Source organism: Phycisphaeraceae bacterium (genome assembly GCA_019454185.1).
GTDB lineage: Bacteria > Planctomycetota > Phycisphaerae > Phycisphaerales > UBA1924 > JAHBWV01.
Genome location: CP075368.1, coordinates 1957343 through 2015013, shown reverse-complemented (window position 1 = coordinate 2015013; position 57671 = coordinate 1957343). Strand labels below are relative to the sequence as shown.

50 protein-coding genes, 1 tRNA gene and 1 pseudogene (1 of these 52 cut by a window edge) are annotated in these 57671 nt (G+C 62.9%); 25 read left to right on the top strand and 27 right to left on the bottom strand.

From position 1 onward, the window contains the following. Window positions 1-805: the 5' portion of a KpsF/GutQ family sugar-phosphate isomerase gene (locus KF838_08530; protein QYK46831.1), read on the bottom strand. It extends 248 nt beyond the left edge of the window; only the first 805 of its 1053 coding nucleotides appear in the window; its start codon is at window positions 803-805; its stop codon lies off the left edge, out of view. 82 nt (window positions 806-887) lie between these two features. Here KF838_08530 and KF838_08525 point away from each other — a divergent pair, with 82 nt between their 5' ends. Further along, on the top strand, window positions 888-1760 hold the full coding sequence (locus KF838_08525) for a segregation/condensation protein A (protein QYK46830.1): 873 nt from the start codon (window positions 888-890) through the stop codon (window positions 1758-1760). Between the two features lie 44 nt (window positions 1761-1804). On the opposite strand, the gene KF838_08520 is transcribed toward KF838_08525, so the two are convergent. Next, window positions 1805-3070 (bottom strand): pyridoxal phosphate-dependent aminotransferase, encoded by a 1266-nt coding sequence (locus KF838_08520; protein QYK46829.1) that lies wholly within the window; start codon window positions 3068-3070, stop codon window positions 1805-1807. A gap of 227 nt (window positions 3071-3297) precedes the next feature. Between KF838_08520 and rpsO the strand changes: the two genes are divergently transcribed. The 4 genes from rpsO (at window position 3298) to KF838_08500 (ending at window position 7464) form a co-directional block, all read left to right on the top strand. Continuing rightward, window positions 3298-3567: a 30S ribosomal protein S15 gene (gene rpsO, locus KF838_08515; GenBank protein ID QYK46828.1), complete on the top strand. Its 270-nt coding sequence runs from the start codon at window positions 3298-3300 to the stop codon at window positions 3565-3567. 225 nt (window positions 3568-3792) lie between these two features. Beyond that, window positions 3793-5946 (top strand): polyribonucleotide nucleotidyltransferase, encoded by a 2154-nt coding sequence (pnp, locus tag KF838_08510; protein ID QYK46827.1) that lies wholly within the window; start codon window positions 3793-3795, stop codon window positions 5944-5946. Between the two features lie 256 nt (window positions 5947-6202). Next, window positions 6203-6493, top strand: coding sequence for a cold shock domain-containing protein (locus tag KF838_08505; GenBank protein QYK46826.1), 291 nt, complete (start codon window positions 6203-6205; stop codon window positions 6491-6493). Between the two features lie 80 nt (window positions 6494-6573). Beyond that, the gene (locus tag KF838_08500; protein ID QYK46825.1) at window positions 6574-7464 is read left to right on the top strand and encodes a hypothetical protein; all 891 of its coding nucleotides are present in this window, start codon (window positions 6574-6576) and stop codon (window positions 7462-7464) included. On the opposite strand, the gene KF838_08495 is transcribed toward KF838_08500, so the two are convergent. Together KF838_08495 and KF838_08490 are read right to left on the bottom strand one after the other, a co-directional pair. Beyond that, window positions 7459-8715, bottom strand: a complete 1257-nt coding sequence (locus tag KF838_08495) for an aminotransferase class V-fold PLP-dependent enzyme (GenBank protein QYK46824.1) — start codon at window positions 8713-8715, stop codon at window positions 7459-7461. The two genes, KF838_08500 and KF838_08495, sit on opposite strands and share 6 nt — an antisense overlap. 12 nt (window positions 8716-8727) lie before the next feature. Then, window positions 8728-9612 carry a tryptophan 2,3-dioxygenase gene (locus KF838_08490; GenBank protein ID QYK46823.1) on the bottom strand — a complete coding sequence of 295 codons (885 nt, stop codon included), beginning with the start codon at window positions 9610-9612 and terminating at the stop codon, window positions 8728-8730. 628 nt (window positions 9613-10240) lie between these two features. Between KF838_08490 and KF838_08485 the strand changes: the two genes are divergently transcribed. Together KF838_08485 and queG are read left to right on the top strand one after the other, a co-directional pair. Further along, window positions 10241-11101 carry a sugar phosphate isomerase/epimerase gene (locus KF838_08485; protein ID QYK46822.1) on the top strand — a complete coding sequence of 287 codons (861 nt, stop codon included), beginning with the start codon at window positions 10241-10243 and terminating at the stop codon, window positions 11099-11101. Between the two features lie 15 nt (window positions 11102-11116). Then, a complete protein-coding gene (gene queG / locus KF838_08480; protein QYK46821.1) occupies window positions 11117-12244 on the top strand; it encodes a tRNA epoxyqueuosine(34) reductase QueG in 1128 nt (375 codons plus the stop codon). On the opposite strand, the gene KF838_08475 is transcribed toward queG, so the two are convergent. Further along, complete coding sequence (locus KF838_08475) at window positions 12213-13445, bottom strand: hypothetical protein (GenBank protein ID QYK46820.1); 1233 nt, start codon at window positions 13443-13445, stop codon at window positions 12213-12215. The genes queG and KF838_08475 overlap by 32 nt on opposite strands. 133 nt (window positions 13446-13578) lie before the next feature. Here KF838_08475 and KF838_08470 point away from each other — a divergent pair, with 133 nt between their 5' ends. Further along, window positions 13579-14415, top strand: a complete 837-nt coding sequence (locus tag KF838_08470) for a PEP-CTERM sorting domain-containing protein (GenBank protein ID QYK46819.1) — start codon at window positions 13579-13581, stop codon at window positions 14413-14415. A gap of 3 nt (window positions 14416-14418) precedes the next feature. Here the strand turns inward: KF838_08470 and speB are convergent, their stop codons facing one another. Further along, complete coding sequence (speB, locus tag KF838_08465; protein ID QYK46818.1) at window positions 14419-15390, bottom strand: agmatinase; 972 nt, start codon at window positions 15388-15390, stop codon at window positions 14419-14421. A 90-nt stretch (window positions 15391-15480) separates the two neighbouring features. Between speB and KF838_08460 the strand changes: the two genes are divergently transcribed. The 4 genes from KF838_08460 (at window position 15481) to KF838_08445 (ending at window position 18681) form a co-directional block, all read left to right on the top strand. Further along, window positions 15481-16467 carry an MBL fold metallo-hydrolase gene (locus KF838_08460; GenBank protein ID QYK46817.1) on the top strand — a complete coding sequence of 329 codons (987 nt, stop codon included), beginning with the start codon at window positions 15481-15483 and terminating at the stop codon, window positions 16465-16467. A gap of 66 nt (window positions 16468-16533) precedes the next feature. Continuing rightward, on the top strand, window positions 16534-17223 hold the full coding sequence (locus KF838_08455) for a hypothetical protein (protein QYK46816.1): 690 nt from the start codon (window positions 16534-16536) through the stop codon (window positions 17221-17223). Continuing rightward, on the top strand, window positions 17223-18347 hold the full coding sequence (gene tilS / locus KF838_08450; protein QYK46815.1) for a tRNA lysidine(34) synthetase TilS: 1125 nt from the start codon (window positions 17223-17225) through the stop codon (window positions 18345-18347). Before KF838_08455 ends, tilS begins: the two co-directional genes overlap by 1 nt. A gap of 22 nt (window positions 18348-18369) precedes the next feature. Beyond that, on the top strand, window positions 18370-18681 hold the full coding sequence (locus tag KF838_08445; GenBank protein ID QYK46814.1) for a hypothetical protein: 312 nt from the start codon (window positions 18370-18372) through the stop codon (window positions 18679-18681). Window positions 18682-18706: 25 nt separating this feature from the next. Here KF838_08445 and KF838_08440 read toward each other — a convergent pair whose 3' ends face one another. The 5 genes from KF838_08440 to KF838_08420 form a co-directional block, all read right to left on the bottom strand. After that, window positions 18707-19285, bottom strand: a complete 579-nt coding sequence (locus tag KF838_08440) for an SCO family protein (protein QYK46813.1) — start codon at window positions 19283-19285, stop codon at window positions 18707-18709. A 149-nt stretch (window positions 19286-19434) separates the two neighbouring features. After that, window positions 19435-20187: an ABC transporter permease gene (locus tag KF838_08435; protein QYK46812.1), complete on the bottom strand. Its 753-nt coding sequence runs from the start codon at window positions 20185-20187 to the stop codon at window positions 19435-19437. After that, entirely contained in the window at window positions 20184-21260 is a 1077-nt protein-coding gene (locus KF838_08430; GenBank protein ID QYK46811.1) for an ABC transporter ATP-binding protein, read from the bottom strand. The genes KF838_08435 and KF838_08430 overlap by 4 nt, the downstream gene beginning before the upstream one ends. 30 nt (window positions 21261-21290) lie before the next feature. Then, a complete protein-coding gene (gene cyoE, locus KF838_08425) occupies window positions 21291-22259 on the bottom strand; it encodes a heme o synthase (GenBank protein QYK46810.1) in 969 nt (322 codons plus the stop codon). Window positions 22260-22401: 142 nt separating this feature from the next. Next, a complete protein-coding gene (locus KF838_08420) occupies window positions 22402-23694 on the bottom strand; it encodes an endonuclease/exonuclease/phosphatase family protein (protein ID QYK46809.1) in 1293 nt (430 codons plus the stop codon). 72 nt (window positions 23695-23766) lie between these two features. Here KF838_08420 and KF838_08415 point away from each other — a divergent pair. Further along, window positions 23767-23840 (top strand) — tRNA-Arg (locus KF838_08415). 365 nt (window positions 23841-24205) lie between these two features. Beyond that, the gene (locus tag KF838_08410; protein QYK46808.1) at window positions 24206-27001 is read left to right on the top strand and encodes a hypothetical protein; all 2796 of its coding nucleotides are present in this window, start codon (window positions 24206-24208) and stop codon (window positions 26999-27001) included. A 118-nt stretch (window positions 27002-27119) separates the two neighbouring features. Here KF838_08410 and KF838_08405 read toward each other — a convergent pair whose 3' ends face one another. The 3 genes from KF838_08405 to KF838_08395 form a co-directional block, all read right to left on the bottom strand. Continuing rightward, the gene (locus KF838_08405; protein ID QYK46807.1) at window positions 27120-27995 is read right to left on the bottom strand and encodes an NAD(+)/NADH kinase; all 876 of its coding nucleotides are present in this window, start codon (window positions 27993-27995) and stop codon (window positions 27120-27122) included. A 26-nt stretch (window positions 27996-28021) separates the two neighbouring features. Then, window positions 28022-30046: a 1-deoxy-D-xylulose-5-phosphate synthase gene (gene dxs, locus KF838_08400; protein QYK46806.1), complete on the bottom strand. Its 2025-nt coding sequence runs from the start codon at window positions 30044-30046 to the stop codon at window positions 28022-28024. A gap of 79 nt (window positions 30047-30125) precedes the next feature. Further along, complete coding sequence (locus KF838_08395; GenBank protein QYK46805.1) at window positions 30126-30995, bottom strand: polyprenyl synthetase family protein; 870 nt, start codon at window positions 30993-30995, stop codon at window positions 30126-30128. A gap of 77 nt (window positions 30996-31072) precedes the next feature. On the opposite strand from KF838_08395, the gene KF838_08390 reads away from it, so the two are divergent. Beyond that, the gene (locus KF838_08390) at window positions 31073-31741 is read left to right on the top strand and encodes a MotA/TolQ/ExbB proton channel family protein (GenBank protein QYK46804.1); all 669 of its coding nucleotides are present in this window, start codon (window positions 31073-31075) and stop codon (window positions 31739-31741) included. A gap of 117 nt (window positions 31742-31858) precedes the next feature. Here the strand turns inward: KF838_08390 and KF838_08385 are convergent, their stop codons facing one another. The 3 genes from KF838_08385 to KF838_08375 all read right to left on the bottom strand — a co-directional run bounded on the left by KF838_08385 (window position 31859) and on the right by KF838_08375 (window position 35492). After that, window positions 31859-33286 (bottom strand): PQQ-dependent sugar dehydrogenase, encoded by a 1428-nt coding sequence (locus KF838_08385; protein QYK46803.1) that lies wholly within the window; start codon window positions 33284-33286, stop codon window positions 31859-31861. 150 nt (window positions 33287-33436) lie between these two features. After that, window positions 33437-33892 carry a PTS sugar transporter subunit IIA gene (locus KF838_08380; GenBank protein ID QYK46802.1) on the bottom strand — a complete coding sequence of 152 codons (456 nt, stop codon included), beginning with the start codon at window positions 33890-33892 and terminating at the stop codon, window positions 33437-33439. Between the two features lie 130 nt (window positions 33893-34022). Next, window positions 34023-35492 carry a hypothetical protein gene (locus KF838_08375; protein ID QYK46801.1) on the bottom strand — a complete coding sequence of 490 codons (1470 nt, stop codon included), beginning with the start codon at window positions 35490-35492 and terminating at the stop codon, window positions 34023-34025. A gap of 63 nt (window positions 35493-35555) precedes the next feature. Between KF838_08375 and KF838_08370 the strand changes: the two genes are divergently transcribed. The 3 genes from KF838_08370 to KF838_08360 are packed head-to-tail and all read left to right on the top strand — an operon-like array spanning window position 35556 to window position 39021. Further along, window positions 35556-37106, top strand: a complete 1551-nt coding sequence (locus KF838_08370; protein QYK46800.1) for a hypothetical protein — start codon at window positions 35556-35558, stop codon at window positions 37104-37106. Between the two features lie 10 nt (window positions 37107-37116). Continuing rightward, a complete protein-coding gene (locus KF838_08365) occupies window positions 37117-37749 on the top strand; it encodes a response regulator (GenBank protein QYK46799.1) in 633 nt (210 codons plus the stop codon). Window positions 37750-37806: 57 nt separating this feature from the next. Continuing rightward, the gene (locus KF838_08360) at window positions 37807-39021 is read left to right on the top strand and encodes a hypothetical protein (GenBank protein QYK46798.1); all 1215 of its coding nucleotides are present in this window, start codon (window positions 37807-37809) and stop codon (window positions 39019-39021) included. On the opposite strand, the gene KF838_08355 is transcribed toward KF838_08360, so the two are convergent. After that, complete coding sequence (locus KF838_08355) at window positions 39011-39727, bottom strand: hypothetical protein (GenBank protein ID QYK46797.1); 717 nt, start codon at window positions 39725-39727, stop codon at window positions 39011-39013. The genes KF838_08360 and KF838_08355 overlap by 11 nt on opposite strands. Further along, window positions 39724-40257, bottom strand: a complete 534-nt coding sequence (locus KF838_08350; GenBank protein QYK46796.1) for a hypothetical protein — start codon at window positions 40255-40257, stop codon at window positions 39724-39726. The genes KF838_08355 and KF838_08350 overlap by 4 nt, the downstream gene beginning before the upstream one ends. Before the next feature lie 106 nt (window positions 40258-40363). Here KF838_08350 and KF838_08345 point away from each other — a divergent pair, with 106 nt between their 5' ends. Further along, window positions 40364-40948: a hypothetical protein gene (locus KF838_08345; protein ID QYK46795.1), complete on the top strand. Its 585-nt coding sequence runs from the start codon at window positions 40364-40366 to the stop codon at window positions 40946-40948. A gap of 10 nt (window positions 40949-40958) precedes the next feature. Here KF838_08345 and KF838_08340 read toward each other — a convergent pair whose 3' ends face one another. Next, entirely contained in the window at window positions 40959-42992 is a 2034-nt protein-coding gene (locus tag KF838_08340) for an ABC-F family ATP-binding cassette domain-containing protein (protein ID QYK46794.1), read from the bottom strand. A 97-nt stretch (window positions 42993-43089) separates the two neighbouring features. Here KF838_08340 and panB point away from each other — a divergent pair, with 97 nt between their 5' ends. Both panB and KF838_08330 read left to right on the top strand, forming a co-directional pair. Next, complete coding sequence (gene panB, locus KF838_08335) at window positions 43090-44088, top strand: 3-methyl-2-oxobutanoate hydroxymethyltransferase (protein QYK46793.1); 999 nt, start codon at window positions 43090-43092, stop codon at window positions 44086-44088. Between the two features lie 25 nt (window positions 44089-44113). Further along, window positions 44114-45517, top strand: coding sequence for a trypsin-like peptidase domain-containing protein (locus tag KF838_08330; GenBank protein ID QYK46792.1), 1404 nt, complete (start codon window positions 44114-44116; stop codon window positions 45515-45517). 9 nt (window positions 45518-45526) lie between these two features. Here KF838_08330 and KF838_08325 read toward each other — a convergent pair whose 3' ends face one another. Genes KF838_08325 through priA form a run of 4 tightly spaced genes read right to left on the bottom strand, consistent with a single transcriptional unit; the run spans window position 45527 to window position 50999 of the window. Continuing rightward, a complete protein-coding gene (locus KF838_08325; protein QYK46791.1) occupies window positions 45527-46303 on the bottom strand; it encodes a hypothetical protein in 777 nt (258 codons plus the stop codon). Next, window positions 46300-47685, bottom strand: a complete 1386-nt coding sequence (locus KF838_08320) for a UDP-N-acetylmuramoyl-L-alanine--D-glutamate ligase (protein QYK46790.1) — start codon at window positions 47683-47685, stop codon at window positions 46300-46302. The genes KF838_08325 and KF838_08320 overlap by 4 nt, the downstream gene beginning before the upstream one ends. Before the next feature lie 17 nt (window positions 47686-47702). Continuing rightward, window positions 47703-48608 (bottom strand): aminotransferase class IV, encoded by a 906-nt coding sequence (locus KF838_08315; GenBank protein QYK46789.1) that lies wholly within the window; start codon window positions 48606-48608, stop codon window positions 47703-47705. A gap of 24 nt (window positions 48609-48632) precedes the next feature. Continuing rightward, window positions 48633-50999, bottom strand: coding sequence for a primosomal protein N' (gene priA / locus KF838_08310; protein QYK46788.1), 2367 nt, complete (start codon window positions 50997-50999; stop codon window positions 48633-48635). A 17-nt stretch (window positions 51000-51016) separates the two neighbouring features. Between priA and carA the strand changes: the two genes are divergently transcribed. Continuing rightward, window positions 51017-52300 carry a glutamine-hydrolyzing carbamoyl-phosphate synthase small subunit gene (carA, locus tag KF838_08305; GenBank protein QYK46787.1) on the top strand — a complete coding sequence of 428 codons (1284 nt, stop codon included), beginning with the start codon at window positions 51017-51019 and terminating at the stop codon, window positions 52298-52300. 500 nt (window positions 52301-52800) lie between these two features. Then, window positions 52801-53973: a hypothetical protein gene (locus KF838_08300; protein QYK46786.1), complete on the top strand. Its 1173-nt coding sequence runs from the start codon at window positions 52801-52803 to the stop codon at window positions 53971-53973. Window positions 53974-54222: 249 nt separating this feature from the next. On the opposite strand, the gene KF838_08295 is transcribed toward KF838_08300, so the two are convergent. From KF838_08295 to KF838_08285, 3 genes are all read right to left on the bottom strand, one after another. Continuing rightward, on the bottom strand, window positions 54223-54630 hold the full coding sequence (locus KF838_08295; protein QYK46785.1) for a hypothetical protein: 408 nt from the start codon (window positions 54628-54630) through the stop codon (window positions 54223-54225). After that, window positions 54627-55196 carry a hypothetical protein gene (locus KF838_08290; protein ID QYK46784.1) on the bottom strand — a complete coding sequence of 190 codons (570 nt, stop codon included), beginning with the start codon at window positions 55194-55196 and terminating at the stop codon, window positions 54627-54629. Before KF838_08290 ends, KF838_08295 begins: the two co-directional genes overlap by 4 nt. A gap of 78 nt (window positions 55197-55274) precedes the next feature. Further along, the gene (locus KF838_08285) at window positions 55275-56315 is read right to left on the bottom strand and encodes a peptidyl-prolyl cis-trans isomerase (GenBank protein ID QYK46783.1); all 1041 of its coding nucleotides are present in this window, start codon (window positions 56313-56315) and stop codon (window positions 55275-55277) included. Window positions 56316-56437: 122 nt separating this feature from the next. Here KF838_08285 and KF838_08280 point away from each other — a divergent pair, with 122 nt between their 5' ends. Together KF838_08280 and KF838_08275 are read left to right on the top strand one after the other, a co-directional pair. After that, a complete protein-coding gene (locus KF838_08280) occupies window positions 56438-56944 on the top strand; it encodes a hypothetical protein (protein QYK46782.1) in 507 nt (168 codons plus the stop codon). A gap of 196 nt (window positions 56945-57140) precedes the next feature. Next, a pseudogene (locus KF838_08275) lies at window positions 57141-57266 on the top strand (prepilin-type N-terminal cleavage/methylation domain-containing protein). The last annotated feature ends 405 nt before the right edge of the window (window positions 57267-57671 follow it).

Sequence of the window (57671 nt, the reverse complement as noted above, 5' to 3'; positions counted from 1 at the left end):
AGAGCCGACCGGTATCAGAGTCAACCAGAAGCAGCGCGCCCGGGCGCCTCCCCCCGTTGATCGCGCTTCGCAACGCATCGCCCACAGGAAGGTCATCCGGCACCACGGGAAGATTGCGGCCCGCGCTGAATCGCAGCACATCCGTCACAGGACGCAGCAGACCGCCGAGACTCCCTCCTGGGTGCCGCTTCGCGAAATCGGCCTCAGTAAACTGCCTGCGGCGTGCGGCACACAGTGCGAGTGCATCGCCGAGGGCCATTGTTGCGGTCGTTGAGGAGGTCGGTGCGACAAGTGTCGGCGAGCCGGCCTCCTCTTCAACGCCCAGTCGCAACGAAACCGTAGCGAGGCGTTCGAGACTCGATGGCGACTCCTGCCCTCCGCCGGTGATCGCGATGATCGGGAGCCCATCCTGCCTGAGAATCGCGGCCAGATCTACCACCTCGTCGGTCTCCCCCGAATGAGAGATACAGAGCGCGGTGTCGTTCGCGCGGAAGCGTCCGAGGTCGCCATGGGCCGCCTCGGCGGGATGGACGCTGTGCGAGGGAATCCCAAGACTCGACAGGGTTGCTGAGATCTTGGCTCCAACCAGTCCGGACTTTCCAAGCCCAGAGACGAGCACGGTGCCGCCCGCGCTCGCACACCCCACGATCAGACCGACGGCCTTGATGAAACCGTCTCCGTCCTCGATCGCGGCGTGGACAAGCCCCGAGATCGCCGCGGCCTCGGCCTTCAGGACCGAACGGGCGTAGTCCAGTTCTTCACGGGGGGCTGGTGGTTCAAACTGAGGAGTGGATCCGCTCGACATTCGTATGAGAGGGTACACTGGAGACGCGGGGCACGCATGCTCGGTTTCTTTGCGGTTGTCGCCGTGGTACGGAGGCCCGGAGATGGTGATCGACCACGACTATCGAGTGAGACTCGACGCCTTCGAGGGGCCGCTGGACCTGCTGCTCTTCCTCATCCGTCGGGCCGAGGTGGATGTTCACGACATCCCTGTCGCTGCCATCGCGGATCAGTACCTTGAGTACCTCGGCGAGCTGGACCGAGGCCATGCCAGGATCGACATCGAGCTCGCGGGCGAGTTCCTCGTCATGGCCGCGACACTGATGGAGATCAAGAGCCAGTTGCTCATGCCTCGTCCGGCAGAGGATTCTGAGCAGGTCCGCACGGGCGGACCATCTGACGAAGCAGTCGATCCCCGCGCTGACCTCGTGAAGCAGCTCCTGGCGTACAAGCGGTTCCGGGATCTTGCTGATGGGCTTGAACGGAGGCGTGAGGACTGGTCGCGTCGATCGCCCGTCAGTGCGATCGGCATCGACACGGACGCGCTTCAGGCAGCGATCGATGCCGCGTCGGGCGAGATGCATCTGGAAGACGTGAACCTGAGCGATCTGGCGGAGGCGTATCGGCGTGTGTCGTCGATGCTGATCTTCGAGCGGCTCGGTGATCATCAGGTCACGTATGACGACACGCCCATTGAGTTGCATGCCGCAGATATCGTCGATCGCCTGAAGAGAGAAGCGGGTCCGAGTGGTGCGGTTCTGTTCGCCGACTTGTTTGCCGGCCGACAGCACGGCGAGATGATCGGCCTGTTTCTCGCGATGCTCGAGCTTGTCCGCAAGCAGGAAGTCAGACTTGGAATCCGCCACCAGCAGACTGGGGAAGCAGAGATCGAGGTCTCGCTTACCGGCGGCTCGCTGGCTTCCGCCGAGCAAGCCGCCCAGCCGGAACCTCAGGCGGAAGAACACCCTGCCGACTGAGCGTGCTGCGGGGTCGGACATTTGCGGGCTATGGGTCGAACGCTTCAGGCGGGCCTGAGCGATGCGAGGAACTGACCGAAGCGATCCATCCCCCGTTCGATCTGTGTCTCGCTGCACGCGAAGCTGATTCTGACGTGGTTTCCGCCGCAGCCGCCGAAGTCCTCACCCGGCACGAGCGCTACATGGGCCTCTGCAAGGAGCGACTCGCAAAGATCCAGTGCCGAGGCGATTCGCTTGCCTGCCGGCGAGACTCGCCCGAAGTACGAAGATACATCGGGGAAGGCGTAGAAAGCCCCCGTCGGCGTGGGTGTCCTGAGCCCGGGAATCGCGTTCAGACGCCGGGTGACGACCTCGGCGCGGGAGGCGAACGCATCGCACATGCGCTTCGCGTCCGCGTGGCATTCTTTGAGAGCGGTTCTGATTGCGGGGTAGACGAACGATGTGATGTTGGTCGACATCTGCCCCTGGAGTGTTGCCATGGCATTCGTGAACTGCTTGCCCCATTCCCCGGGACAACCGGTGTAGCCGATGCGCCATCCGGTCATGGCATATGCCTTCGACAGGCCGTTCAGCGTGATCGTGCGCTCGGCAACCTCGGGGACAGATCCGATCGAGAAGTGGGGGATCGGCCCGAACACGATTTTCTCGTAGATCTCATCCGAGATGATGACGAGATTCGGCGCGATCGACCTCGCGGCGTTTGCGACCACTGCAGCAATCTCGCGCAACTCCGACTCGGAGTACATCGTCCCGCAAGGGTTGCTCGGGCTGTTCAGAATGAGCATCCTGCTGCGCGGCGTGATTGCCGCACGTATCTGCTCCGCGCTCGCCTTGAAGCCGCTCTCGCATGTTGTCGGCACCTCAACGATGCGTCCGCCCGCAAGCTCAGCGATCGGCGCGTAGCTCACCCAGGCGGGCACCGGAAGCACGACCTCCCACGGTTGTTCGTTCGGCCGGGGCTCATCGAGCAGGCAGTGGCAGAGAACAAAGAGCGAGTGCTTTCCTCCTGAGGAGATCGCGATGTTCTCCGCAGCGATTCCTGGGATGCCGTTCTCTCGACCAAGTTTGTCAGCAATGACCTGGCGGGTTGCCATGTCGCCGAGTGTCGGCATGTACTTGGTCTGGCCGGCACGCAACGCGTCGATCGCGGCCTGCTTGATGGCGTCCGGGGTGTCAAAGTCGGGTTCACCCGCAGCAAACGAGAGCACGTCGATGCCCGAGGCCTGCATCTGCTTGGCCCGGTTCATCATGGAGACGGTCACGGATGGCTTGAGAACGCTGACGCGACGAGATATTCCGATGCTTGTCATGGCCGGAAGGGTATCTGTCGGTCGGCGATTCGCGATACCGTATTGTTCTGAATGCATTGAATAGGGTTGTGTATGGCATGCGAACAAACTGCAACCATCGATCAGTGTCTGCGTTGATCCAACGGCGTGAGGTGTCTAAAGTCCTCCCCCGAGTCTGATAGTCCAGCGCGATCGTCGCGCCGGCCATGTTCGGGTCTTCGCGTTCACGCCCTCAGGATATCTCTTTCATGGCCATTTCCGCCGAGACCAAAGCCGCGACCATCAAGAGCTTCCGTCGTCACGAGACCGACAGCGGCTCTCCCGAGACGCAGATCGCCATTCTGACCGATCGCATCAAGTCTCTCTCCGGCCATCTGCAGCAGCACCGCAAGGACGTTCACAGCCGCCGCGGGCTTCTGATGATGGTGAGCCGGCGTAACCGACTGCTTCGCTACCTCGCTCGGACGAACCACGAGAAGTACAGCGAGACGATTCAGCGCCTCGGTCTTCGTAAGTAACACCGATTCCAAAGCCCTTGTGCGGAGACGCGCAAGGGCTTCTTTCGTACGTTCAAGCGAACTTTCCGCCGGACCCGAGTGGCAGTGGGCACGGCGCAGCCGTCCCGATACACACGAGCGTCTGCGTCATGCCTTCTGCCCTGAGGGATCCGGTGGGACATCAGAACCCAGGCGTCGTCGCGCGATTCTCGCGCGTGAGCCGCAGCGCAGAAGGACCATGACAACATGGCAGATCTGATCCGTGTCGAGCGTGAGATCGGTGGCCGGAAACTCGTACTTGAGACCGGGAAGATTGCGAAGCTCTGTTCCGCGGCCGTCATGGCGACGTATGGCGAGTCGGTGGTTCTTGCCACTGTCGTCCGTGCCGCTCCGCGTGAGGGCATCGATTTCTTCCCCCTAACAGTCGATTATCGCGAGAAGACCGCAGCGGCAGGCAAGTTCCCGGGGGGCTTCCGCAAGCGTGAGGGTGCGCCCAACGAGAAGGAAGTTCTGACCATGCGGATGATCGATCGCCCGATCCGTCCGCTCTTCCCGGATGGGTTCCTCGACGAGGTTCAGATCCAGGTCTGGGTCATGAGCCACGATGGCGAGAACGATACCGACGTGCTCGCCGGCACCGCGGCATCCGCCGCGCTCGCGCTCTCCGATGTTCCCTTCGAGGGGCCGACGGCGACCGTGCGTGTCGGCAGAGTCCACACCGAGAGCGGGCCGACCTTTGTTCTCAACCCGACCGTGTCTCAGCTCGATTACAGCGACATGGACCTTGTTCTCGCCGGCCACAAGGATGGCGTGAACATGATTGAGGTCGGTGCTGCCGAGGTCCCTGAGAAGCCGGTGCTCGACGCCATTGCATTCGGTCACAAGGCCATTCTTGACATCCTCGGCCTGATCGATGACCTGGCCAAGAAATGCGGCAAGGCCAAGGTCGCTGGCGAGCTATTGCTCCCCACTCCCGAGATCACTGAGCAGGTCAGGTCGCTCTGCGAGAACGATCTGCTCGCCGCTCGACAGATCAATGGCAAGGCGGACCGTGGCAATCGCGTTGACGCACTGCGTAAGGCCCTTCTCGATACTCACTTCGCCCTGAAGCCCGACGGCAATGTCGCCCAGTATCAGGAGAGCGTGAAGCGTCGCGGAATGGCCAAGGAGGCCTTCAAGCGTCTCGAAGAGAAGCTCACTCGGCGCCTCATCGTCGAGAAGCAGACCCGCGCCGACGGCCGCAAGCCCGCCGAAATCCGCAAGATCGAGGGTGCGGTCGGCGTCTTCCCCCGTACGCACGGCTCATCACTCTTCCAGCGCGGCGAAACCCAGTCGCTTGTCTCCTGCACACTCGGTACCGCCAAGGACGAGCAGATCATCGACGGGCTCATCCCCGAGTACTCCAAGAAGTTCACGTTGCACTACAACTTCCCCCCCTTCTCGACTGGTGAGGCCAAGCGCATCACAGGTCCCGGCCGGCGTGAGATCGGTCACGGCGCGCTCGCCGAGCGTTCCCTCATGGGCATCCTCCCCTCTCCTGAAGAGTTCCCCTACACGATCCGCATCGTGAGCGATATCACCGAGTCCAACGGCTCGTCATCGATGGCCTCCGTCTGCGGCGGCTGTCTTGCGCTCATGGATGCGGGCGTTCCGATCAAGGCGACGTGCGCCGGTATCTCTGTCGGCCGCTTCGCGGATGACAACGACAAGAATGAGCTCTTCGTCACCGACATCATCGGCGAAGAGGATTTCTTCGGCGACATGGACTTCAAGGTCGCCGGAACGCGTGAGGGCATCACGGGCATCCAGCTCGACCTCAAGACCCGTGGCCTCACGATCTCGCAGATCGAGCGCATCCTTGAGCAGGCCCGTGTCGGTCGCGTCCAGATCATCGACACGATGGAGTCCATCATCGCGGCTCCCCGCCCGACGATCTCCGTCTACGCGCCACGCCTCGTGACGATCCAGATCGATCCAGACAAGATCGGCAAGCTCATCGGACCGGGCGGCAAGATGATCAGGGCTCTGCAGGATCGCTACGGTGTGACGATCGACGTCGAGGATGACGGCACGGTCATGGTTTCCGCCCCGAACGGCGAGTCGATCGAGCAGGCGCGCGGCGAGATCGAGGCGCTCTGCGCAGAGATCAAGGTCGGTGCCATCTACACCGGCAAGGTCGTCAGCGTGAAGGACTTTGGCGCCTTCGTTGAACTTGCGCCCGGCACAGACGGTATGTGCCACATCTCCGAGCTGGCCGACGGTTTCGTCAAGAGCGTCAGCGACGTGGTCAAGATTGGCGATGTCGTGAAGGTGAAGGTTCTGCTCGTGGACGACCAGGGCAGAATCAAGCTGAGCCGCAAAGCGGCCATGGCGACTGAGCCCGTTGCCCCGAAGGCATAACGGCCTAAGTGCCTTATCTGCAAGCATCTACGCGGGCCCGATGTTATCGGGCTCGCGGTTTTTTTCGGACTATCAACTGATTTTCTCGGTAATCTGGGTAACGGCGTTTGACAAGCATGGCCAGTTTTGGCCACAATGCGTATTGAGGAGTTCATATGACTGTGTAGGTGCTTGCTGGGAGGCACCCTGTGGCTTGTGTCGGTGCGGCATACAGGGTACATCTACACAGTTGCTGCGACAGTCTGGGAGCGTTCCCATGACGGATCAGTCAGCCCAGAGGCTCGAAGGTGCCGAGGGAGTAGTGAAGTGGTTTGATCCTCGCAAGGGATTCGGCTTCATTGTCGGACCCCTGGGGCAGGATATCTTCGCCCACTTCTCTGTCATCGTTGGTGAGGGGTTCCGAGCGTTGAAGGACGGGTCGGTTGTCACCTATGACGCGGTCCAGACCGACAAGGGTTGGAAAGCGACCCGCATCGAGCGCGGAGCGGATGCCGTCGAGGTGAATGTTGTGCCGCGCAGGAACTACTCCAGAACGCCCCGTCGCTGATCGTGCCGCGCCGATTCAACGCGATTCGGCACATACGATGCTGCTTCTCTCTTCGACTCGCGGCATCAACGGGGATCTGCGTGCCCTCATCGGTCACAATCGCCTTTCTGTCGTTTGGCGCGGGCGTGCTTCTGGCGTCGGGCGCGGCGCGCTGGATGATCATACGCCATCTGCGAAAGGTGCGAGCTGCGGAGCGCAGGGCCCGTGCCGCCGAGCGCATGGCCGAGATCGGCGCGATGACCGGGGGGCTCGCACACGAGATCAAGAATCCGCTTTCGACGATCGGCCTGAACGCCCAGCTTCTCGGCGAGGCGATAGCGGAACTACCGGTCGCCGACGATGAAAAGGGGCGGCTCACGCGGAGGATCTCGTCGTTAAGGCGCGAGGTCGAGCGGTTGCGAGGCATCCTGACGGACTTTCTCAGGTACGCGGGGGATCTGAAGCTCGAGCGGGTTCCCACCGATCTGAACGACATCGTCAGAGAACTCATCGATTTCTTTCTCCCGCAGGCGGAGAGCCAGGGCGTGCGCCTACGCGAGAGCATCGATTCGAATCGGCTGATGAGCGAGGTCGATGCGCCGCACCTGAAGCAGGCGCTGCTGAACCTCATGCTGAACGCGGTGCAGGCGATGTCCGGCGAGCAGACGAGCGGCACCAAGGAGCTGATCCTTCGGACCGAGGCGACGCTCGACGCCGAGCGCAAGCCGGAAACCAGAATCCACGTCATCGACACGGGCCCCGGCATCGCGCCCGATAGGATCGATCGCATCTTTCAGCCGTACTTCACGACAAAGGCGGGCGGCAGCGGGCTTGGTCTGCCGACCGCGCGCCGCCTTGTCGAAGCGCACGGTGGCCGGCTTGAGGTCCACACCGAGCAGGGCAAAGGGACCGACTTCACGATCGTGTTGCCGGGGATTGCCGCTCCTGCCGGCACCGATGCGAACCCGACTCGCCGGAACGAGATCTCATAATCCGGTCGTGGACCGCACTCTTGCGATCGTGTGTGCCGCCTGACGGAAGTCCGCTCGGGTGTTCAGGATGTCCGGACAAAGCCGCACATGCGCACCGCGTGCGTCGGTGTTCAGGCCGGCTGACTTGAGTGCGGCTGACATTCCCGCGGCATCGCTGCTCGGCACGAGGAGAAACGCGCCTCGCGGCTCGATGAGCCGCACTGGCACGCCGAGTTCGGTTAAATCGCTTGCCAGGCCCGACTGCTGCTCGATGCTGTATGCCCGCAACCGATCGACTCCCAGTGCAAGCACGAGCGCGATCCCCGCATTCGCCTGATACGCAGAAATCGGCGAGGGCGTGCACTCCATCCAGGCATCGCCGCCGGACGCGAGAAGCGGCGTCTCGGTCCGCGCGAACCCGAAAGTGTTCTTCTTGGCGAACCAGCCGGTGTCGAGAGTTCGCAAGGTGGGCTGTTCCGTTGCCAGATGTCGCGGATGGATCGCAAGCCACCCAGCCCCCGGCCCGCCCCGGAAGTACTTGTACGAGCCGCCGATCGCAAAGTCCGCGCCCATCGACTGCATGTCCAGAGGCACAACGCCTGCTGAGTGGTACATGTCAACGAGGCACAGCGCGCCCGCGGCGTGCGCTGCCGACACGATGTCGCCAACGCGAACGAGTAGCTGGCCGGTTGAGAACACGACATGGCTGACGACTACAAGATCGGTCTGTCTGTCGATGGCTCGAATCACATCGTCCTCATGCACCAACCCATCTCGAGTCTCGACCCAGCGAATCTCGACACGTCCCTTTGTCTGATACGTCTTGAGGATGAAGTCAATCGAGTCGAACTCCGCCCGCGTCGCAACGATCTGGTGCGGTCCGCCGCTTCTCGAGGGTGGCAGCGCGTTCAGCACGGCCCGCAACCCTTGACCCGCGCTCGTCTTGGGCACGACAGCGTCAGGGCGAGGGACCCCGATCACGCGAGCCAGCATCTCTCTGAACGCGTGGATCTCGGCGAGCCATGCTCCCCACGCGCTGTCCATGTCACGCTGCCAGAGCGAGGCGAAGCGTGCGACATCTTCCGATATGCGATCGAGCGGTCGCCCCAGCGAGTGGTTCGCGAGATAGATCTCCTGCCGTTCCAACACCCGCGAGAACAGCGGGTGGATGTGCGAGCGCAGTCCTGCCTCAGTCAGAGGTCCGTTGCCGAGCGCGGAGACCGCCTGCGTGATGTCATGGAAATGAAGGGATATGGCATCGGCTGTCTGCATGGTCGATGCTCCTCACGTCTGGCGTCGCACAGGGAGCCCGTAGGTTGGCGGGCCGATCTCTGTCCGTACTTCCCACAACTCGGGGAAGAACCTGATCCCAACGGTCTTCTGGAGGAAGTTGACGCCGGATGTGCCGCCCGTGCCCGGTTTCATGCCGATCACGCGCCACACGACGTTCATGTGGCGGAATCGCCACAGGGCGTACTGCTCGTCCACATCGACGAGTTTCTCGCACATCTCGTACGCGTCCCAGTTCGAGCCGGTGTTCTCGTAGATGCCACGGAACAGCTCGATCACGCCCGCGTGGCTCGTGTGGGGCTGGCTGAAATCTCGCTTCAGAACAGATTCGGGAACCGGCATTCCTCTCCTCGCGAGATGTGCGAGAAACTCGTCATACAGACTCGGTGCGTTCAAATCGGCTTCGAGCTGTGCGTACGCCGCGGGATCATGCCGATGGACGTCGAGCATTGATCGGTTCTTGTTACCGAGGAGAAACTCGACCGTGCGGAATTGGGCGGATTGGAAGCCGCTCGAAGGCCCCAGCACATGCCTGAATTGGACATACTCACTGGGTGTGAGCGTCGCGAGGACCGACCACTGATCGAGGAGCTGTGCCTGGATGTGCTTGACCCGGGCGAGGATCTTGAAGGACGGTTCGAGTCGATCATGCCGGATGTGTGAGATCGCCGCACGCAGCTCGTGGATCACCAGTTTGAACCAGAGTTCGGTGGTCTGGTGGATGATGATGAAGAGCATCTCATCATGATGGGGAGGGTCGGAGAGCGGGTGCTGCGCGTTGAGAACCCTGTCGAGGTCCAGGTACTGCGAGTACGTCATTCGGTCCTTGAAGTTGGTGACAACTCCGGACTCAAGCCCTTCGGCTCCGTGCTGGCTCATGGCGAGTCTCCTGACTCGCCAAGGTTAGCCCGCAGAACGCTTCACGGATCCAAGAGCATATCTGACGCGCTCGTGAGCGTGAGGTCCTTTGCAGAGAATCCGGCGAGCGTCGGGAAACCCGCTCTCGGAGCGAACGCGGATCGGTCACCCGGCATCGCGATCAATTGTGCGGAACGAATCTGGAAAAAATCGTCGCGTGCCGAGAACCCGCAACCGCCGATAGCAAACCCGATCGCGAAGCACGGCGGAGAAAGGGCATAGAGCATCAATCGTCGGGCGATCGAGAATCCGGCTCGCCTGCGCACATTCAACTCCGAGAGCCGCCCGGATTGTCATCCCATGCTGGCCCCGCGAACCCCCGGGGCGAGCACCCGCTTCGCTGGTTGAACTATGCAGTTCAAGCGGGCGGAATGCCGCGGCCCGGGAAATCTTGCGGCATATGCCGTGCCGATCGTGACATTCGATCGGATAGCGAGGTCCGAGCGGTCTCGGCCGGTTGGTCCGAATCGGGAGTGGGGAGTTGAGGTCGCACCCATGTTGGTGCTTGCCAACCCCGCGGTTTGACAGTGGGGGCGGGGGTGCTGACGATTGCAGTATGTTCGGGCCCCTAGGGCCAGAGGGATCGCGCATGAAACTGGCCTTCAGCACTCTTGCTTGCCCGGATTGGACTCTCGAACAAGTCGTGGCCTTTGCATCGAGCGGTGAGTTCGATGGCGTTGAGCTCCGCACCTTCGGGCATGGCTCCACGATGATCGCCTGTGATCCGGCACACACGGCCCCGGCCAAGGTCCTTTCGCAGTTCGAATCTGCCGGTGTGGTAGCGTGCTGTCTCGCGACAGGTTGCCGATTCGATGAGCCGATCTTCCCGCCGGTTGTTGGCCGGGTTGTCGCGGACATCGATCGGAGCGTCCGCGAAGCGAAGTCGATGATTCATCTCGCGGCGGCGTCCGGCATGCCGTATGTCCGCGTCTTCGGCTTTGAGTTCCGTAAAGGGGACAACCCGAAGTTCGCTGAGCGGCGTGTAGTCGAACGCCTCGCCATGGTCGTCGATGCGGCTCGCAACACCGGCGTCAAAGTTGTCATCGAGAACGGCGGCTCTTTCGCGACCGGGGCGGATCTCCGCCGCCTGCTGGATGAGATCGATCATCCGTTGCTCGGAGCATCATACAACCCGGTGGTCGCAAGGAACGCGGGTGAATCACCGATCGAGGGTGTCAACACCCTCGCGGATCGACTTTGGCTCACCAGACTGAAAGACACTCGGAACGGAACGCCATCCCAGATCGGCGAGGGAGATCTTGGATGCGAAGCTCTCGTGTGCCACTTGGCTGAGAGGCGATTCAGCGGCTGGATCGTTGTGGACTGGGACAAGCTCTGGATGCCCGAGTTGGCAGACTCGGGCAGTGTGCTGGCCTCGGCAGCGGCGTCAGTGCGACGCTGGACGGCTTCGTCGGCGTGGCGGCATCGCGGGGTCGGGGCTGCTCACTGAGCGGGAAGGCGAGCGATGGCCGCCGTTCCTGAGGAAGTATCACGCAAGGTCTTGGCCCGGTGCCGCGAGATGGGATTCGCCCTCGCCGGCATCTGCGCCGCGGACCCGAGCGCACGTGCCTCAGAATTGATTTCGTGGCTGGAAGCGTGCCAGCACGGCGACATGGACTTCATGACGGAGGCCGTCGACGTCCGGCTCTCCCCAGGCCGCCTGCTCGAAGGGGCTCGATCGTTCGTCATGGTGGCCGACTTGTACGCGGCGCGGGGCGAACCTGGCGATGCTGCAGTTGATGCGAGCGCGGGCAGGATCGCGCGATATGTCCGGGGGGACGATTACCACCGGATCATGAAGCGACGACTCCATGCGTTGTGCGATTCACTACGACCCGAGCACCCGGGCCACAAGTTCCGCTCGTTCGTGGACACTGCTCCAGTGATGGAACGAGAACTTGCCGAACGCTGCGGCATGGGCTGGACCGGCAAGAACACCATGCTCATCCACCCAACTCTCGGCAGTTACATGGTGCTTGCGGGCTTCGCGACAACGCTTGAACTTGTCGTGCCGCCCCGCCAAGAAAGAATGCATGACCACTGCGGCACATGCACCCGCTGCATCGACGCGTGTCCGACGGATGCCTTGACGCCATATCGCCTTGACGCGCGGCGGTGCATCTCGTACCTGACGATCGAGCATCGGGAGCGTGTCTCGGCGGAGTTCCACGCCGCGATCGGAGAGTGGTTGTATGGATGCGACATCTGTCAGGAGGTCTGCCCGCACAATGCGCCCACGCCGCACGGCGTCCGAAGCAGTGTCGGGTTGGTTCTCGATGCGTACACACCGAAGCGAAATTCCTTCGATCTGCTCGATGTGCTCGGTTGGGACGAGAACGAACGTCGTGGTGCGTTCAACTCCTCGGCGATGAAGCGAGTGACTCTCACGATGATGAAACGCAACGCGATCATCGTGCTCGGCAACCGGGCACGCACCGAGAGCGACCCGAAGAGGCACCATCGGCTTCGTGAGGCGATCGTCGGCCTTATGTGGAGCGCGAAGGAACCCGAGTTGGTCAGAGCCACCGCCAAGGCAGTGTTGAGAGAGATCGATGCTGCGATCAGAGACCCCGCCGGTGAGGCCTCGGAGTAATCAAGAGACGCGAGCCCAGCATCACCGCCATGCCGGGAAGCAGCCACCACGTCTCCCGCTCGACGAAGCCAAGCCAGAAGCAGGGAGCGGCCAGTGCCACAACGAGGACGAGGACACGGAGCTTCTTCCGTCCACGAGACCCTCGCGGACCAGCATGGCCATCTCGGGTTGGTATCGAGACGAGCCAGACGTACCCGGGAAAGACGAGTCCATAGAAGGACATGAAGATCCTGTACCACACCAGTTTCTGGTGCTCGTCTGAGAGAGCGGGGGGGCCAGCGATGTCCGGTCTCCACGCTGCGAGCCAGCCAAGCGCGATCACCGCTACGGATGCCAGGAACATGGCCAGGAAACGACCCCATGGCCCGGATGATGGCCGGTGCAGCTCTCGGAGATGGAAGGCGATGGTTGCCGTGGATTGAGCGGTCAGATGCAGCAGCAGAGCAAGGAGCAGTGTCTGGTTCGGGAGGGTGGTGCTCTTATCAAGACGAGGGGTGAACACGGGCGCGTAAGCGATCGTGAAGAGAATCATGGCGAGGAAGAAGATCGCGAATCCGATCCCGAACGCCAGGGGTGATTCTGTCCCTGTCAGGTTCTGGCGTGCGCGATGGAACGTCAGATCGAGGTACGGGCACAGCAAGAAGCCGAAGACGCACGCCGGGGCGAGCATCAGCGCAGCCGCGGCTGGCTGGCGGAACGACCTGAGCAACTCGGCTGCGAGCGGGTCAGCATCAGGAGCCGGGATCCAGCCGCGTGCGATGAACGTTGAGATGACTCCGACACTGATCGCGTAGGTGATCAGCGCGGTCGCTCGTGGTCGGTCGAGCCAGGAGAGAACCAGTGGCGCGAGAAGCACAACGCTCGTCGCGAGCATCCCCCGGTTGAGCAATTCGAGCGGGTAGATCACTGCGAGAACAAACGCGAGATGGAATAAGGCGGTGACGAGACTGAAGGTGACACACGCCGCCCGATGGCGCTGGACAAATCGCCGGCTGGCTTCCGGGCTCATGATGAGCCACCCCATGGCCGCGGCACCCAGAACGTTCGGAACCGCGAATGCGATGTAGCCAAGCGGACCAAAGTCACGCAGGAGCAGAATCGGCAGGAACATGCCGATGCACCATGTCCATGACACGGCGAGGTAGATCGCCCATCCGAGGACCGCTCCCACACGCACACCTTGACCATGAACCCGGATCATGCCGCGGAGTGTAGGGAATCGTGACTGGTTCGCTTTTTTGGACCAAACCGGTTGACGAATGCCGAACGTCAGTCACACTGGAAGAGCCACGATGGCTCGGAGTGCGTCTGTTTATCTGAAAGGGGTCACAGAGATGTGGAATCGATGCCTCGCTGCCGCAGTCGGAGTGTCCGCCGCGACCCTTGTTGCCGACGCCGGCCATACCCGCAACATCATGATCACGGGCTATTGGCCTCAGACCAACAACATGGTGCGCCAGTTCAGCGCGAATCCTGAGCAGAACCCGCTCGGCTGGGTGGGGGAAAACTGGGAGGGACGCGGGTACAACATCTACTCCTACTTCCCCGAGTTCCCCGGCCAGACCGGCCCGAACTGGGGGAGGGGTGTCGGCGACTTTGAGGTTGACTACCAGGACACCGTAGCCGATTGGCATCGCATTACAGACGAGCTCAAGCCGGCGGCGATCATCACCTTCAGCAGGGGCAATCCCGGCAGCTCATGGGAGATCGAGACTCGTCATCGCAGACGTGCACAACACCTCTGGGCTCCGGACTACAGCGCGCCCTCATTGCCTGATCTGGACTCGCCGATTTTCCAAGCCCTTCCCGTCGGCACGGATCTGTATTCCTCTCTCCCGAAAGAGCAGATACGCGACGCGGTCGCGGCGGCCGGAATCATCAACGATGTCTACCTCGACACCACCGGCACGGGCGGCAACTTTCTCTCCGAGTTCATCGGTCTTCATGGGGTGTGGTACCACTCGATGAATAACAGCGAAGACGCCGCGTACAGAAACTTTGCCGCGGGACACATCCACGTCGGGATCGACACCCCGTTTGATGCAGCAGTGCTCGCCACCGAGATCACCCTCCGCACGCTCACAGACTATCTCGACAGCGTAATACCCGCCCCGACGACGCTCGTCGCGATGGGGATGGGTCTTGCGTTCGTCGGACGTCGGCGCAGGTGATCGTCAGGCGTTTATCTTGCGGCGTGCGGCGTCGAGCGCGATCAACTCGAAGATGACGTGTGATGCAAGCAGGGATGTGATTCCAGCTACATCTCGGTCGGGGAGCACCTCGACCACATCCGCTCCCACGATGTTCACCCCTCGGAGTGAACGAATCGTCGCGAGGGCCTCCGCGCTTGTGAAGCCGCCGATGGAGGGCGTGCCCGTGCCGGGTGCGTAGGCCGGGTCAACACAGTCGATATCGAATGTGATGTATGTCTCGCGTCCCTGCACGCGCTGGAGGAACTCACCGATCACTGATTGACCTTCGCTCCGCCATCGGTCGTAGGTGAGGAGTGTGATGCCCATCGACCTGGCGTAATCGAGATCATCGCGTCGATTCAGCGGCCCCTTGATGCCGATGCTCAGCATGGCGCCTGGGTCAACGAGGCCGTCCTCGATCGCACGACGGAAGGGGGAGGCGTGCCCCCAGCGCTCGCCCCACACCGTGTCCACGGTATCAAGGTGGCTATCGAAGTGAATGACGGCAAAGCCAGATCGCGGGGAGCCCCGTCGCTGCCATGTCGCACGAATGTTGGCGTAGGCGATCGAATGATCACCCCCGACCGCCATGAGTCGCGTGTGGGAGGGATCCCCGAGCGACGTCGCGAAAGCGGCTACAGCGTCGAGCGTCTGTTTGATGGCGTACGGATGCACCGGGGCGTCTCCGCCATCGGTCAGCGACAGCACCTCGCAGATGTCCACATCGTGTTCGATGGAGTAGGGCTTGACGTACTGGGATGCCTCTCGGATGGAGCGAGGGCCGAATCTCGTGCCCGGCCTGTAACTCACACCCCCATCGAATGGCACACCGTAGATCGCCCAATCGACTGGCAGACTCGACTGCTCGACGGTCTGGATGAGTGGGTAGCGGCAGAACGTACACGGGCCCGCGAAACGCGGCGTCGTCCGGGCGTCGGGGAGTCGGGTTCGCATGGGTTCAGTCTATCGGCAGTCGGCTCGATCAGCGTCAAGCAGAAGCCCGCTCAGCCCCGCGGGGCACGCGTCCGACCGTAGGATGAGACCATGGCCAACACCCCCCCGAGCGCCCACGCAGACGTCAGCGAGGACATCCGTTACCGTTGGACCCTCCTGCGAGCTGGCGGCTTCAAACTGGATGCTGGCAGTATGTTCGGGCTGATTCCACGCGTTGTATGGTCGAAATCGGTGCCGACCGACGCCCAGGGACGCATGGACGTTCACCACAACTGCATCCTTCTCGAGCGAGCGACGGACGTCCCAGGGGGACAGGTTGCGCCCCGGCGCATCCTTCTTGAATGTGGCACCGGCAACAAACTCGACGAGAAGATGTCGGCTGTCTTCGCGCTCGAGCCAAGGTGGGTCTGCGACGCGCTCCACGAAGTGGGGTGCGATGCGAAAGACATCGATCGCGTGATCGTGACCCACCTTCACTTCGATCATGCGGGCGGACTCACAAGGCGACCGATTGCGGGGGAATCTGGCGGCACACTGCACGCGGTTCCGACCTTTTCGAATGCAACGGTTCACGTGCAGGCAAGGGAATGGTCTGACGCCCTAGCGAACCGCAGTGTGATGACAAGGACCTATTACCGCGACCATCTCGAACCCATCGCTGATCGGGTCGTTCTGACCGATTCGCCTCGCCCCTTCCTGCCGGGTGCTGTCGTCGACCGGGAGGCCGATCCGTCGGTGCCTTTGGAGGCCAGGATGTCGGAAGTCGCTCCTGGCGTTCAGGTCTTCCAGGTGCCGGGCCACACATGGGGGCAACAGGCGATGACCTTCAAGGACACCTCGGGACGGACAGTCGTCTTCGTTCCTGATGTGATGCCCACCGCCGCTCATGTGGGGGCTGCGTATTCGCTTGCCTATGACGTCGAGCCCTACACCTCGATGGTCTCAAAGCGGTGGTTCTTGCGCGAGGCCTCTGACAGAAAGTGGACGATCGTGCTCGATCATGAGCCGGGAAACCCAGTCCGAACGGTGGAACCCGACGGCAAGGGGTGGTTTCGGTTACCGGAATCCTCTGCCTAGGTACACGCCTCCGCGTCGAACCCTACACTTGGCTTCTGGCAATTGGCTTCTGGAGCCGCCCCCCGCGTGTCGCAGACTACACCATCCAATCCGACCCTTCCTCCCCCGATCGACGATCAGACCGCTCGTCCAGACGCTGCCCATCGCGGAGATGTGCAGATTGCTCCTGTTGCGACCGAGTCTTGCGCCGTCCCTGCCGAAACGCTGGCGGTCCGCCGGAAGAAGCGAACCCTCGCCGAGAGGGTCGAGGCGTATGTCAGCCGTCTTTCGGCCAAGAACAACTTCTGGCACCGCGTTACTTCCTTGATCTGGCTGCCCTATGCGTTCCGGTCCGGCATCAAGATGAAGCGGATCGACGGGAAGACATTCGAGGCGGTGCTCCCATTCCGCCGCTTCAACCGGAACTGGTACAACGCGATGGCGGGTGCCGCGCTCCTCGGGAACGCCGAGATCGCTGGGGGCATGTACGTCTTCGGCATCTGCGGCGGCGACTACACCGTCGTCTGCAAGCACCTTGAGTACAAGTTCCTCCGCCCGTGCTTCGGCCCCGCACGTTACCTGATCACTCCCCACGAAGTGGTCGAGGATCTTGTCCGTCGCGGCGGGGAGTTCAACATCACCATCACGATGGATGTTCATCAGCAGCTGAACAAGCCGGGTGAGAAGCCCAAGCGCGTCGGGCGAGCAATCGCGACGTTCCACGTCACGCCGAAATTGCACCACAAGCAGAAGAAAGCCGCGCGAGCGAGCAAGTGATGAGCGATGCCGCTCCCAGGGGTGCGATCTCACGGGATCCTGCGGTTCGGCGGATCATCGCGACCCACCGAGAGCTCACGCACCGGTGTTCAGGGATCGACCGCGACGCTGAGAGGGGCACACTTGTCGCATGTTCAGGCGGCGCTGACTCTGTCGCGCTCGCCGTGGCTCTTTCGTGCGTGTCGATCCCGATCACCATCGGGCATGTTCGCCACGACATCAGGCCCGATCATGAGACCGCTGCCGACCGGGATCATGCCCTCAAGGTCGCTGAAACACTCGGAGTTCGCTTTGTTGAGGCGGCAATCTCCGTGCGAGGTCTCCCGGGTAATGCCGAGTCGAACGCGCGGCATGCGAGATACGCCGCGCTCGCGGACATGGCGGCGGCGGGCGGCCTTGCGTTTGTTGCGGCAGCACATCACGCGGATGACGTGCTCGAGACCATCCTTATGCGATTGATGCGAGGTGCCGGGCCCAGCGGACTCGCAGGACCCGCGCCCGCACGCAGGATCGGACTCGCGAGTTCTCGTGCCGGGCGCACGATCTGGCTTCTTCGTCCCATGCTCGGCGTCGGACGGGCAGACGCTGAGCGGATCTGCCGTCTGGCGAATGATGGGCGAGGGTTCTCGTGGGTCACGGATCAGACCAACACCGACCTCCGATTACTCAGGAACGCGGTCCGTGCGCGGGTCGCCCCGATCCTGAAAGAGCTTGCGCCGGGTGTCGAGATCAGGGCGAGCAGAGCCGCCGAACTGATGCGGGAAACCGCTGGCGTTCTGGATGATCGTGCCGACCAGATCCTGAAGGCCGCTGTCCGCTCACCGGATTCGGTCATCGTGCCTCGTGTGTTGCTCGCAGGGGAACGAGGCGTGGTCGTCGGGGCGGTCATCCGGCGCGTGATCAGCGACTTGACTCGTGGACGATTCCTGGATCGGATTCGAGCGGCCGAGCTCAGCAGACTCATCCGAGCGATCAGGGACGGTAAAGGGGGGTCACGGGAGTTTGGCTGGGGCAGGAACTCAGGGGTTCGTGTGACCGTCGAGCGAGATGGCGTTGTCATCGAAGCAAGAGGAGACAAGAGTGGGAGCGAAACGGATTGTGCTCGTAGGCCACTGCGGACCTGACTCGTTCGCGTTGCGATCAGCGATGCAGAGCTTCGTGCCGGGTGCTGTCGTTGAGTCCGCAGATGATGACGACTCGGCCTACAAGGCCGCTCTTGCGAGCGATCTGCTCGTGATCAACCGGCTTCTGGACGGGGATTTCAGCGCGGCTTCCGGCGTCGAGCTCATCAGGGAGCTGGGCTTGCGTGGAGCGGCCTCACGGCTGATGCTCGTGAGCAACCATCGCGATGCCCAGGAAGAAGCCGAGTACGCGGGAGCGGTGCCCGGTTTCGGCAAGCGCGATCTCTACGCGGAATCAACCCGCAAACGAGTGCGGGACGCGCTGGGCATGGAGTAGACATCTCGGAAGCTCGAGCTTCGTGCTAGCGCTTCTGAACCATCCGTGCCCCGGATTCTGCGCGGCGTTTGAGCGCGTCGAGTGCGCTCATGTCGCTGAACGGGTAGAGGGCGAGCAACTGTCTCTCCGGTCCGATGAGAAAGAGCCGCGACGGATGGATGATGTTGTTCATCACGCTGCCGTCGGCAAGGGTGATCGGCCGAGAAGGATCGTCCTGCAGCTCGAACTTGAGACTCTCGGAGACGATCCGCTTGATCTCGGCTTCTTCGCCTGTCAGCCACGTCCAGCGTGCATGGTCAACACCGATTTTGTCAGCGTGCGCCTTGAGCACCTCAGGGACGTCATTCCGCGGGTCAACACTGATTGAAGCAAAGCGGACAGAAGTTCCGACCAATTGTGACTGGAGCATCAGCATGGCCGCGTTCATGCCGGGACAGACGAAGGGGCAGTTCGTGAAGGAGAAATCGAGAATCGTGATACGTCCGTCGAAGATCGTTTGGTCAACCGGCTTTCCGAACTGGTCAACGAGGTGGAAGTCGGGAATGACCAGCCCCTCAAGACCCTCATCGGCTTCGAGCGGCGAGGCGGGCACAACCGTATTCATGTTCGATGGGGCCGACACCCGCTTCGGGCGCATCGAGTACATGATTCCCGAGGTCACAACGACAGTCACTGTGGCGATCAGCGCGTGAAAGAGCAGGCGTGGAATGCGTGGTGCCGGACGGTCAGCATCAGATGTGCGTTGAGTCTCGTTCATCGTTGGCGACGGCCTCGGCCGATGGTCACACTCGCGGCAAGTAGCCCCGCGACGGCGAACATGATCGTAGCGCTCCAGAGCAGCCACCACGGCTCAGATGGCCGCGCCGTCGCAAACACGCCTTGTATCGTTCGGATCGGCCATGAGAGCGGATTCGCGAGGGCGACCACACGCAGCCAGGCGGATGAAGTCTCAAGCGGGAAGAGGCCGCCCGAGAGCAGCCACATCGGCATCAGCACAAGATTCATCACCCCATGAAAGCCCGAGATCGAATCGACACGCCACGCGAGTGCGAGCCCGAGCCCGTTGATACCGACAGCGATGCACGCGAGCGGGACCAGCGAGCCCGCCACTTGAACGAGCCCGATCTGAGGTTCGATGAATGCCACGGGGAGAATCAGCACCGCGCCATGAGCGAACGCAACGACTGAACCCGAGATGACCTTCGAGAACGCAATCAGCTCGCGCCGGGCAGGGCTCACGAGTGCCGCCTGCAGAAAACCGGACTGGCGATCCTCGATCAGGGAGATCGCACCGAAGATCGATGCGAACACGATGGTGAGAGCCGCCATCGCCGGCGCAAGGGTCACGGTGTACGACACACCCTCATTACTTCCGATCGCATCCGCAAAGCCGGAGGCAAGAAAGACCCAGATCATGGCTGGAGTGCCTATGCTGGCAGCGATGCGAGAGGGCTGGCGCAGGAATCGGGTGAACTCGCGCCCGACAAGCGCGGAGATCGCGTTCATGACGATGCCTCCGGGCCGAGATCAGGCGAAGTGTCGGATACCTGCGTCAGCGACTCCCCTGTGGCAAGGACATATGCGTCTCCGAGAGTGGGGGTGGAGAGCTCGAACGACAATCCCGATTCGCTCAACGAGCTGATGACCCCGGCGAGCCATGCACACTCCTCGTGCAGCCCGATGCAAATGTCTCTCGTTGTTGTCGCTCCTGCCTCGCGTTGAATCAGTTGTTGTGGGGCTGCGGCGAGGCACCGGGCCGCGAGAGTGCTGTCCGATTCGCTTCGGATCCAGATTCGCAGGCGACGCTTCGCGACGCGATCTCGCAGTTCTTCCGGGCTTCCATCCGCGACCACCTTCCCGCGGTGCATCATCACCACACGATCGGCGCCTTCGGCCTCGTCCATCATGTGGGTGGCCATGATCGTTGTCGGACGAGGGTCGATCGAGTCCATCTCACGCGCAAGCAGCCGCATGAACTCCTCTCTCGCCAAGAGATCGAGTCCGGCCGTCGGCTCATCGAGCAGCAACAGGGAGGGCCTCGCGAGCATCGCCCGGCAGAGATCCACTCGTCGAATCAGGCCGCCGGACAGCGTCGACACGCGATCGTCGAGCCGATCCGCGATGCCGAGCCGCGTGCTGAGCGAGGTGATGCGGTCGCGGGCGGCCTCCGGCTTGAGCTCGCTGATTGCGCCCGCCAGCACAAGGTTCTCACGAACAGTCAGCAGCCGGTCAAGGCCAGGTGACTGAAAGGCAACGCCGAGCGCGGACCTGTAGGCGCGATGAGAAGCTCTGCTCTCATGGGGATCGATTCCCGCGCATCGGATCCGCCCGGAATTCGGTGTGTCGCTGAGCGAGAGGATGCGCAAGAGCGTGGACTTTCCCGAGCCATTCGGGCCGAGGAGCGCGACGAACGAGCCCCGCTCGATGGTGAGTGAGACAGGACCGATCTCTTTCGACTTCGCCTTGTCGCGGGCTCGTCCATACACCCGTGTGATGCCGCTGAGTTCCAACGGCTGGCGGCAACTCTCACTCTCGTGCTGTGAGTGTTGCGGGGTAGGGTTGGAACGATCGGCTTGCATGCGTCCGAGCGTGAGGCGGGAGAAGCCAGATCAGAGGAACGCGTGCACAAACGCATCCAGCACCATTGCGATGAGCAGCAGGGGCAAGTGAATAATCGATGCAAGGAAGAGACGTCGAGCGGACTTCCGCGAGCGGTCCCGTGCCATGCTGAGCGCCAGCGCGAGGAACGCCAGTCCGGTCACCCCGGCCACGCTCATGTACAACGCTCCGAGGAGTTCCGGCATCGCCCAAGCCGGCCAGAGTGTCGCCGGCAGAAGAGCGATCGAAGTCAGAACGATGGCCGCTGCCGTCTTACGACCGCTCGGATCGATCATCGGCAACACGCGATAGCCGCCGTGGGCATAGTCCTCGCGGTAGAGCCACGCAATCGCCCAGAAGTGCGGCAACTGCCAGATCGTCATGAGGACAAAGAGCGAGACACCCCCGGGTGCCAGCACGTCTCCGCTCACAGCCCCCGCGCTCGTCCAGCCGATCAAGGGAGGGAGCGAACCCGGGATCGTGCCGACCAGCGTTGCTAGCACGGTGCGCGTCTTCAGTGGCGTGTACGCGAGAATGTACGAGAGCATGCACGCGAGCGACACCAGCATGGGGATCATGCCGACTGTGAGCCATAGCGTGAGCAGCCCGAGAGCGCAGAGTGATAAGCCCGCCGTTCGAACTGCCGATGCGGTGATCTGACCAGCAGGAATCGGACGCATCGCTGTGCGGGGCATGCGCGCGTCGCGATCACGTTCAAGCCACTGGTTGAGGGCGTTCGCGCCAGCGGCAGAGAGAAACGTCCCGATCGTACAGCCGCAAAGAGCGAGGACGAGTTCCGGCGAGGTCCATCCGCGGCCGAGGGCGGCCATCGCAAAGCCCACGAGTGCTGTAATCGTCACGAGACGGGTGATGCCCGGCTTGGTCGTCGCGACGATTGCACTCCAGAATGAGCGCGGCACAACGACTGCGCCACCAACGCTGTCGAGCTTGCTCGTGATCGTGGAAGGGTGCTGTGTCAACGCTGCACGAATCGTCGGGCGATAGCCGTCCTGTTCAACAGCACACATTGCTGTCTGACGGCAATTTCAATCCGAGAGTATACACCTTCCTCGGTATCCATGCATCGCCTTGGGCGTGAGATGCATCGCGGGACGGGCACCATCATGGAGGGGGAATCCGCAAGTCCATCCACACCGGGAAGTGATCGGAAGGAAAGGGCTTGTCCACCGGTTCGGGGTTGGATCTCCACACGCCCGCCCGAAGTGGTTCGAGGGTGCGCGAGGGCAGCACGTAATCGACTCTCAGCTTGAACATGGCGGTGTCGCTCGGCTCGAGCCCCGGGACAGCGAGGTCCGAGACGGGCGTGATGGATGAGTTGATCCGCGTGTTCGCGAAGAGGTTTCGTTTGATCGGATTCTTGAAGGAGTTGCCCTTCTCGGGATCGGCGTTCAGATCCCCAAGGATCACAAAGTGAGCGTCAGGGTCGAGCCCTCCGGGCTGACTCCGATCGTCGACGATGTATGCCGCACCATCGAGATAGTCGGCCCAGAATCGGATCTCATCGTGGTTCCGCTTCTGGTTCCGCATCTCCGGGCCGTCAAATGCGGGCGGTGTCGGATGTGAACAGAGCAAGTGGATCATCTGGCCGTTCGGCAGGCGCACCGGAATGTCCCAGTGCGATTTCGAACTCAATCGGAAGATGGCCCACTCTTCGGCGTCGTACCACGGCTCGTTCGTCTCGGGGAGGCGCGGCACGAACGCACCTGGCACATAGTCCCACGGCATGAGCCGGAACGTACGAACGCGGTCGCTCACGATCTCGAGGCGTTCGTCAACCAAGAGCGCCATGCCGTATTGACCCGGAAAGGTACCAAAGCCCCATGCGTCGTTGCCGTACGCGCGCTGCTCGTTGGTTTGTCTCGGTGGAGTGCCCTCCGGGTTCGACGGCATCGGATGTGGAAAGGTCGAAACAACGCGGCCGTCGTTATCAAGATCGAAACCGCTGTGCATCCCTGTATTGACCGGCGCCATGAACGCGCGGTAACGGATGCCAGACTGAGAGTGATCCTCAGCCGAGTGGACGAACATCTCGACGAATCGCTGCGCGAGTTGGCCCGGCTGGTCGCCCTCGCGAAAACCGGGCGAGCCGGGGCCGTCGTATGCGATCTCATTCAGGAGGATGATGTTTGGACGCATCTCGCGGATCACGGATCCGATTCGTCTCAGTCGTGGGTGGTTAGGGTCGGATAGGTCTGACTCTCGGATGTCCTCGACGTTGAACGTCGCGACACGGATGTCGACAGGTGCGGACCATGCTGAGGATGCCGCAGCGGTACAGGTCTGGCCCTGCGAGGGCAGCAAAGCAACAGCCACGAGCGAGGCAAACACCACGCTGAGTGTTGCAAGCAGGAGATGGGGGACTCGTCCGAGCGTGTATCCGTTCTTGGGCATCATTCCTCCATTGTTCCCGCGTGGAGTGCCGGCATGGCTGTTTCCTGCCCGTCTCTCGAATACACTCAGATCACTGCCCCCGTAGCTCAGTTGGATAGAGCAACGGATTTCTAATCCGTCGGTCGGAGGTTCGAGCCCTCCCGGGGGCGTTCAAGACGGTGCTTGTGGATCGGGATCATCTTGCCGCAGACCTGAAGACCGTGTGAACGGGTTTATCGGACGTTCCGCGGCCGGCACTTGCCTGCTATGCCAAGCGGCTCGACTCGCTCGCTTTGGATCACGGATCAATTGATTCACGATTCGTTAGGTATTAGGGCACTTTTTGCGTGCTTCTGAGGCGATCGCCTCACATGCGGGAACCGCCGGTTTAGGACGGCCGAACAGCCGATCAATACGGGCGGTCATTTCTCTCGCTCATTCTGGGCGCGGGTGCCGTTCTGAATCCCGGTTTGTTGCGGCGGTGCTTCCGGGGCACGAGAGAGTTTCCCTCACACCCAAATCTGGAGTTAGCGTGATGAGAGTACGTGGAGCAACCGGGATTGCGGCGGCGATGCTCGTGCTCGTGGCAGGTACGGCCACTGCGACCAATCAGACAAATGGACTTACGGGAGCGGCGGGCGTGAAGTTCGCTGAGCTTGAGCTTGAGTTCCCTGGAGCCAGAGTCCTCACAGAGGGGACAAACATCAAGATGGTGTACGGCGTGCCGATGTCGGGGGGCGCTACACCAGATGCCGCGGCTGAAGCGTGGCTCGCCTCGTACGCCTCGGTTTGGGGCATTTCGCCTTCCGATCTCGAGATCGATCGCGCGCACGAGATCTCGAATGGTCGCTTCACCGTCTTCGCATACAAGCAGACGATGAACGGCCTGCCCGTCGAAGGCGGGATCGCCCGGATCGTCGTGAACAACGCGCTCGGCAAGGTTGTTCTCGCCTCGTCCAAACTCGCCGACCGCCCCGCTGACGGCTTTGCTGCTCTCGCGATGGACGCAGAGCAGGCGGTTCAGATCGCCGCGGCTCACCCGATGTTCCGCTCCTATGGCAACTGGACTATCCCCGAGCTGGTCGTTTGGGCCGACGCGGAAGGTCGCCGCACGACGGAGGCCTGGAAGTTCGAGGGTGGCCATGACCTTCCCGGCGACTTCCAATGGCGCACGTTCTTTGTTGACACGGCGACGGGGGTGATCCTGGAAGCCAGAGACGAGGTCTACACGATCGATGTCTCAGGAAACGTCCAGGGCTTCGGCACACCCAACCTGCTCGCGCACAGCGCGGGCAATCCTCCGGCAAACCTCCCCATGCCGAAGATCCGCATGACGATCACCGGCGGGAACAACGCCTTCACGAACAGCAGCGGCAACTACACGATCGCCAATCCCGGATCGTCGGCCGTCACGGTCACGTCGAACCTCTCGGCTGGCCAGTGGGTCAACGTCAATCCGAACGGAATCGCCGAGCTTTCGGTGAGCGGCAGTGTCACGCCGCCCGGTCCCGGCAACTTCATCTTCGGTGACGGCTCGACTCTTGAGGGCAACGTCGCCCAGATCAACGCGTTCGTTCACACGACACTGACCCACGATTACATCAAGGACCGTGCGCCGGCTTTCACCGGTCTCGATATTGTCATTCCGGCGAACACGGGCGTCTCCGGCACCTGTAACGCCTTCTTTACCACGGGCGGTGGCGGTCCATCGATCAACTTCTACAACTCAGGCGGCGGCTGCAACAACACCTCTTTCAGCACGGTTGTCGCGCACGAGTACGGCCACTTCATCGTCAATCGCCTCGGCCTTTCGCAGAACGCCTTCGGTGAGGGCTTCGGTGACACCATGGCCATCATGATGTACGACACGGGTGTCGTCGGCCAGGGCTTCTTCACTGGTGGCGGCGCGATTCGTAACCCGGCTTCAGCCAATCAGCAGTACCCCTGCTCCTCCTCAGCAATTCACACCTGTGGTCAGATCCTCGGTGGCACCTGGTACGAGCTGACCGAGAACTACCAGTCGTTCTACGGCACTGCGACCGGCCTCGATCTCGCTCGTCAGCTCAACGTCGACTGGGCAATGATCACGGTCGGTGGCAGCGGCACCTTGAACTCTGCCCACCCGGCGACTGCGATCGAGGTTCTGACCGTCGACGACGACAACGGAAATCTCAGTGACGGCACGCCGAACTACAGCCGGATCTGCAACGCATTCGGACAGCACGGGATCTCTTGCCCATCTCTCCAGCTCCTCGCCTTCACATACCCCAGCGGGCGTCCTGAGTACGTCACTCCCGGTGTTGCGGCCACCTTCCCTGTGATCGTCTCCGCAGTTGGTAGCACGCCTATCGCGGGCACCGGCGCGGTTGTCTACTCCATCAACGGGGGCAGCCAGACTCTCCTGCCCATGACGCAGAACTCGCCGAACAACTACACGGCTTCTCTGCCCATCGTCGCGTGTGGCGACAAGATCGAGTACTACATCCGTGCCCAGTCGGCCGCCGGATTCGCGTTCGATCCTTCAACGGCGACTTCCGACGGTGCCCGTTTCGTGGCGACCGGTGCGTACGGCGTTGAGATTCCGTTCGAAGACGACATGGAGATCAACCGTGGATGGACTGTCGGGGCTCCCGGTGACAATGCTACGTCCGGCATCTGGAACCGCATGGATCCGCAGGGAACAGCAGCACAGCCGGAAGACGACACCACACCGGCTCCGGGCGTGAACTGCTGGGTGACCGACGGCCGCGCCGGCTCCAGCATCGGTGAGTTTGACGTCGATAACGGCACGACGACCCTTGTCAGCCCCGTGATCAACCTTGATGGGGCATCCGGCGCGAAGATCTCCTACTGGCGCTGGTACTCCAACGACAAGGGCGCGGCTCCGAACGCAGACATCTTCGTGATCCAGATCTCGAACAACAACGGCTCCACCTGGACAACCGTGGAGACCGTCGGCCCAACGGGTCCGCAGGCCTCCGGCGGCTGGTACTTCCACGAGTTCAACGTCGGCGACTTTGTCGCCCCGACCTCGACCGTGCGCATGAGATTCCAGGCCTCGGACCTCGGCTCCGGCTCGATCGTCGAGGCCGCGGTTGACGATTTCAAGGTCACAGTGGTTGATTGCACACCGCCATGTGCTGCGGACATCAACGGCGGCGGACTGGATGTCACGGATCTTCTTGACTTCCTCGACGCCTTCGGCACCTGCGAGAATCAGCCCGCACCCTGCTCTTCCGGCGGCATCAGCGGCGACTTCAACGGGGATACGTTCGTTGATATCCTCGACTTCCTTGACTATCTCGACGCCTTCGGCACTGGCTGCGACTGAGTTCGAGTCATGATCTGATTCAACGCGACCGGGCGGTCCCATCGAGGGGCCGCCCGGTTTCATTGCGGGTGCCTTCATGAGGCGAGTTCGGCGCGTGAGATATCGCCTCGCTTCACTCTCAGCTGGGGCGCCTCTTCGGTGGCGCAGCCCAATGGAGACGCTCGATCAGTGTGCCCCAGTAGTCGGCGGATCGATTCCGCACAAACTTCGTGCGGCTCGCGTGACGCCTGAGAACGATGCGGTCTGCGTTTCCGAGCGGCTCTGACACCTGGCCGTCAAGCACGAGCGCGCATGTCTCGCCACCCGCGTCCGACGTCGCCCTCAACATCGATAACTCAATCACACTCGCGCCGGAGACCACGACAGGGCGGAAACTCAGCGAGTGAGGCGCGAGCGGTGTGATCGCAAAGGCGTCCGTATCCGGTGCGAGGATCGGACCTCCGGCCGAGAGGTTGTATGCGGTTGAGCCGATGGGCGTCGAGACAATCAGGCCATCTCCGCTGACGGAAGGACCCACACGCCCGTCGATAGATATCGAAAGCTCCATCATGTGGCGAGGGAGACCGTTGGCCACCACGGCCTCATTCAGCGCGGTCCCTGTGAGGCGGGGCGATTGCGAGCCGGGGCTGAAGACCTCGGCGTGGATCATCACGAGATCCCTCAGCGGCATCGGCCCATCACCTAGCAACGACGCGGCCTGGTGTCGGAACGACTCGAGGGTGAACTCTGCGATGTAACCGAGCCGGCCGAGATTGACCCCAAGCAACGGAACATCAAAGTCGATGAAACGCCTTGCCTGGGACAGCAGAGTCCCGTCGCCTCCGAGCACCACAAGAACATCCGCGCTCGCGCACAGAGGTCCCGGTGGTGTTTCCAGAGCATCCTCGACCCCCAAAAGAGTCGAGACCGATGCGATATCCGACACAAGGTCCTTCGCGACAGCGGTCGCTTCCGCGCTCCGAGGGTTCACCAGAAGCAGCACGCGCTTGGGCATGGTTGAGTGTACCTGCCAAACAGCGGTCAGACCTGCTCTGGGACAGGTGCTTGAGTCATCTCCGTGGTGTGCCCGGCCAAGGAGGTATCGGGACTCTCGCGTGCTGTCGGCTGAGAGCGGTCGAGCATCGTGCGGATCACGCGGGCGATTCCGGCGGCGTCAAGCCCGACCTCGGCGAGCTGCGACGAGCGCGGATCCTGATGGATCCATGAGTCCGGCAGCCCGTGGATGCGGATCCGAGACGTATCGAGGCCGAGTTCGGAGGCCGCTTCGAGCACGGCAGAGCCGAAGCCGCCGACAACGCTGTGATCTTCCAGCGTGAGAATCGGCACACGATCCAACAGCAGCTTCCTGATGAGTTCGCGATCGACCGGCTTTGCGAAGCGAGCGTCGTAGACCGATACGGCGTACTCGGGCGCGAGCTCCCTCGCCGCGACGAGGGCGTCTATCGCTGGGGTCCCGAACGCCAGAACGGCGATGTCCACGCGGGCCGCAGGAGCTGTAAGCAACCGTGCCTTGCCGAAAGCGAACGCCGGGCATGGCGAATCGGCCACGGCAGAGGAGACGTTGTCACGCGGATAGCGAACGGCCGAGAGGCCATCCTCAAACGTGCGCATGAATTCGAGCGACGCGATGAGGGACGGCTCGTCGATCGCCGCCATCATGCACGCGTTCGGCAGGGTGCGGAGGAGTGCAACATCGCAGAAGCCGTGGTGGACCGCGCCGTCGCCGCCAACCAAGCCCGCTCTGTCGAGGCAGAGGCGAACAGGGAGGCCCTGGAGCGCGGATTCCTGGAAGGCCTGATCGAAGGCACGCTGAAGGAACGTGCTGTAGACCGCGAAGAACGGCTTGTACCCCGTTTTGGCAAGTCCGGCCATCATGTCGAGGGCGTGGCTCTCGCAGATCCCTACGTCCCAGCATCGGTCAGGGAACTGGTTCATCACCCGCGTGAGGCCCGTGCCATCCGGCATCGCTGCTGTGCATGCAACGATTCGCTCGTCCCGCTCCATCATCGAGAGCATGGCCTCGCCGAAGGCGGTCGTGAACGAGCGGCCTTCCTTCTTCAACTCAACGCGGCATCCTTCACGGACGACCTCGCCATCGACGCTGAACGCGGGAGGAGAGTGGAACGTGCTCGCGTCTGCTTCGCTGAATGAGTAGCCCTTCCCCTTGATCGTCTTGACGTGCAGAACCATCGGGCGATCAAAGTCGCGGGCCTCCGTCAGAAACTCGATCAGAGTCCGCAGATCATGTCCGTCGATGGGGCCGACGGTGACAAGTCCGAACCTCTCGAACCACGAGTCCTCGGTCACCCACGCCTTGGTCGCCTCGCCCATGCGGTGGTACGCCTCTTCCAGCGCGGAACCACCCGGGACATGCTTCAGGATCTTGTGGGCGGATTTCTTGAAATCGCCGTAGAGCGTCGAGAGTCTGACCCGGTCGAAGTATTGTGAAACCGCGCCCTGTGGTTTGCTGATCGACATCCCGTTGTCATTCAGAACGACAAGGAACTGGCGTTTGAGCGTGCCCGCGTTGTTCAGCCCTTCCATCGCCACGCCATTCACGATCGAGGCGTCGCCGATCAGGGTGACCACCCGCCGGCCGTCGGTGCGAGCTTTGGGCTCGTATGACTCGCGATTGAGCGCATCGCCCCGCGCCATGCCCACTGCTGTTGAGATCCCCGTTCCCGCGTGCCCGACTCTGAACAGGTCGTAAGGTGACTCGCTCGGCTCCGGGAACCCTGCCATGCCCTTGCGGGTTCGCAGATCCGACAGCATCGAGAGACGCCCCGTGAGCAGCTTGTGGGGGTAGCACTGATGGCCGACATCGAAAAGAAGTCTGTCGTGACCGAAGTCGAAGACATAGTGCAACGCGATCGTCAGCTCGACCACACCGAGATTGGGCGCGAGGTGCCCGCCCGTTTTTGATACTTGGGCGACGATCGCCTCGCGAATCTCTTTGGCGAGACGCTCCAAGTCCTCTATCGAGAGTGACCGAAGGTCGCGTGGGGAACTCAGTCCGGCGAGGATGCGTGGTGGGATGTGGCTCAAAGGATTGGATCTTTCAATATGTACTGAAACAATTGTACCAGTCGCGGCCGAGGCCGGCCACGTCTATGCCGACAGAGATCTAGTGGTCCCGCCGCGCCAGAGTTCGGGCCATGTCCAGCAGGCCGGCGGATCGTGGCCCCAGAGAAGAAATCGCTTCTTCGGCTCCGGAGAGCAGCTCGTCGACCCGGGTCCGCGACCCATCGATGCCAAGCACCCCCGGATAGGTCAGCTTGCCGAGTTCGGCATCCTTTCCAGTGCGCTTTCCCACTGCCTCCGAAGTCTGGGTCACGTCAAGAAGGTCGTCAACGATCTGGAACATCAGGCCGATCGCGTCCGAGTATCGGACGATCGCATCGAGCGTATCGGCCGACTCCTCCGGACCGGATAGGGCACCCATGACAGCCGACGCCCGAATCAAAGCACCGGTCTTGTTTCTGTGGATCAGCACGACCCGCTCTTCGTCCGAGAGCCCGCTCGGCAGACCACCCAGAGAGTCGTACACCTGACCCGCGATCATTCCGGTCGTGGCGGCCGTCAACTCATTGAGAATCCGCAGCACTCGTGATGCCGGGAGCGACAGATCCGCAAGCGACGAGAACGCCAGAGTCAGCAGCGCATCACCGGCGAGTATGGCCATTGCCTCACCGGAACGGCGGTGAAGTGTCGGGCGCCCGCGGCGAAGGTCGTCGTTGTCGAGCGCCGGGAGATCGTCATGCACCAGACTGAAGGCATGCACCATCTCGACCGCAGCACCGACGGGCAAAGACTCCGGACCGCTTCCGCCCGCAGCGACACAAGCATGCCAAGCGAGCAGGGGTCGCACGCGCTTGCCGGGGCCGAGTGCGGCGTACCTGATTGAGTCGATCAGCGCGGGAGGCGTGCCGGGTCGGGTCACGACTCGGTCGATCTGTGCATCAACCAACTGGACAATCGATGACGTATCTCGCACAACCATGCTCCCGCCGTACCGGACGTGCACCGATCGTAGGTCCCGCCCGTTGAGACCCCGTGTCTACCATGACGGCGATGTCAGATGCCCTGAACACGCTTGCTCGTTTCTTCGCCGATGGCGGTGCGGTCATGTGGCCCCTGCTCGGCATGAGTATCGTGTCGGTGACGCTTTCCCTCGAACGGACTTGGTTCTGGTCTCGCACACACTCATCCCACACCGCGCGGCTTCTCCGCTCCGTCTTTAGACGCACTCGTGAGGGAGACCTCGCCGGTGCGGCGGATCTCGCCGAGAGCGATCGGTCCGTCTACGGGCCATTCGCGGCACGGCTGCTTGCCGACGCACGCGCCAATGCCGAGGCCTCCGCGATCGAGGCACACGGCATCGAGCTCATCGAGCGATCCAGGCCGAGCATCGAGCGATTCTCCGTGACGCTCTCGACGATCGTTACCGCGGCGCCGATGCTCGGGATTCTCGGCACTGTGACCGGCATCATCGAGTCCTTCCAGCTGCTTGGACAAGAGCGTGGTGTGACCGATCCGACGCTCGTCGCGGGGGGGATCGCCGAAGCTCTCTACACGACCGTTTTCGGGCTTGTCGTGGCCCTGACGACGCTCTTCCCCTATGTGATGTTCCGCAGCCAAGCTGACCGTGCCTTCGGTCGCATGGAATCACTGATCGGTGTAATCGCCCAGGTCCGGTCGGCGGGGTCGAAGTTGCACCCCGGACCCAAAGCCGACACTTGAGCGAGCTGCATCAAGAACACGGGCCTCCCAGACTCGTTCGAGCGTGGGAGGCCCGGATCGGCGCATTCGAGAACAAAGGCGGGCTTGCGTCAGTCGGCGTGCGTCGTCTGGGCGTGATCACACACAGTAGTCGCGCCCGAACGCATCGAGGAAGTCCAGGAAGTCGAGCACGTCGACGACGGTATCGCCATTGAAATCAGGGTTGCCTAGGCCGCCGCATGGCAGGTCCTCGCCGAAGCAGGTCCCGAAGTCATCGAAGAAGTCGAGGATATCGAGCACGTCAACAATCGTGTCGCCGTTGTAATCCCCGGCAGCAGGACCGCTCCGGATCAGGCGGAACACTTCTCCGCCGCCATCGACGATGTACAGATTGCCCTGATTATCCTCGCCGAACGAGGTGATGGAGTTGATCGCGATGGCACCCGGCGGATCGAGTTGCGTCGTTCGGTCGGTGAACTCTGTCACCGAGACGCCGTTGTAGCGGAACGACTTGATCCTGTTCGAGCAATAGTCAGCGAAGAAGTATGTGCCGCGAAGATCGCAGATCGGCCCGCGATACACGTACCCGCCGGTCACAGAGCAAGAGAACCCATCGGTCGAGTGGTTATACACATGGATGGGGAACTTCATGGTCGAAGCAGAGGCGCAACCGGTTGTATTGAAGGCGTTGTTGCCTTCGTAGCAGCGCCAGCCGTAGTTCTCGCCGCCCGTGCTTGTGGCGGGCTGGAGGTTGATCTCTTCCCAGTTGTTCTGGCCGACGTCTGCGATCCACAGATCGCCCGTTTCGCGATCGAAGGAGTTTCTCCAGTGGTTGCGAAGCCCGTACGCCCAGATCTCGTCGTCGTTCTCGGTGCCGACGAACGGGTTTTCCGAGGGAATCGTGTAGAGCTTGGTGGCGTCGGCAGGGAATCCATCGTCGTCGGCGTTTCCGGGGATGTTGTCCGGACCGTCGACATCGATTCTGAGCATCTTTCCGAGCAACTGGTTGGTCGTATCTTGGGCACGATTACCCGGATCGCCGCCCGAGCCCCCGTCACCGGTCGCGATGTAGAGGTAACCGTCCGGTCCGAAGCCGATCCAGCCGCCGTTGTGATTGCTGAACGGCTGTGCAATCGTCAGGACAACCTGAGCACTGGCCAGATTGGCGAAGCTCGACGTCGCTGGGTCGCCGGTCGCCTGATATCGCGCGATCACCGTTGTGCCGGATGAGTTCGTGTAGTTCACCCAGAAGTAGCCATTCGCCAGATAGTTCGGGTGGAACGCAAGACCCAGCAAGCCCTGCTCGCTCGCCGTCGAAACGCCGGATATCGAAAGGAACGGCGTCGTGACGAGCGTGTTGGTCAGCAGGTTGTAGATCCGGATTCTTCCCGTGGAACCCGACCGCTGCTCAACGATGAAGATCCTGGTGTCGTCACCGGGCGCATGGGTTACGAACAAAGGATTCGAGAGACCCGCTGCGATCCGTTCGGTTGTCAGTGGGGTCTGAGCGTGCGCGCACCACGATACACCGGCCACGAGTGCGGCCGCGGCGATCATCTTCTTCATGCTTCTGCCTCCGTCTCCAGGGTGATGGGGTTAAACCCCACGAGATACTCAGCGTAGCGGAATCGCACTGAGAACGGAAGCCCCACGGTCCGATCTCTGCGCTGGGCCGCGTTGATTATCCGGACCTTGAATCCACCCTGATAGAGGGTGTCAAGACTCTTGAGATTTGATCAGTTCGAGGATCTCTTCCGGGGTGCTTGCGCTATAAATCCGCTGCCGGAAGTCTTCCATCGTCATCAGGCGGCTCACTCTGGCAAGCGCCTGGATGTGATCGCTCGTCCGCTCAGGAGGGCTGGCGAGAAGCACAATCAAGCGCACGGGCTGACCGTCGATCGCCTCAAAGTCGAGGGGGTTGGCAGGTTTGCCGATCGCCATGGCCAGGGCAGACATGCCCGCGGCTTTCCCATGGGGGATCGCAAGCCCGTGCCCGATACCTGTCGTGCGAGTCTGCTCTCGAGTCCAGACGGCCTGCTTGAGCGTCCCAGGATCGCTGACCTTGCCGGCAGCGGCGAGGACATCGACAAGCTCGTCGATCACGGCGCGCTTATCGACAGCGACAAGCGGGGCACGGATGCAACTTGGGGAAAGGATGTCGAGCAGGTTCATTCGTCGCTCTTCCCGGTTGGCCGCGTCATGGACCGAGGCGTCTCGGCGATGGGGCAGAGTGTAGACCACACCCAACACGCGGCCAATCGTGGGGGGGGCCGCACCGTGGCCCGATTTTCGTTAGTGAAAGTCACGGCCGCTGCAGCACTGCCCAGAATGAGCCGTCACGGTATCCATGTGGCGGCTCTCCCGGCTTCCCCGCCGGCATGGTGCGGTGCATGGCTTCCAGGCGCAGCCCGAATCGGTCGCTGACCAGTTTAGCGAGTTCCTCGTTCTCTTCGGGCTCGATGCTGCACGTGGAGTACACAACCCATCCCCCTGATCGAACGAGGTTCAGCGATTGCTTGACGATACCGATCTGGATCTCTCTGAGCCGTTGCGACTGCTCTGGGCTGTAGCGGTGCCTCGCTTCAACCCTGCGCGCGAGAACTCCGGTGTTCGAGCACGGGACGTCGAGTAGCGCGAGATCCGCTTTCCCGTTGCATGATCTCGCGAGCGATGCCGAATCGACGACCGCCACCCGCTCGTCACTCTCCACGATCTCTTCCAGTTGTGCCAGCCGTGCTCGATCCGTGTCAGAGGCGATGATCGATGCGCCAGGGAACGTCGCCCGGAGCTGGCGGGTCTTTGTGCCACGTCCTGCGCAGACGTCCACGATTCGTGCCGCGTCGATCGCAGCGATCGCGTTCACGGCTTCACCGGCAGAAGAGTCCTGCACCCAGACATCCCTGCGTGCGTTGAGCATTCTGGAAAGTGTGCCTCTGTCCCCCTGAAAGACAGCGAAGCCCGCGATGGAATGGGGTTCGATCAGGTCCGCAGGAAGTCGTGATTCGGCGTGCGACACATTCAGGATCGTCGGAGGTTGCATCATGGCGTGAAGGGCCAGATCGCGTGCACGCTCGCTCCCCCAATCCAGATCCCATTTCGAGAGAAGATCCCGTGGCAGCCCGGTTGATACGGCCCACCTCTCGATGGAATCAGAGGGGAGCGCGTCTCCCGCGAGACGAAGAGATCCTCCCGAGGACAGAGGGAGCTCGTCTCGTCGGTCCTCCCAGCGGTCATCCAGGATCCTCGTGCTTGAAGCATCAGAAGCTCGAACGCTCGAAAGCCGTCTGAGGACAGCATTCGTGATGCCGGCTGCCCCGGGCCTGATCCGCGTCTTGGCCCACTCTACGGTCTGGTCGATCGCCGCGTGATCAGGGATCCGATCAAGAAACAGCAACTGCACGCCTCCACTGAGGAGCGCGGCTCTGAGTCGCGGCTCAAACTCCGCGGGCTCGCGCATCGCGCAGACGCGGATCAGATGCTCAATCGTGATCCACCGCCGCACCGCCTGATCAACGATTGCATGGGCAAGCGCGGCCTCACGGGTGTCGAGCCCATCTGTTCTCACAGTCTCGGGGTTCAGATCCGGGTATCGTGCAGCGAGTCTCGCCAGGTGACGAATCGCCGCATCCCGCCCGTCTGTCGCGGCAGTGGGGGGCGGTGGGGGGGTCGGTGAGGCGTCCTGACTCTGCAGCCCAGGTCCTGCCGCTTTCTTTGCGGACCGGCTTGCCGTGGGGCCACGGTCTGAGGACGATGATTCGCGGAACTTGGACACGTCGGACTGTAGCCGACGGTGCGGCACGCTTGTAGCCGGCACGTTCGGAAGGAGATCGGCAGCGTGAGCGAGCGCCACGGCGTCTCGGACCGTCGCGTCAGGCGAGGACTCCTCGCCGGGATGCGCATCCGAAAGAAGCTCATCTTCTTGCACACAGCGTTCTCGGCCGCGCTCGCGACCATTCTGTTGGCCGCGCTCAGGCCGGCGATCTCCGAGATCGTCGAACGCGCGGAAGTAAACGAGGCGACCGCGCTGGCACGAGTTCTCATTTCTGCTGAGATCGCGGATCTCTCGTTCCCCGATGGGATTGTGGTTGCCAGAGGGTCGGCCTCCGATCTTGGGCTTCCTCCTGAACAAGCAAACAAGGCCTCCGCATCTCCCGGTGTGCCGCTGAGAGTGGATGCCGTCAGCGGGGTCTCGACGGTCGTCTATCTCGACCCCCGTGCGGACGATGGAGTGTTCACAAAGATCAGTGTCCGGATCGATGAAGCCCGAAGCGCGGTCATGCGCCTGTATGTATTCATGGTGATCGCCCTGCTCGGCGTCTATGCGCTTGTCGCGTTATCGCTCGAGGTCTTCGTGCTGCCTCAGCAGGTCTACGCCCCTATCCGTCGCATGCTGAGAGCAGATCTTGCCGTTCGCGAAGGCCGAACCGACGACGAGCTGATCCCGGAGTCCGCGATTCCCGCCGATGAGCTGGGTGAGATCATGCGTTCGCGGAACGAGTCGATCAAGACAATCCGCGAGAAGGAGCACGAACTCTCGAGGGCGCTTGGCGAGATCGAGCGTGTGGCGGGAGATCTCAAACGCAAGAATCACCTGCTCGAAGCGGCGCGTCGCAACCTTGCCGATGCGGATCGCCTGGCCAGTCTCGGCATGATGTCGGCGGGCATCTCGCACGAGTTGAACACCCCGCTCGCTGTGCTCAAGGGGATGGTCGAGCGGCTCAGCCGCGACCCGGGGGCCGGCGTCTCCGACGCTGAAGCGCAGTTGATGCTGAGAGTGGTGGGGCGACTCGAGCGGCTCAGCGAGTCCCTGCTGGACTTCGCACGTGTCCGTCCGCCGATCTCGCAGCCGGTTGCTATTCGAGGCATCGTTGAGGAGGCCGCGACGCTTGTTCGACTGGATCGCGATGCGAGAGACGTCTCCATACAGAATCTGGTCAAGCCGGATCTGATCGTCGAGTGCGATGCCGACAGAATGGTGCAGGTCTTCGTGAACCTGCTGCGCAACGCGACCGACGCCGTTCGGACACGCACCTCGCTCGCACCGGATCCACCAGGTCAGATCTTGGTTGAATCGGTTGTCGGGGACCGAGACGGAGCGATCTGGGCGACCATCACAGTCACAGACAACGGCCCGGGCATCGAGCCATCCCTGCTCACAACGCTCTTCGAGCCGTTCGTCAGCACACGCCTGGATTCACGAGGGACGGGCCTTGGGCTGGCTGTCTCAGAAGGGATCATCAGGGAGCACGGCGGCGTCCTTGTTGCAGGGAACATGCCGGACAGACGCGGCGCGAGAATGGAGTTACTCCTCCCGATGCACGCTCAAGGGCGCCAACCGGAGCGCGGGCAGCCCGCCGAAGAGCACCGATCCGCAGAGTCGGAGTAGGATGTACCCAATGGACTCGGAATCGACACCTTCCGCCGTGCCTCCTTCGCTCTCCGTCGTCGCACTCGACGACGACGCGGACTTCCGCCAGTACATCGCCACAGTGCTCGATGCCGAGGGACACGAGGTGCGGGTGGCGTCGACGCCTGACGAGTTTTTCTCCATGTGTGAGGAACGGCTCCCGGACGTCGTGCTCCTCGACATCAAAATGGGCAGGTTCAGCGGCGAAGAAACGCTCAACGAGATCCGTCGGCGTTGGCAGCGGCTGTGCGTGATCGTGGTCACAGGATACCCCTCGCTCGACAGCATGCGCCAAACCTTTAAGAAAGACGTCTTCGACTACCTTGCCAAGCCATTCTCGATCGATGAACTCCGGCGCTGCCTCGCGCAAGCAGCCGACGCCTTCGAGCTCGGCCAGCGTGCCCAGGACCGGCTCCGCATGGGGCTGGGGAGGCACATCCGGATGGCCCGAACCGAACGCTCATGGACGCTCAAGGAGCTCTCCGAGGCATCGGGCGTCAGCGTCAGCCAGCTCTCCTCGATCGAGCGAGGCGCACACCTCCCCTCGCTGGAGTCCTTGCTGGCCATCGCCACCGCGCTGGGATCCCGGCCGTCCGGGTGGCTCTCGGACTCGGGTTTCTGATCCGGTCCCGTTGCATCCGATTTGACCCGAGGCCTCCGGCTGGATTGACTGCTTGCCTTGTCACGCGCCACCCCGCCGCCATCCCGCACACCCGCAATCCTGTTCACGGCGTTCGAGCCGTCCGGCGATGACCATGCATCGGCGGTCATCGCCCGGCTCCGCAGGACGCGTCCCGATATCTCGATCCACGCCTGGGGTGGACCCAAGATGGCCGAGGCCGGCGCGACGATCGTCGAGCGCACCGGCGACGACGCGGTGATGGGCATGCCGGGCATCAAGAAGATCAAGGAGCACTGCGGCATCAACCGTCGGATCGCAGCGTGGCTCGAGAGTAACCCGGTCGCGGTGCATGTGCCGGTCGATTCTCCGGCTGCGAACTTCCCGATCTGTCGCATCGCAAAGCGTCGCGGGATCAGGGTCGTCCATCTCGTCGCTCCGCAGGTCTGGGCATGGGGGAGCTGGCGTATCAACAAGCTCCGCAAGCTGACCGATCATGTGCTCTGTCTGCTTCCGTTCGAGGAGCCGTGGTTCAATGAAAGGAGCGTGCGCGCAACGTTCATCGGTCATCCGCTCTTTGACCACGTTCTCGATCCGGACTCTCTCGACACAGAGGCGGCTGCCCTCGGCCAGACTCACCCAAGGATCGCGATCATGCCCGGATCCAGGCCCGGTGAGATCCAACGGAACTTCCCGATTCTCCACGAGGCGTTCAGGCGCCTGAAGGCCGACCACCCGCAGTTGATCGGTTGTGTAGCGGCAACAACCCCGAGAGTTGAACAGACGCTGCGGTCGATGGCCGCGGATCTCGGGGGCTGGCCCGCCGGGCTGGAGATGCTCTCCGGCCGGACAGACGCCATCGTGCGTTGGTGCGATCTCGCGCTCGTTGTCAGCGGAACGGTCACGCTCCAGATCGCGAAACAGTGCCGCCCGATGGTCATCGTGTACAAGTCGGGACTCTTCGATCGTGCTCTCTACACGATCGCGCGAGACGTTCTCTTCACGACAGACCATTTCACGCTGCCGAACCTCATCGCCGGTCGAGAGATTGTCCCGGAACTGGTGCCGCACTTCGGCGACGCCGAGCCCATCGTGCGGCACGCGAGCGATCTGCTTGAGTCCCCCGACCTCGCATCGTTGCAACGATCGGAGTTGCAGCGTGTCGTTGAGCAGTTCGCCGGCAGGGATGCCTCCTCCAAGGCAGCGGAGCTGATCGCTGATGCGGCGGACGAGGCGTGCGCCGCCATGCCCGCGATCGCAGCACTTAACCGTTGAGCAGGTTTCGAGCGCACGCAAATCCCGCGACGCAGCAGCAGCGGTTTCCGATCCGATCCGCGATCTTGAGCGTCGCGACCTCCAGTGATCCGAGCGGCAGTCCCCGATCGAGCATGCTGTGTGCCGCACGGTCGATATCGTGACGCGCGACGGTCTCATCGCTCGCAAAGAGGATCAGCGTTGCGATAGCTCGCTCGATTGTGGCGTCTGATGCGAGCTTCCGAAGGTCTGTCGCGGGGCCGCGGACAACCTCGCTGCTGTAAGACTGATTCGGCCCCCCGATCCCATCGCGGCACACGAACTCACCGGTTGTCTTGAGTTCCAGCCAGATCGCTACAGAGGGATCGATCTCACCATCATCGTGGTGAGCCGTGTCTTCTATCGATGCGAACAGCGTCGCCGACTGCTTCTCCAACCGAGCGGCTCGCTCGACTGCATCGATGATGTGCTGCCCCGGGCTCGGCGTCAGTACAAGGTCGCAGCGTTCTCGGAGTGACCGCCTCGCACGCGGATGCGGCGGGGTCGGGTACGCCACTTCCCGCAGGACTCCCCATCCATACGCAGCGAGCGAGCCGGCGATGTGAACGTGGATCTCAGTCTCATCGAGCATGTCGAGCCCGCGCAGGGCTTGTTCCTCAGCGAGCGCGATCTCCGCTGAGATCAGCCCGTCAGCGATCTGCTCAACGATGCGCGCCGCGTCGCTCATGCCGGCGTGGCCGTCTCTTCTCTTGGTTGAAGCCCGAACTCTGTTCTGATCTTTGCCACGATCGAATTCGCATCCTCCGCGGCGATCTGCCTCGACTTTCTGGCCGTCGAGCGCCAGAACCACGGAATAGGCAGGATCGTGAGCGGCAGATACCAGTACTCGGTTCGTATCCAGTTCCACTCACCGGGGATGAGTTGATCCATGAAGTACACGCCGGGCCAGACTGTTGCGACCAGTAATGCCGCGAAGATCAAGGGTATACGTCGCTGTCTCTCAAGCGTGAAACTGACTCGCGTGCTCTTGCCTGCCGGTGTCCATGTTGCGATCAGATGATGGTCGAACGGTGTACCGCATCCATCCACGTGGAAGAGTCGGTCGCCGGTTCCCGGATGTAACCCCGGGATCCTGCCCCTTCGTGCGGCGATGTCGAGCCGCCTACGAATCTCGTCCGGGCTTTGATCGATGATCAGGTCCGAGAACTCAGGAGTTTCACGTTTCGCCGCGTTGTCGTGTGTGATCGGATCGTCCATGAATCCTCCGACGGTGACTGTATCGTCACGAGTACGGGCCAGACTGTTGCGAGGATCGGCCAATCCGTTTCCGGGTGGCACGGCGCATGCACTACGCTTGAACGGCATGCAACGAGGTCCAACGAATCAGGGGATGTTGCGGATAGTCCACCCTGAGGGCGGCGTGGATACAACGCCGTTGACGCCGCTCGACGGCCCTGGGCGACGGACGACCAGACTCGTGCCTGATCGCGAGTCCCAGCATCCGCCAGGTTCAGTCTCAGTGCTTTCGAGCAGGGTTCGTCGGGTTCAGGAGGAAAACGCCAGGGCATCAGCACTCGACCCGGAGGATGCACGGGCGATCCTCGCTCGGCGAGTGGTCGAGTCTCTCGAAGGAGGCGCAGCGGCCGTACTCCGGCCAGAGATACGGTCCAGACTCGTCACCACCGGTGTTCGTATGGGGCTGAGACCCTTCGATGCGAACCTCGTCATAGCGATCATGCAGGACGATGCGCGGCTCGCGAAGGCGCAGCCGAAGCCGTCGGGTGCGAAAGTCTCGCCTGGCGCCATGTCGCGGCTCGGCTTGGTGCGAGGGCCGGCAGAGAAAGATGTCCAGACATCTCGGGCAGTGCTCGGAAGACTTGCTATCTCCATTCTCTTGGGGATCGCACTCGCCTTGGCGTTCGTGCAATGGATTGTCGGTGCACGCTGATCCGTTCGCCTCAGGTGGATTTCCTGAGCCACGCTTCCTCAAGCTCTTCCAGTTCGGCGCGTGCTCGGTTCCGCTCTTCGGTGAGCGACTTGCTCTTCGCCACGTCGGTCCAGACGGCGGGATCCGCCAGCATCATCTCAAGGTCCTCAAGTTTCGCCTGGACCTCGCCCATCCTGGTTTCGAGCTGGTCAACGGAGAGCCAGGAGTGGCGGTTCTTGGCGGAGCCGGAGTCATTGCCTCGTTTCGGTGCCGGTGCGCGAACGCTCGCCGCCTGGCGCGCCTGTTCACGCTGCTCGGCCTCCTTTCGCTTTCGCTCCTGTTCCGCACGCTGCCGCTCACGATCCTCGGCATCCTGCTGGGCCTGACGCTGGTTGGCGAGCCGACGGGAGTACCACTCGCTGAAACTACCCACAAAGACCTCTGCTGATCCTGAGCCGTCGAGGATCAAGAGGTGGTCGCAGGTCGCGTCGATGAGGGCCCGATCGTGCGAAATCAGGACCAAAGTGCCGTCGAACCCGACATCGTCTCCATCCTCAGCGGGCTTCCGGAGCGCCTCTTCCAGCCGCTCGGAAGCAAGGATGTCGAGGTGGTTGGTCGGTTCGTCGAGGACGAGTAGATTCTTCGCGCTCGCGAGCAGTGCGGCGAGGGCCGCCCGAGACCGCTCTCCCCCTGAGAGCACACGCAGTTCCTTCTCCTGCTCCTTCCCAGTGAACAGAAACGCTCCCGCAAGGTCTCTGGCTTGCTGCTCGGACCACGGCTTCCCTTGCGTCTCCTTCAGGATCGCGTTCTGCAGGAACCTCCAGACCGGCACGTCCATCTCCATGTGGTCGTGCGTCTGCCGGTAGTAGCCCGGCTTGACATTCGAGCCCGTTCGCCGTGTGCCCGCATCGGGTTCGAGCTCGCCCAGAAGGCAGCGCACAAGCGTCGTCTTCCCCGCCCCGTTGGGTCCGACAATCGCCCACCTCTCGCCCCTCGCGATCGAGATGTCGAGGTTGGTAAAAAGATGCCGCGTTGAGCCGTCCGAACTCTCGTACGACTTACTGAGTCCCCGCGCGGAGAGCACAACATCGCCCGTTCGCTCCGCACGCGGCAGCGCGAGCCGGAAGGAGTCCAACTCCATCGGTCGCTCGAGTGTCCGATCCTCTTTCTCTCGCTCAAGGCGACTCTCTCGCCCCTTGGCCTGGCGAGCTCGCTGACCGGCCTTGAACCTCCGGATGTACTCTTCTTCCTTGCGGAATCGATCCTGCTGCTTCTCATACGCACGAAGCTGCGTGAGCCGCCTCTGGGCGCGAATCTCGCGGAACGCCGCGTAATTCCCGGGGTAATCGATCAGTCGGCAGTCTTCGACTTCGATGATCCTCTTCACAACCGCGTCAAGCAGATAGCGATCGTGCGAGATCATGACGACCGCGCCCTTGTACTCGTCACGCAGGAATCGTTCGAGCCACATGCGACCATCGATATCAAGGTGATTGGTCGGCTCGTCGAGCATCAGAAGATCCGGGCCCTCAAGCAGGAGTCTCGCCAGAGCGAGTCGGCCTCGCTGCCCTCCAGAGAGACTCTTCACCGGAATCTCGAACTGAGCGTCCGTAAAGCCCAGGCCGTGCAGTGTGGCGTCGATCCGGTGCCCGATGCTGTATCCGCCCAGAGACTCCATCTGTTGCTCGAGCGCGACCTGTTGCTTCAAGAGCCGATCGAGTGCGGGTCCCTCCGCCGAGCCCATCTGCTCATAGACGCGGTCGAGTTCCTTGTGCACATCATGAAGGGCCTTGAACGCGCCCTCGGCCGATTGCCGTAGGGTTTCATCGGGATCAAGGCGAGGATCCTGTTGCAAGTATCCGGCCCGGGCTCCTCGTTGCAGGGAGATCGTGCCCGAATCAGGGCGGATCTCCCCTGTGATGCAGCGCAAGAGCGTGCTCTTGCCCGCTCCGTTGCGTCCCACGATGCCGATGCGGTCACCCGCCTCGATGCTCAATGAAACCCCTTCGAGGATCGTGTGATCCCCGTAACTGTGCATGAGATTGGTGACGGCGAGCAGGGCCATAAGGGCGATTCTAAACCGCTGCGAACCAGAGTCATGTCCGTACGCGAGGTTCGGATGGTCATAATCCCGACCGCCGGAGACCGAGTACCATCCAAGCGTGAGCAAGAGCCCCCCGATGCCGCCCCCCGGCGAAGATCCCGAGACCAAGGGTCCTCCCTCCGAAGAGGCGGATCCAAAGTCTGCCCGTCGCCCCCGTCCGAAGGCAGGGGCCGGGCCGACGGCGCGCCCCGCCGTCACGATTCGCACGATCAAGCGAATGGCCCTCGCCGGCGAGAAGTTCTCGTGCCTCACATGCTACGACGCGACCACCGCACGCTGGCTCGAACGTGCGGGTGTGCACATCCTGCTCGTCGGCGATACCGCGTCAGAGATGATTCTCGGCTTCGATCGCACGATCGACATGCCCCTCGACGTGCTGCTCGCGCTGACCGCCGCCGTCAAACGCGGAGCCCCCAACACGATGGTCATGGGCGACATGCCCTTCATGTCGTACCAGGCCGACGAGTCTTCGGCTCTCCGAAATGCGGCCCGATTTCTGACCGAGGGCCGCGCAGATGCCGTCAAGATCGAGGCGGACGCCAGCTACGCTCCTCTCGTCTCGAAGATGGCCCGGGCCGGGATTCCCGTGGTTGCACATGTCGGATCGAAACCTCAGCAGGCCATGCTCTCCGGCGGTTACGCCTCGAAAGGTCGCACCGCGGAAGAAGCCGCTCAGGTCGTTCTCGACGCGGTGGCGCTCGAGCGAGCCGGCGCGATCATGCTTCTGGTCGAGGCCGTGCCCGACGAGGTATCAGCAGAGATACTCGCCCGCACCTCCGTTCCGCTGATCGGCATCGGGGCTGGCGTCGCCTGTCACGGCCAGGTACTTGTGCTCCACGATCTCATCGGGCTGACCGATGCGCCGCCCAGATTTGCCGCATCGGTCGCTTCGCTCGGTGCCGCCATCGAAGAAGCAGGAAAGGAGTGGGTCGAGCGGGTTGCCGCATCCAGAATCGGCGGCATGCGATACACAATGAAGCCCGGCGAGACGCAGCGACTGCGAGAGATTCTCAGCTCGGGCCTCGCCCCCGCCGACTCTGACGAGAAACGCGTCTGAACGGCGACTGCTGGAGACCCCGCTGATGCGTCGTTTCGTTGCTCTTGGTCCGGCTGTTGTGGTGCTGCTCGCGGCGGTCGCCCTGATGTTCGTCGGGCCGACAGTCGTCCGACGCATGTCGCTCGCTGCCACCATCGGGAAAGCGCAGGGCGCACGCGTCGCCCTCGAAGCCGAAGAGTCTCTCGAGCGTCTGAACCGGTCCGTCGAGCAGGTCGCAACCGCGGTCATGCCTTCCCTTGTCCACATCGATGTGGATATCCCGTCCAGCGAATCACGACGCGGTCGCGCCTCTTCGGGTTCGGGATGGGTCTGGGATCTACAAGGCCACATCGTGACCAACGCGCACGTCGTCCGGGGTGCAACGTTCATCCGTATCCAGACGAGCGACGGGCGCATCACCCCTGCGGAGATTCTGAAGGCCGACACCTACACCGACATCGCCGTGCTCCGACCCGCATCGACCGAGGGGCTGCTCCCGATCGCCCGCGCGACGGGGCTCGAACCGAGAATCGGCCAGCGCGTCTTCGCGTTCGGGTCTCCATTCGGCTTCAAGTTCTCGATGTCGGAGGGCATCGTCTCGGGGTTGGGCCGTGATCCGCTCAACGACGAGCCGACAGGCATGACAAATTACATTCAGACAGATGCAGCGGTGAACCCCGGGAACTCCGGCGGCCCACTCGTGGATTACCGCGCTCGTCTGATCGGCATGAACGTCGCGATCGCCACCGGCGCAGGAACCCAGAACCTCCTGCAGGGACAGTCGGCGGGAATCTCGTTCGCCATCCCGCTTTCAACCATCGAGCCGATCGTGTCGCAGATGGTCAAAGGACAAGATGTCACGCGCGGCTACCTCGGCATCACGATTCCTGCAAACGAGGAGCCGATCATTTCCGATGCGGGCTTCATCGGAACCGGCGTGCGAATCCCCCGCGTTGAGCAGGAAGGTCCGGCCGCACGAGCTGGGATCCGATCGGGCGACATCATCACGCACTTCAATCAGGCGCCGATCCGGAATCCAGCCATGCTTCGATCGAGCATCGGCTCGATGTCCCCCGGTCAGCGTGCGACCGTGAGGGTCTGGCGAGACGGAGCACCTCTCGATCTTGAGGTGCTTGTCGGGGAGTTCCCGCAGGCCGTGCTCGCAGGACAATCGGTCTTCCCCGCTCTGATCCGCTACGGCATGCGCCTCGGCCAGGACCGAACCGGCGTGTTCATCAATGCTGTGCTTCCCGGTTCAACCGCGGACGACGCGGGGTTTCTCGAGAACGCCCGATTGAGCGAAGTCGCCGGCCGACCGGTGCGCTCCATCGACGACGCGCATGTCGCACTCATGCGTGCCGACTTCCTGCTCGGGAAACCGGTCGTTGTTTCGCTCTCCGGCCCCGACGGTGCCGAGACGCGCTCACTCATCATGCAGCTCGGCCGCTGATGCTCCAAGCTACTCCGCGAGATCGCTCGCCGGCGGTGCAACGCCGATGAGCCGTACGACCACGCTCATTCCTCTCGGCGGCACACGGGATGGATCGGCAATCCACTCAGGATCCTCGATCTCCGCGCTCGGGCTGTACACACCGCTCCACGCAACAGTCTCGCTCGTAAAGGTGTGCAGACCGACGATCGTTCCCTCCGCTTCCGCAGCGTACCACTCCCTGCCCCCGCGAGAGACCATTCTCGAGCCGGCAAACACCCATCGAGGAGCACCCTCTTGGATGGTCTCGGTCAGGCGAATCCCGCTCACGCGGCTCACGACCCAGTCGCTTGCGAGCGAGTTATGCGTCTTGCCATCGGCATCGGTCCAGATGAACCGCACTTCGACCGGAGATCCTTCCGGTGGCACACGCGTCACCTCGGTGCCATCCCAGTGCCACGCGCCCGTGCGACCGGGAGTGAGCCCTGCAAGCAGCAGTGCGGCATGAACATGCCTCGGGCTCGCTCGCGACGCGACAAGCGACTCATGGGCCCGGACATCCGGAGTGCACACCATCACTTCCAGATACAAGTTGGGCGCGCCCTCGATGTGCGCATCGATCGGCACAAACCCGTCAAACTCAACGATGCCGCGCTCGCGGTCAACTCGAACATGGGGCATCTCTGGAATCACGAGCTCGACGCGTTCGTCCGCGTGATGGTCTCTCTCCGGCTCAGGTGGCGGCTCAACCGGCAACGGTGTGCCGGAGGCCATCACACAGAGAGCGAGCAGGTGCGCCCCGTTCATGATGCCACTCCCTTGCCGAACCTGTCTCGCACAAGAGAAGCGAAGACCGAACCCCTTTGCTCATAATTCTCAAATTGATCCCACGATGCACATCCGGGACTGAGCAGCACCACATCCCCTTCGGTCGCTCTCTCTGCGATCGTTGCGACCGCGCGGTCGAGTGTGCCGCAGTGAACGACTCGTCCCTTCGGGTGACATCCAGCACCCGCCGCGCTCGCGATCCGTTCTCCCGTCACACCGATCGTGTAGAGACCCTTCACGTCCATGGTCGAGAGCGCCAGCGGGGCGAGATCCTGCCCCTTGTCGTAACCGCCCACGATCAAGTGAATGCGTCCCGTCTCACGCTCGACGGGAAACGCCCCGAGCGCGAGAAGCGTCGCGTGTGGCGTAGTGGACTTGGAATCGTCATAGAACCGAATGCCGCCGATTGTCCCGACATGGTGCAAGCGGTGGGGGAGTCCGGCGAACGTGCGTGCCGCAGCGATTGCCCGGTTCTCATCGAACAAACCACGATGCTTCGATTCGACAACGGTTCGACATGCCTCGATCGCTACCGCGGCATTGAGCTCGTTGTGCGCTCCCGGAATCAACAGGCCGCTCACGGTCGCCCCCTCGGGGATGTCGATCCGTCGCACGCCCCGTGCCGTCGTGCAGTCTTTCAGCCCCGGACCGAGGATCGCGGTGTCTCCCTCACGCTGGCGCCCGAGCAGAACCAGCTTACTCGAACGGTAGTGCTCAAAGGTGCCGTGCCAATCAAGGTGGTTCGCCTCGATATTGGTGATGACCGCAACGCGAAACCGAGTCGCACGCTCAGCGGTGCCGATCCAGTGCAACTGAAAGCTCGAGAGCTCAAGCACAACCGTGTCCGTGTCTCGTATCTCCGAGATGGATTCGAGCAGAGATCCACCGATGTTGCCGCCCAGATGCACCCGTTGGCCAAGCCCGCTGAGCATGTGGTGGATCAGCGCGGAAGTCGTGCTCTTGCCCGCCGAGCCAGTGACGGCGACTACGCACGCATCGCGGGGAATCTCGGCAAGTGCCAGTTCGATCTCAGTCAGTACGGGTACCGCCGCCGCGCCGGCAGCACGCAGGTATCGATTCTCCCACGGACGAGCTACCGCCGGGTTCGCCACGACACAGTCGCACGTCGTGAAGTCGCTCACGTTGTGCCCGCCAAGCCGAAGCGTCACGCGCCCGCTCGCGACCAGATCGCCGATCTTCTCGACAGACGACGCGAGCTTCTCCGCCGGCTCAACGTCTGTGACGAGCACATCCGCTCCGCGTGAGACCAGGTAACGGGTGACGCCTATCCCGCCCCCGAAACGGCCCAGCCCCATCACGGTGAAACGCTTGCCGCTCAGGTCCTGCATCGCTCGATCCACCCCGAATCTCCGACACGCTATGGATGTGTTACGGCGGCCTGCACGCCAAGCTCTTCGCCGATCGCGTCCACGAGCGATCGGGCCAGTCGCCTCGCGACGGGGCCGACACGCCCATCGCCAACCTGCCGCCCGTCGAGCCGGACAACCGACGCGATCATGGTGTTTGTACCGCAGAGCATGATCTCTGTGGCGCGATCGAGTTCCGCGCCCGGCACGTCACGCACCTCGATCTCCGGCTCACGCTCGAGAATCAGATCCCTGGTCACACCCGCAAGGATCGACACGCCCTCAAGATCAGGCGTCACGATCCGTGGCTCCCCCCCCTCGCCCGGCAGAACAGCGAAGACATTCGTCGCTGTTGCCTCACCGACCAATCCGTCGCCGAGCGATCCCGATCGGCCGGGGAGAACAAAGATCGCATCATCCGCCCCGTGATCTCTCGCTTCCATCGCCCCCATGATGTTCCCGAGCAGCGAGATCGCCTTCACACGCCCTCGCTTCCAACGAAAATCTTCGACGCGAGCCGCCGTCGTGATCCCCGGCTCCGTGCAGCACTCGAGCGAGGGCCGCTCCAGAGCGTATCCGAACACCGTCGGCTCCATGTTGTCCGGAATCCTGGCCCTCACCGGCTGTCCAGGGGGCGGCGTGCCGCGTGTGAATTGCCAATAGACAAAGGCGTCGGCGAGACCATTCGCCCGGATCAAGTCATCGGTCATCGGGCCGAGTCGCTCGGCATCGAACTCGATCCGCGCCGCACGCAGACTCTCCCGCAACCGACGCACATGCCTGTCGAGGGCTCGCACCCGCCCGCGGAACGTGCGCAGCCCCTCGTACACACCATCGCCGAAAATAAAGCCCCGATCGAAAGGGTCGATCCGGGCCTGCTCACGAGTGACGATCTGTCCGTTCAGGTGCACACGCATCGGGCAATCCTATCGGGCGGACGCTCACATGAGCGTCAGAGGGTCAACATCCACGGCAGTATGCGAGTCACTCAGCAGCTTGCCCGCCCGCCTCGCACCCCCGAGCACACGCTGGATTGCCCCGGCAGATCCGCGCCTCCCCGGCGATCTCACCAGCAACTCCCAGCGATGCCACCCTTCGATACGAGCCATCACGCACGGTGTCGGGCCCTCAACAACGACACCCGCTTCCGTATCCGCTCCCGCTCGCAGCGTCTCTGCGAGGTCGGTCGCCCTCCTTTGTCCCTTCGCATGGTTCTGATCGCGAACGACAATGCGGGCCATCCGACCCTCGGGCGGAAGCCCCGCGCCGCGCCGGGCAGCAAGCTCGCGCTCCGCGAATGCGACGAAATCGTGCCTGGCCGCGAGCACGATTGCCGGCTCGTGCGGGCTGAACGTCTGCACCACCACGCGTCCTGGGTGTGCCCCTCGACCGGCGCGCCCCGAAACCTGGGCAACCAGCTGGAACGTGCGTTCAGACGCCCTGAAATCAGGCAGATGCAGCGCGGTGTCCGCGCTGATCACCCCCACGAGTCTCACGTTCGGGAAGTCGAGTCCCTTGGCAATCATCTGCGTGCCGAGCAGCACGCGTGCGTCCCCGGCACCGAATCTCTCCAGCCCGCTGTGCAACGCCCTGATGTTCTGGACTGAGTCCGCGTCAAGCCGCAGCAGCGCATCCCGCGCCCCCTCCTCGCCCATGCACTCATGCAACACGGCTCGAACTTCCTCCTCCACTCGCTGGGTGCCCGCCCCGAGCCCCAGCACACGGCCCCCGCAAAGCTCGCACGCAGAAGGCACGATCCGCTCCGCCCTGCAGTGATGGCACCGCACAACCTCGCCCTTCGGCAGATCGCGTCCACGATGCAGCACCATCGCCGCGTCGCACTCGCTGCACGACAGTGTCCACTTGCAACCGGGGCAGTGCATGAACGTCGCGAAGCCGCGCCGATTCAGGAGCAGGATCGCCTGCCCCCCCTCGTTGAGTGTGCGGACGATCTCGCCGCGCAGGGTCGCGCCGATCATCAGCGGTCCCCGGCCGCTCCCCCCCGCGCTCCCTCCACCCTTGCCCCATGGCTGCTCCGATGCAAGATCAACAATGCGGACCTTCGGCAGACTCCCAGCCCCGGCCCGCTCTCGCATGGTCCACAGCCGGAACTTCCCTTCGCGCCCATTCGCCCAGCTCTCAAGCGAAGGTGTCGCCGAGCCGAGCACCACCGGGCACCCGGCCAGTTGCGCCCGCTTGATCGCGACATCCCGCCCGTGATACCGAGGGAGCGTGTCCTGCTTGTACGACGAATCATGCTCCTCATCGACGACCACCAGCCCAAGATCGGGAAGCGGCGCAAAGATCGCAGAACGAGCCCCGACGACAACCATCGCCTCGCCGCTCATCGCCATTTGCCACTGCCGGTGACGCTGCGACGCGCTCAGACCGGAGTGAAGCACCGCGACCTTCCCGCCGAACCTCGCCTCAAATCGACGCGAAGTCTGCGGCGTCAGCGAGATCTCGGGCACCAGCACGATCGCTCGCCGCCCGCCGGCAATCACTCGCTCGATCAGCCGCAGGTAGACCTCGGTCTTCCCCGATCCCGTCACCCCGAACAGCAGATGCACCCCGAATCGGTCCAGTTCCGCGCCGATCCCATCGATCGCGGCGGATTGCTCCGGGTTTGGCTCTGGTCGCTCTTCCGATCCGGCCTCAGGAGTTGCGGGCTCAAACCCCCGTGCACGCACCTCTTCCCGCTCCGTGCGAACCAGCAAACCCGCGCCGATCAGTTTGTTGATCGGCCCCATTGTCGCTCCGAGCGTTCTCGCCAGCGTTCTCGGTTCCAGCGGCCACTGCCCCGGGCCGATCGCGACGATCCCCTCCCACGCATCCCGCACGCTCGGTGTAAACCGAATCCCCGCGAGGATGGCCCGTTCCACCTCAGCATCCGCGCGCCCCAACACCTCAACCCGACGCGATCCCGTACGTTCCTTGACCGACGATGGAACCATCGACGAAAGCACCATCCCCAGCGGCGAGATGTAGTACGCCGCAATCCAACGCGCCAATTCGACCAACTGGGCTGGCAGGCCCCTTCCGGACCTCTCGATCAACTCCTTTAACCGCTCGCGGCTCAGTCCCTCGAGCAACTCATCGCCGCCCACTGCGACCACGACCCCGCGAGACCGCCCCCGAGCGAGCGGTACCACCACGCGTTCACCCACGCAGATGTCCTGCCACGGGCTCGCGTACGTCAGCCCATCCCCCTCGATCCCACGTTCCACCGCGACCCGAACCAGCGGCATGCCGCGCTGGCTCGGCGCGTCATCACTCGTCCCGGTGAAAGGCAAAAGGGGAAATTCCACGCGTACAATCTAGCCCGATGACAACACCCACCTCGTCTCGACGCTCCTCGTCCGGTTCCGCGCCCGACCGAGACGCCCGCTCCACGCCCGAGCGAGCATCCCGGCCACCCGCACGTCTGGCCCTTGCCGACGGGTCCCTCTTCCGGGGCTTCGGCTTCGGCGCGATCGGTCGCAACATCCTCACCACCGCCGAGGTGGTCTTCAACACCGCCATGCTCGGGTACCAGGAATCCCTGACCGACCCCTCCTACACCGGGCAGATCCTTGTGGACACATTCCCGCTGATCGGGAACACCGGCACGAACAACGAAGACATGGAATCTCGCCGCGTCCAAGTCTCAGGATTCGTCATCCGAGAACTCGCGAGGCAACCATCGAACTTCAGACTGGTGCAGTCTCTGGAGTCCTTTCTGGATGCCTCCGGCGTCCTGGGGATCGAGGGTGTTGATACGCGCGCGATCACAAGGCGCCTACGAACCGCTGGCGCGATGGCCGGTGCACTGACCGATCGCGCCGATCTCACCGACGCCGAACTCATCCAAGCCGCACGCTCCGCACCATCAATGGCGGGCCAGAATCTTGTGCCGAGGGTCGGATGCACCTCCGGTCAGACCTGGTCGGAAACGCTCGGAGAGTGGTCGCCCGATCTCCGCAAAGAGACGGCCGATGCCCCGCTCCGCGTCCTCGCACTGGACTGCGGTGCAAAGTCCAACATTCTCCGCAATCTCGCCGACCGCGGCTGCGAGGTCATGCTCGTTCCCCACGACATCACCCCAGAGCGAATCCTCGAACTCCACGATCAGGGCGAGATCGACGGACTCTTCATCTCCAACGGCCCGGGCGACCCCGCGGCCGTCAACCAGACCATCGAAACCCTTCGAGCGGTTATCGGGTCTCGCCGAGAGCGTGAGCTTCCGATCTTCGGCATCTGCCTCGGCCATCAGTTGCTCTCGCTCGCTATCGGTGCCAAGACCTACAAGCTGAAGTTTGGCCATCGCGGCGCGAACCAGCCCGTTCACAACCGAACCACCGGACACGTCGAGATCACGAGCCAGAACCACGGCTTCGCCGTTGATCCTGAATCACTCGAAGCCGCAGGAGGCGAAGTTACCCATCTTCACCTCAACGACAACACTGTCGCCGGCTTCAGGGTCAAGAACAGGCCCATCTTCGCGGTCCAGTACCATCCCGAGGCCTCGCCCGGGCCCCACGATGCCTCGTACCTCTTCGATCAGTTCGTGAACGCCATGCGTCAATCTGCGAAAGTTCGCGCAACGGCTTCGAAACAGCCCGTCGTATGATTCCGATCCTTTGCTCGATACCCAAACATCTGTCAGGCATGCCCTTGTGTTCGGTTTCGGATCGTCGAATCGGTTCCACTACGCCGGCCCTATATGTGTTCCTTTGTCGGAATTTTGCGCAGAACCGCCGTAGACCCTTGCATCCACAAAACGCTCCGGTATATTCGGTGCAGTGTCACCATCCGGGGTGAAGGCCTCGGTCCGACACGCCGCTCCGCGGCTGAAGAGAGATGCTCCTCGTGCGAGTCCCACTCGCTCGATGGCGAATTGTTGGAGGAATGGCGCGAACGCGGCTGAGCCGCCTCGTGTCGGCTGGTTGGAGTTGACGGAGGTCGATCGCGAATCTCGATCTGTTCACAAGCGAGGCGTATCAGTCTGCGTCGTCGCGTCCATGTTCTGCGTTCAACGAGAGAGCACTTTCCTGACCCGCTCTTTTCGTGTTTCCTTGTGGCCCAGAAACGGCCGTTCCGTGTCGTGGTTTATTTCAAGAGGAGTGTTCAATGAAGGCGAAGAGCTGCATGATGGTTGCCGTGGCGGCGGGTGCTGCCTGCACGGCGTTTGCGTCCGAGCCCCAGCTCGCTGAGGCTCTCAATTTCCGTCACGCCGGCCATGTGTATGTCAACATGCGCACGGGCGAGCGTGTTGTCACCCTCGGCGCCCCCGCCGGTGGTTCCCAGCGCTTCGGCGATGGCATTTTCGTCAACCAGGATAATGCCGCCAACGGCAACTTCTTCTTCGGTATGGACAACCCCACCCGCGCCCCAACGATCCCGGCGCTCGGCTCTGAGGCCGGCGACTGGGGCGATATCCCCTTCAACACCGTCGTCGATGGCATCGGCCTCGGCTACGCCACCAACGCCGCCCGCGAGATTGCTCCGGTCTCCTCTCTCCCCGGCTTCACGCTGATCCAGTGGTACTACGACTGCGACGGCGGCCTCGCCGCTTCCGAAGTCGCGGTTCCCGCCGCTGGCCTCGCGCTCAGCAGCGCGCCGGGCGCCTACTTCTCCACCGGCTTCACCGGCTGGACCTTCACCTTCGACTTCGAGCCCACCACGCAGGGCTACTTCTTCGAGATCGGCGATAACGACGGCTCTGCCTCCGGCGCGTTCCAGATCAACGGCCCCAACCAGGGCTGCGATCTTGACGACACCGACGGCAACCCCAAGGCCGACTTCGGTTGGGGCTACACCTTCATCCAGGGCCAGACCCAGTCCAAGGGCACCACCGGCCCGTACCTCGTCCTCCCGGCTTCCGCCGACATCATCGAGGATGACGACTTCCCGACCGGCGGCGGCGGCAATGCCGACGGCGTCCGCGACGTCTTCACCTGGTGGACCACGCCCACCAACCCGAACACCGCTGCTCCCCGCACCGGCCGCTTCGGCAACTACTGGTTCGGCGGCTGGCCGACCAACCCCTACGCGTCCTTCATGATGACCATGTACGGCACCGCTGGCGGCGGTGGCAACCCCTGTGACGCCGCTGACTACAACGGCGACACCGAGGTCGACATCCAGGACTTCCTGGACTTCTTCGGCGACTACGGCCCCTGCGAGTTCCAGACCGCGCCCTGCTCCGACGCGCTCTTTGACGTTGACCGCTACAACCCCGACAACTTTGTCGATATCCAGGACTTCCTCGGATTCTTCGACATCTTCGGTCAGTGCTCGTAAGAGTTGATGCACGCTCGATCTGTCCTCGGGCGGGTCAAGCGGCAGAACTGATCAGCACAACAGCCCCCGTGCTCCGGCACGGGGGCTGTCTTTTTCACTCACACATATGCACCAACGGCCTTGTCCGCTCTCGGGCGCGGGCCATCGTCGCTCATCATCGCCGCACAGCGCAGTCCGCGACGCGCGTATCCGAAACGGGTCAGCCCGCGAGGCACACGCACAATCCGCCCGCAATCCAGCGAACCCGCATCACCCTACAACCCGGCACCCGCTCGCGTCCTTCGTATAGCGAGGGATCGTGCCATCCACCGAACGGGACCACCAGTCGATCCCGCCCGCGACAGAGAGCGCGCCGTCGATCCCCATCTGCCGAAGCAGCAGGGCCGCCTTCATCGATCGCCGGCCGTGATGGCACACCACCGCGACCGTCGGCTTCCCCAGACCCTCGATCTCGTCGATCCGATCCTGAATCTCGCCAAGCGGAATCAGCACCGTCCCCTCGATCCGCGCCGTCTCCCACTCCGCCCTCTCGCGGCAGTCAATCACGAGCAGCTCACCAGGGCGAGTTCGCATCAACTCCGCTGTCTCGCGTGGAGTGATCTCCAGCCCCGGCTGAAACGGATACCCCTCGGGAAGATCGCGAGCCGCACCGCTCATCGTGCTTCACCCTTCGGACACGCCTCAGCCGTGCAGGCATTGACGCACACCGCACACGCCTCGGATGCCAGCATCGACGTGCTCGGCGACCTCTCGAAACGCCGGTATGGGCTCCGCAACTCCGCGGTCTGGGGCTCAACAAGCAGCATCACTGGCATCGTGGCCGCATCAAAGATCTGGTTGAACGGCGCGATCAGCGCCTCCTGGATCTGCGACGAACTCCCGGATTGCCCGAGCTCGAATGCGGTCGTCGCCGTCGGGTGCTCGCCCCTCGCGCGTGCGAGCGTCCGATCCGTCAGCCAATGCGTGCGATAGTTCGGGCGGTGGCCCACACCGTCCGAAGGAACCCGGAACTCGACGGTGCTCCACTCCTCGCGCGTGACCGTCCGCAGCGTCGGCACACCTCGATCCTCGGCCGACGTCGGCTCGCGCTCAGTGAACGCCGCCAACGCGACCTCATCCCCGATCGTCAACCTGTGGTTCGACTGGACACACCCGGATGCAACGCACAGAGCCGATGCGGCGCAGCAACCATGAAATCGCAGCGATCGAAAGGAAGTCTCCATGCCGACAGCATAGCCCGAACCCGCGGCACCCGGAGCAACCCGGGCAGAGCATCCCCAAGCCCCAGCGGGACCGCCGTCTCACTGCTCCCTGCGGCTCTCGCGGCTCCGCCACGACCATTGCAGCGATGGGTCAATGATCGTCACGCTCGATGTCTCCAGAATCGCCCTGGCCTTCCGCTCCATCAGCAGCCGCTCCTGCCGACGCCGCAGGTCCGATGCCAGCGACTGTCTCACCGCCTCGATCGAGACTCCCTGATCCGGGATCACCTCTTCTACGAGCACAATCGCGTAGTTGGGATTCAGGGCGATCACAGGGCTGATCTCACCCGCCTGCAGCGAGCCGATCGTGGTACGAACCGAGAGCGGGTACGCCGGGTCAGCCACGGAGATCGGCTCGATCAGACCCCCCGCCGCGCCCGAGGCATCGATCGAACGGTCCATGGCCATCTGGATGAACCTGGCTCGACGCGACACCCCGTCAAGACCCCGCAACTCCGCGAGCGCAGCCGCCGCTTCGCGCTCAGTCGCCGCCATGAACATCCGAACCCGTCGCTTCTGCCCGTATCGAACGGCGTGCGCCAGGCGGATCTCATCATCCGTCACGCTCACCTCATCGCTCACGAGTTTCCGCAGGGCCGCGGTCCGGCGCACGAGCAGCCCGAATCGCTCCGGCCCGAGCCCCCGCGCCCGCCTCACGGAATCGATCGCCTGCTCCGGGTTGACACCGCTCCTCCCGACATCCAGCGCATCGGCCAACTCCGCACGCTCGCGTTCAAGGTCCGCCGCAGTCAGAGAGCGTCCCATCCGCGCCAACTCCGCCTCCGCGGTTCGCGTGATCAGGATCTCCTCAATGACAAGCCCGCCGAACGCCTCCGCAAGATACGGCGCGATCTGGGCGATCGTGTACGTCTCGCTCCCGAGCACCGCCGCAGGCACTGCCGATCCTCCCTGCTGCGGCTGCTGTCTCGTCTCGCCCGGGCGGGAGACCTGCACGGTCCGCTCCGAAGCGCGAAGCCCCGCCCCCTCACGCCCCAGAGCGTCGCTCGACGCCCCGGAATCAGCACAGCCACACGCAAACATCCAGCCGATACAGACCGCGCCCATCGTCGCCAGACGCATACGCCATCGAGGCGCACGGATCCGGGTGGCACATGGACCAGATGCACTTGGCTTCCTCATGGCTCTCAGGGTAGGGAACTTGCCCATCCCCACGCAGACGGTTCATCGTGTAGCATCCACATATGCACAATGGATCGGAACGCTTCAAAGGCATCGACGGTGGCCATGAGATGGACGAACGCCGGCCCGTCCTCTGCCCCTACTGCGGCACATCCTCCCTGCGACACGATCGTTGCGAGACCTGCGCCGGGCTCTTCGATCCGCTCTCCCGTCAGGCCACACAGAACCACATGGGGCCGTGGTTCATCAGAGATATCGAACACCCCTTCCGACCGGGTTGCTCATACGCAGTCATGAAGGCCATGGCCCTCCGGGGGAAGATCACCCCCGCAACCATCGTCCGCGGCCCGAGTACGCGACAGTTCTGGGAGATCGCAAAGCGTGTCCCCGGCATCGCCCACATCCTCGGCGTCTGCCACGCCTGCGCTGCCGCAGCCCGCGTCGACGACGTGGCATGCAAGACATGCAACGCCTCCTTCAACGTCGAGCAAGACCGGCAGTACATGGGACTCGGCGAAGTGAGAGAGATCCCGACCATGGCAAGAATCCCATCCCGGGAGCAGAGATAATGGCCCCCGCCTGAGCGCCTCCGAGAGGTCCTGAATGCCCGAGCACGGGGCTTTATTGTTCGTAAAAAGTTTGGTCAACGTCCGTTGTTCTTTCTTCTTGCAATCTGTATGTGGATTCTGCTAGACTAGGGTTTCAACCCCTGTAGGTTGAACCAGGCGGAAGTGATCGCGTCGCACAACACGCGGAGGTCCGACAATGGAGTCAAAGACGATGAACAGGCGTGCATTCACGCTGATCGAGCTGTTGGTGGTGATCGCGATCATCGCCCTGCTCATCGGCATCCTTCTCCCCGCGCTCGGCGAGGCCAGAAAGGCCGCCCGACTCTCCATCGATCTCAACAACCAGCGCCAGCTCGGCGTCGCGTCCAACTCGTACGCGACCGACTACGCGGACAAGAACCCGACGTTCTCATGGCGCGTCGATCAGCCGGAGAACCCCTTCGGTGCTTCCGGTTCGCTCCTGCAAGCCGCGGCGGATCAGGCCGTCTCCATCATCAACGAGCGTGGCGGCCGCAACCTCACCCGCATCTCCGGCTGGATTCCCCACGTCCTCTACTCCCACCTCGTGCTGCAGGACTATCTCGCCTCGCGTCTCCCCGAAAAACTGGTCGTCAGCCCCAGCGATGTCCATCGCAACGCGTGGCAGAACTGGCGCGAGTTCGGCTTCTACACGCCGAGCCCCGCCGCCTCCGCCGGATCAGGCACGCTCGATAGCAGTGAGCTGCGC

Bases quoted from the DNA above. Each gene is read 5' to 3' on its own strand.
- KF838_08525 (QYK46830.1), top strand. From the start codon at position 888: ATGGTGATCGACCACGACTATCGAGTGAGACTCGACGCCTTCGAGGGG.
- KF838_08520 (QYK46829.1), bottom strand. From the start codon at position 3,070: ATGACAAGCATCGGAATATCTCGTCGCGTCAGCGTTCTCAAGCCATCC.
- rpsO (QYK46828.1), top strand. From the start codon at position 3,298: ATGGCCATTTCCGCCGAGACCAAAGCCGCGACCATCAAGAGCTTCCGT.
- pnp (QYK46827.1), top strand. From the start codon at position 3,793: ATGGCAGATCTGATCCGTGTCGAGCGTGAGATCGGTGGCCGGAAACTC.
- KF838_08505 (QYK46826.1), top strand. From the start codon at position 6,203: ATGACGGATCAGTCAGCCCAGAGGCTCGAAGGTGCCGAGGGAGTAGTG.
- KF838_08495 (QYK46824.1), bottom strand. From the start codon at position 8,715: ATGCAGACAGCCGATGCCATATCCCTTCATTTCCATGACATCACGCAG.
- KF838_08490 (QYK46823.1), bottom strand. From the start codon at position 9,612: ATGAGCCAGCACGGAGCCGAAGGGCTTGAGTCCGGAGTTGTCACCAAC.
- KF838_08485 (QYK46822.1), top strand. From the start codon at position 10,241: ATGAAACTGGCCTTCAGCACTCTTGCTTGCCCGGATTGGACTCTCGAA.
- queG (QYK46821.1), top strand. From the start codon at position 11,117: ATGGCCGCCGTTCCTGAGGAAGTATCACGCAAGGTCTTGGCCCGGTGC.
- KF838_08475 (QYK46820.1), bottom strand. From the start codon at position 13,445: ATGATCCGGGTTCATGGTCAAGGTGTGCGTGTGGGAGCGGTCCTCGGA.
- KF838_08470 (QYK46819.1), top strand. From the start codon at position 13,579: ATGTGGAATCGATGCCTCGCTGCCGCAGTCGGAGTGTCCGCCGCGACC.
- speB (QYK46818.1), bottom strand. From the start codon at position 15,390: ATGCGAACCCGACTCCCCGACGCCCGGACGACGCCGCGTTTCGCGGGC.
- KF838_08460 (QYK46817.1), top strand. From the start codon at position 15,481: ATGGCCAACACCCCCCCGAGCGCCCACGCAGACGTCAGCGAGGACATC.
- tilS (QYK46815.1), top strand. From the start codon at position 17,223: ATGAGCGATGCCGCTCCCAGGGGTGCGATCTCACGGGATCCTGCGGTT.
- KF838_08445 (QYK46814.1), top strand. From the start codon at position 18,370: ATGCAGAGCTTCGTGCCGGGTGCTGTCGTTGAGTCCGCAGATGATGAC.
- KF838_08440 (QYK46813.1), bottom strand. From the start codon at position 19,285: ATGAATACGGTTGTGCCCGCCTCGCCGCTCGAAGCCGATGAGGGTCTT.
- KF838_08435 (QYK46812.1), bottom strand. From the start codon at position 20,187: ATGAACGCGATCTCCGCGCTTGTCGGGCGCGAGTTCACCCGATTCCTG.
- KF838_08430 (QYK46811.1), bottom strand. From the start codon at position 21,260: ATGCAAGCCGATCGTTCCAACCCTACCCCGCAACACTCACAGCACGAG.
- KF838_08420 (QYK46809.1), bottom strand. From the start codon at position 23,694: ATGATGCCCAAGAACGGATACACGCTCGGACGAGTCCCCCATCTCCTG.
- KF838_08410 (QYK46808.1), top strand. From the start codon at position 24,206: ATGAGAGTACGTGGAGCAACCGGGATTGCGGCGGCGATGCTCGTGCTC.
- KF838_08405 (QYK46807.1), bottom strand. From the start codon at position 27,995: ATGCCCAAGCGCGTGCTGCTTCTGGTGAACCCTCGGAGCGCGGAAGCG.
- KF838_08390 (QYK46804.1), top strand. From the start codon at position 31,073: ATGTCAGATGCCCTGAACACGCTTGCTCGTTTCTTCGCCGATGGCGGT.
- KF838_08385 (QYK46803.1), bottom strand. From the start codon at position 33,286: ATGAAGAAGATGATCGCCGCGGCCGCACTCGTGGCCGGTGTATCGTGG.
- KF838_08380 (QYK46802.1), bottom strand. From the start codon at position 33,892: ATGAACCTGCTCGACATCCTTTCCCCAAGTTGCATCCGTGCCCCGCTT.
- KF838_08365 (QYK46799.1), top strand. From the start codon at position 37,117: ATGGACTCGGAATCGACACCTTCCGCCGTGCCTCCTTCGCTCTCCGTC.
- KF838_08355 (QYK46797.1), bottom strand. From the start codon at position 39,727: ATGAGCGACGCGGCGCGCATCGTTGAGCAGATCGCTGACGGGCTGATC.
- KF838_08350 (QYK46796.1), bottom strand. From the start codon at position 40,257: ATGGACGATCCGATCACACACGACAACGCGGCGAAACGTGAAACTCCT.
- KF838_08345 (QYK46795.1), top strand. From the start codon at position 40,364: ATGCAACGAGGTCCAACGAATCAGGGGATGTTGCGGATAGTCCACCCT.
- KF838_08340 (QYK46794.1), bottom strand. From the start codon at position 42,992: ATGGCCCTGCTCGCCGTCACCAATCTCATGCACAGTTACGGGGATCAC.
- KF838_08330 (QYK46792.1), top strand. From the start codon at position 44,114: ATGCGTCGTTTCGTTGCTCTTGGTCCGGCTGTTGTGGTGCTGCTCGCG.
- KF838_08325 (QYK46791.1), bottom strand. From the start codon at position 46,303: ATGAACGGGGCGCACCTGCTCGCTCTCTGTGTGATGGCCTCCGGCACA.
- KF838_08315 (QYK46789.1), bottom strand. From the start codon at position 48,608: ATGCGTGTGCACCTGAACGGACAGATCGTCACTCGTGAGCAGGCCCGG.
- carA (QYK46787.1), top strand. From the start codon at position 51,017: ATGACAACACCCACCTCGTCTCGACGCTCCTCGTCCGGTTCCGCGCCC.
- KF838_08300 (QYK46786.1), top strand. From the start codon at position 52,801: ATGAAGGCGAAGAGCTGCATGATGGTTGCCGTGGCGGCGGGTGCTGCC.
- KF838_08295 (QYK46785.1), bottom strand. From the start codon at position 54,630: ATGAGCGGTGCGGCTCGCGATCTTCCCGAGGGGTATCCGTTTCAGCCG.
- KF838_08290 (QYK46784.1), bottom strand. From the start codon at position 55,196: ATGGAGACTTCCTTTCGATCGCTGCGATTTCATGGTTGCTGCGCCGCA.
- KF838_08285 (QYK46783.1), bottom strand. From the start codon at position 56,315: ATGCGTCTGGCGACGATGGGCGCGGTCTGTATCGGCTGGATGTTTGCG.
- KF838_08280 (QYK46782.1), top strand. From the start codon at position 56,438: ATGCACAATGGATCGGAACGCTTCAAAGGCATCGACGGTGGCCATGAG.